The following is a 57,671-nucleotide window of genomic DNA, read 5'->3' on the forward strand; positions in this document are numbered from 1 at the left end:
TTGATTGTTCTTGATCGCGCCACCTCGAATGTACCGCGATAGGTATTTCACCACGCCATTGCCATGCGCGTAGGTTTTTGCACAATGCACCACCCAGTCTAACCGTCCCCACTTATTAAACAGGTTGGTGAGAGTTTGCGGCGTATCGCCTTGCGGCACTTTTAATTCGTTATTTTTGAGGGCGAGTCTGAGTTTGCTCAGGTACTTCCCTCGAAATAGCTGCATCATGACTTTGGCGGGCAAAAAACTTTTCCGCGTCGGTGTTTGCCAGTGACCATTACCATCCAACCCACCATGACTGATCAAGCAATGAATATGAGGATGGAAGGTGAGATTTCGAGCCCAAGTATGCAAGGCCAAGATAGCCGCGGGTTTGGCGGCTAAATAGCGTTTATCGTTACAAAGTGTCAATAAGGTTTCGCGAACAGCTTGGAACAGAAAGGTTTGGCAAAGCGCACGGTTGTAATGCCAAACGGGGTGCAGACGATGGGGCAAGGTGAACACCCAATGATGGTGAGGACAGTCCAGCACTCTATCTTGCGTTTGCTGTAGCCAGTTTTCCATTTGAATGCGATTGCACTGTGGGCAACTGCGATGCTTGCAGCTGTTGTACCATACGCCATTGAGGTGACCATTTTCGCAATAAACACTGTGCCCACCGAGGGATTCAGTGCGACAACGCATCAGCTTTCCTACCGCCTTAATTTGATAAAGTGGCAGTTTATGGCTTAACTGATAAGCAGGAAACGTGGCTTGTAGAAAGCTTTGTATGGTTACTTTTTTCATTTGGTAACCATAGTAAAGCACTGTCTATTTATCCAGCTAAAGCGCTCTCCGAGCTCCGCTCGGCAGATTTAACAGCTTATTAGCCCCCATAATGGGGTGATAAAACGGCCCAAAACGGCGCCTAAACATACCCTCAATATTTACACTATTTTTATCTAAGGTAAACAGCGGCTTACCGTTCTAGTTCAACATCTCTGTTATATTCCGACAAAACGGCGATTAATAATGTTATGCGACAGGGGCAGGTGTTAACTCACTTCGGTCCAAAGGTATATTACGCCCAGTATGGAACTGGTATTACTCTGCGGCAGCTATTGAACAATTCGACAAGCCGAATTAACATCAATAAAACATAATGTTAATGATGGTTAGCCATTCCAACTTGAACAGGAAGTAACCTTGAAGCTATTAGCCATTGCCATGATCCGTGGCTACCAACGCTTTATCTCACCTTACAAAGGTTTTCGCTGCGCGCATGCCCATTTACATCAAGGCCCATCTTGCTCCCATGCGATACTGGAGATAGTCAAAGCCGATGGCTTATACCATGGCTACCACGCCATTCGCTTAAGAATGGCAGACTGCAAGCAGGCCTATCAAACACTGCAACGTTCACATAAACTCAACGGCTCAAACAAAGGCAAAAAGCGTAAAGAAAAAGACAAGTGGTATGATTGCTGCGATCCAAGCATCGCTTGTGATGCATGGAGCTGTGGCAAGAGTAAGCATTGCGATCTGCCCGATTTGCCTTGTGACTGCTGGCCTTAAGGTCTAGCTATCTGATTAAGCCCACAGATCTAATAGGCTGAACTTGGCATTACTAAAGATAAGCTTAAGTTAACCATGATTATCAAAGCGCCGACATATCGTAGCAGGGGGATGAACATGTTAGACAAAAATAAAACGGGGCTCATTGTCATCGACGTACAAGGTAAGTTGGCTGATATTGTTACGGATAGTGAAGCGCTGTTAAAACAAATTCACATTATGATCAGCGGCGCTAAAGCGCTCAATCTGCCGATCATCTATCTAGAGCAAAACCCAGCTAAATTAGGCTCCACCAGCCCCTTGTTACAAAGCGCTTTAGACCCGGTTGAAGCAATAGCAAAATATACTTTTGATGCCTGTGCTGAGCCCGAATTTGTGGCCGCAATAAAAGCATCCACTGTCACCACTTGGATAATCTGCGGTATTGAAGCCCATATTTGTGTCTATCAAACTACTTCCAGCTTATTACAACTTGGCTATCAAATTGAGCTATTGGAAGATGGCGTCGCTTCTCGCTCATCACCCAATAAAAGCCTCGCGATTAAAAAGCTGATGGCGCAAGGAGCCAGCATCAGCTGCGTTGAAATGTGCTTATACGAACTGGTCGCCGATTGCCGAGCACCTGAGTTCAAAGCAATTTTGCAGCTCATCAAATAATCGTTTAGTCCAATTAGCGCTATCCATACAAACACCTATTGAACCCCATTTAACTTGGTGTTAACTTGTTAAATTAATTAAAAAAATACGTCGCTATCACGCAACTGATAAATGCGCGTAAAAGTCGGTTTGTCTAGCATCATCAATGGATTGACTCAGTTAACTCAGTCTATTTCAGGATAAACCAAACCATGATTTTTCTTCTGTAGGTAAAAAATGACCCAAAGCCCTAGCATTACCATTTCATCTCTCGATGCCGATCGACTAGAAAAACTACTTGATTCCTTGGGGGATAAAGAATTTCCAGGCAAGGATGGACTGCAAGCTGAGCTAGATCGCGCGAATATTGTTGAGCCCGAGCAAATGCCACCTAACACGGTAACCATGAACTCAACTGTTCGCTTTAAAGTAGCCAATTCAGACAAAGAGCTGGCTTATACCTTGTCTTATCCAAGTGCGATAAATAATACAGCAGGCGATAATAGCGAAAAAATTTCTATTCTTGCGCCGATTGGCACTGCTTTATTAGGCCTATCTGAAGGCGACCAAATAGAGTGGCCTAAACCTGGTGGTGGCTTAGTTAAGGTAGAGATTATCGAGGTGTTGTATCAACCAGAGCGCGAAGGTGAGCTACACAGGTAATATAACTAAAGGAGCGAGTAGCTCCTTTTATTGGCTTAAAAATCCCTTACCCTCCCCAGTGAACAAGTTAAACCACCTCAGCTTAGTTTAAACCTATATAACCTAAAGTCGGGAACAGTAAGATAGTCTATAGTGACCGCAAAAACGCTGTAAATATTTTTCGGGGGTTACCATCCCAGATAACAAAAAATATTGTGGTAAAAAGAAAATGGGCCGTCACACAGCTGACAACGTCTAAAGCCGTCTGTCCAACTGTGCCCAGCCAGTAGTAACAGACCCGCAAAAATAGCCAAGTTTTTAACAAAGTTTTGCTGCTCGTGCGCACCTTCGATGCCGGTGAAATTCCAAAAATCATGGAGGTTAATGTTGATCAGCAACACCATGCCCGCGAGCACTAATGCGCAGATAGCGGTGTAACGATTAGCAATAATGAGCAAGGCCGCAGCTATTTGCACGATCCCGGCAGCCGCAAGAAGCACTGGGATCTGCATCATTTGATGCTTGGCCATTAAAGCAACGTGCATGTCCCAAGCAACAAATTTCATAATGCCGGGCAATAAAAAGTACAGCGCCAATAATACCCTGCCAGTTGTAATTAATGCTTTATCCATTACAGCGATACACCATTCACGCTCAGTTTTACATCGATATTGCCTTTAACCGCGTTTGAGTAAGGGCAAACTTGATGAGCGACCGCGACCAGTTGCTGTGCGGCATTTTGCTCCAACTCTAGCGTGACACTTAGGCTTACCGTTAAAGCAAAGCCGCCCGCTTCATTGGCTACTAAGCCAACTTCAGCCGTAACCGGTGCTTGACTGAGCGCTAACTTTTGCTCGCGCGCCACATGCAAAATGGCATTAGAGAAACACGCCGCATAACCAGCAGCAAACAGCTGCTCTGGGTTAGTCGCCTCACCGGTGCCACCCAGCTCTTTAGGATAACTAAGACTTAAAGACAATTTACCGTCATCGGTAGAAACTTGACCGTTACGGCCTGATAATGCGGATGCAGTGGTTGAATATAATGCAGACATAATGATTCCTCTCATGAGTATGGTTACTGATTTAATATAATTGCTAGCAATTATATTGTGTACAATTTAATTTATGTCGCAGTATAGGTCGATTTGGATTTATAATGCAAGTATATTGTGCACAATTTAATTGCATAGCTATTTTTTCTTGGAGTATTTCATGACCGACAAGCAAGCCCACGTTACGCACCAAGCCGATGTGACCACAAATGAGTCAGGTGAACTACTGCTTGAAAATCAAGTATGCTTTTCGCTATACAGCGCAGCAAATGCGATTATTCGCGCTTATCGCCCCCTGCTCGATGCTATCGACTTAACCTATCCGCAATACCTCACCATGATGGTGTTGTGGGCTAATGATGGCATTAACGTAAAAGACATGGGCGCTAAGCTACATCTTGATTCAGGCACGTTGACACCGCTATTAAAGCGCCTTGAAACAAAAGGTTTATTGGATAGAAAGCGTGCTTTAACAGATGAACGGGTGCGCGAAATATGGTTAACCGAAGCGGGTAAAGCATTAAAAGATAAGGCGAAAACCATTCCCTACACGATGTTTTGCAAAAGTGAATTGCCATTTGAAGAGCTGGCAGCGTTAAAGTCCACTTGCGATAAACTATTGAACACCATAAATTAATCCATTCTACTACCGATACGAAACAAATCACGATGTTAGATTGTGGAGATAGTGACCAACTCAAGGCTATTCCATACAAAGCTAATAACAAAGCAAAGCGGAGTTAGAAGTTAAGATCTAGCCCCATATCCAATTTATCAGACTTTATTACAGATATTTTAATTGCCAAAATCCACTTGACTTACATACTAATTTACCTTGATCACATTCGTCGCTATGTATAAGTAATATTGATGGCTAAGGTAAGTTGTTCAGACTATATTTCTAAGTAATTTCTATGCACGTCAGGTTCAGTTTAATGCCACCTCAGAAGAAGAGTATTCGCACCATTTTTATCGCTCTACTGGGCTTGGTATTACCTTACATTGCTTTCGCAGCCCCCGCCGAAAAACCACTTAGAATCGTAACATTACAAGACTTCAAGCCTTTTATCTGGTGTAAAGAACACCATGCAAAAGGCATTGATATCGAGATTGTTTCAGAGTTATTTCGCCGCGTTGAATACCCGTTCACAATTGAGTGTATACCTTGGAAGCGAGCTCTTATTTATTTACGAAGAGGCAACGCTGATGCCTTGTTTTCTGCCTATAAAACCCTAGAGCGTGAAGCTTTTGCAACTTATTTAGCTTACCCCCTACATACCAGTGCGTTTAGTATTTTTACTCATCAAAGTAACACTAATAATTACAATCAAATCAGTGATCTTTATGGCAAACGCATTGGTATATCCAGTGGCTACAGTGTCAATCCCGAGTTTGATCAAGCCAAAGCCGAGCAACGGTTTGTTATTTCGGAAACTAAGTCGACCGAATCGGGCATACGTATGTTGTTAATGGACAGAATTGATTTTTATATTAATGGTAAAATCGTTGTTTTGAACAAAGCAAAGGAAATGGGGGTCGCTGACCAATTGGTTGGCATGAGTAAACCGATGCATGAGCCTAAGCCTGCCTATTTGATTATTTCAAAAGCAGCAAAAATTCCAAACAAAGAGCGGCTAATAAACAAACTTAATCAAGCTCTTGAACAGATGTGGCAAGATGGCACCATACAGACCATTATCGACAGCTACACCCAACCTAATCAGGCCCCGTAATATCGAAGGCTTCCATTACGTAAAAAACCTTTATGCCGAACAATCCATTTGTTATTTAGCTCTTTAACGCGCCCCCGTGGCTAACATCAATAACACCTTTACTACTGACACATATTGTCACTCGCTAGCGCTATGATGAAATTCACTTTCAAGGAGAGCGCCATGTTTATCTTAAAACAAACCACAGTAGAGTTTGATGGCATCAATGCCAGTCCATTTTGTGCCAAAGTTGAGTTATTTTTACGCTATCATCAGATCCCGTTCAAAATAGAAGCCGCACTGCCAATGCACGGGCCCTATAAGAAAATTCCTTTTGCCGTTTACCAAGGGGAAACCTTAGGTGATTCAGAGCTAATATTGCAGCGATTAATCAATGATTACGCCATTGATGAAGGCTTAACCTCATTACAACAAAGCCAAGGCTACGCGTGGCAAATGGCACTTGAACAACACTTATACTGGTTGATGGTATATTGTCGTTGGCACCCAGAAGCCAGTTGGAAAATATTAGAACAAGCATTTTTCAGCGGTTTAAAGTGGCCAGCCCGACCTTTTATTGCTAAGCAGTCTCGAAAGTTAGTGCTAAAAAATCTATATTCACAGGGGGTAGGACGCTTTAGTCTTAAACAAGTATTGCAAGCTGCTGAGCAATGCTTTGTGGCATTGGAAGCACACCTCAGTAAAAATACGTTTATTTGTGGCGATACATTTAGCCGTTTTGATTTGTTTGCTTATGCCATTGTTAAGAACATTGATAACCATGATATGCCAACGCCACTGGCATCTATCATTGAGGGATTTAGCCAACTTAAGCTGTATCAAGCCCGTGTTGAGCAAGCATTAAAAAATAAAGCAGGTTCAGTTCACAGCTTAACTTCACTTTCAGCATAAAAGGATTGCCATGCCAACTGAGATGCCAGCTGATGTAGCAGCTAGATTCAATGATTACCCCAGCGCGGTACAACCCAAATTACTGCAACTACGGACAATCATTTTCGAGCTTTGTCAGCAACACCAACTGGGTAAAGTAGAAGAATCATTGAAGTGGGGTGAGCCCAGTTACGCAGTGAAAAATGGCAGCCCGGTGCGGCTCGACTGGAAAGCCAATCACCCCGATCATTACTGCTTATTTTTTAACTGCAAAACCCGCTTGATAGATACCTTTCGAGAATTGTTTAGCACTTATCCAACCATCACCTTTGCAGGTAATCGCGCCATGCTATTGCCTTTAAGTCAACCTCTACCAGATGCTGTGCTTAAGCAGTGTTTGTTAATGGCACTTACCTATCACAAAATCAAACACCTCCCCTTGCTGGGGGCATAAAGCAGAATGTGCGCTACCACTTAATATTTTTATCATCTTGGTGCTATATTCTTAACAGCTTATTGAAAATACTATACTAATTTTGCGGCTAGAAAACGCTAAGACTAAGCTTTTCACCCCACAGCAGGCCGTCAGTTTTTATCTATCTCACTGAGTATGTTATGCACCCATTTGTGTCAGTCGTCATTCCAGCTAAAAATGAACAAGGCAACATCGGCCTACTGATTAAAGAAATCAGCGAAGTATTACACGCCTTAGGTAACATTCAGTTTGAGGTTGTATTGGTCAATGATGGCAGCAAAGATAACACAGTGATAGAAGCAAAAGAGTTTGCCGCTCAAAGTCAATGCCAGTTGCAAGTAATCAGTCATGAAGCCAGTTGTGGACAAAGCACAGCACTGCATACCGGTATCTTTCATGCCAAAGGCGAATGGATTGTAACGTCTGATGCTGATGGCCAAAATGATCCGGCTGACATTCCCGCATTATTGCAAGCTGCGCAGCAGGTGCAAACAGAGCATTTTTGTATTGCCGGATTTCGCAATAAACGATTGGATACGCCTTGGGTAAGGCTACAATCAAAAATAGCTAATGGTATTCGCCAACGCTTTTTAAATGATGGCGTGCCCGACTCTGGTTGTGGTTTAAAGGTCTTTCCCAAGCGTACTTTTCAAGCCCTTCCCTATTTTGATCATATGCATCGATTTTTGCCGGCACTGATTAAAAGAATCAACGGCAAAATTGTGGTCTGTCCAGTAAATCATCGCAACCGTGCAGTAGGGCAATCAAACTACACCGCATGGAGCCGAGCTTGGGTGGGTGTTGTCGATATGTTTGGCGTGATGTGGCTGCGAAAGCGAACCAAGTTACCGCGAATTATTAGCGAAGAAATTGAGTAACACAGGTATATGAAATGGGTCAAAATCACCTTATTCGTCACGCTACTGAGCGTATTGGCCATCAGCATAGATTCCCCCATTTGGCTCCACCTCGCCGATTCTCTATGGCTAGAAGATTATATTACTCAGCATGGTAACAGTGCTCATTTCACCATTTTCATCACCAGCATTTTATTTCTTTTTATCGGTGGGCCTCGCCAAGTCGTGGCTTTTTTATTTGCTTATTTATATGGCGTGATGATAGGAGTAAGCCTTGCGCTATTTACTTGCCTCGTTGCAGCTGCGGCGAATTATTTTATCGCCAACCTGTATTTAAAAAATACCTTACATAAAAAGCTACCTCTACGGATGGAAAAATTTAGTCGCTTTGCTAAGCACAAGCCATTTTTAAAAATTCTAACACTCCGCCTATTTCCTTTTGGCAGCAATTTACTCACCAACACCTTGTCAGGTGGCGGCAGTGTTCCTTTCTTCCCGTTTATTACTGCTAGCTTGGTTGGTTATTTGCCACAAACAATCATCTTTTCTCTCGTTGGCGATGGCATGAATGATGCGAACAGCACCATGCTTTATATCAGTATTATCATGGCATTAATTAGCTTCATTTTATCAACCCTGCTTTATCGTGATCACATCAAGCAGCGCCTAGAAAATTTAAAAATGGAAGTTTCAAACTAATGGATAAATCATTTTTTAATGACCGCTATTACAGCAATTTGCTGTTCATTCTATTTATTGCTTTTTGCATTATCTTTATGGGTATCGGACTGCGTGACCCTTGGCCGGCGGACGAGCCTCGTTTTGTTGAAGCCGCTAAAGAAATGGTTGATTCGGGTCGCTGGTTTTTCCCACTACGAGGAGGCGAGCTTTATCCCGACAAGCCACCGATTTTTATGTGGTCCATCGCGCTACTTTATAAACTCACTGGAAATCTCTCCGCGACATTTTTAATTCCTAACGCCATCGCAGGATTAATCACCTTGCTATGTGTGTTTGATCTTGCCGCTAAGCTTTGGAATGTTAACACTGCGCGAAATGCATCGATGCTGCTATTAATAGCACCGCAATTTGTCATTCAGGCAAAAGCCGCGCAGATAGATGCCATGGTGGCTTGTTGGATCACGGTTGCTATGTATGGTTTAGTTCGGCATTTTTTTGTCAAGCCGAACATGCGCTGGTATTTATTTAGTTGGGTGTGTATGGCGCTTGGCATTCTCACCAAAGGAGTCGGCTTTTTACCCTTACTTATTTTTGTGCCTTTGCTTTTTCTTCATTTTGTAAAAAAGGAACAATTTTCAGCACCTATCAATTTTAAACTATGGTTTGGCCCATTGACCATGCTCGGCACTTTAATGCTCTGGCTGCTGCCGGTGTTGTATTTTGCAGCCAGTAAAGATAACCCCGACTTTACCGCTTATCGAGATAACATTCTGCTGCAGCAAACGGCGCAACGTTACGCGAACCCAACCGGTCACTTAAAGCCTTGGTATTACTTTATAGTGAGTGTTGTGCCGATATTGTGGTTCCCGCTTTATTTATTTCTTTTTAGTAAAAAAAGCTGGGTTGAAATAAAGGCATCGCCACTATTACAAACGCTATTAGTTTGGGTCGTCTGTGTGGTTATTTTCTTTAGTATTAGCCCGGGTAAGCGCGGCGTTTATATTTTACCCGCGCTGCCAATGCTAGCGCTCGCGATGGCAGCTATCATCAGCCAAACTAGGGTAGCAAGCTGGGTGAATAAAGTGCTAACGGGTTTTGCTGCTATATTTGCCTTGGTATTCATCACTGCCACGATAATGAGCTTAATGGGTTCATCAAAATTGACGAAACAGCTCGGTGACGAGTTATTGCCATTTGCCGCTTTATTCGCTTTGGCCGCAGCAACTTGGATCGCAGCCCTATGGCGCTATAAACTGCAACTAACTTTGCCTCGTTTTGGCGCGGCGCTTGCCGTAACTTGGTTGCTTTATGGTTCATTAGGGTATGTATTAATGAACCCAACCAGAACGCCTGCTAAGCAAATAATGGCAACAGTTAAAGAGCGTATCGGCGTGGAGGGTGAGCTAGGCTTAACCTTATTAAAAGAACAGTTTTTACTATTTTCAACCATCCCGATGACTCACTTTAGCTACTTAAGCAGCCACTCTGAGCAGTATCGAAATGCTTGGATGTGGATGAATGAAAAAGAAAATCGCTACATTCTGACTCAAGCACGTGACAAAGGGGTGGTCTGCTTTGATCTCAATAAAGGAGTCTTGATTGGCAACGCGCATCGCAGAGATTGGATTTTATTAGATAAATCGACAATGACATCTGAGTGTCAAGCTCCCAAAGAGGTTAAGCGCTATTACACGCCGCAACTTCATTTTTACGATAACCTATAGTCAATAATCAATAGGTTTCGAAATAGTTGTTTTGTAAGGGGTAAAGTGATTTTTTGCCCCAGTATAAAGCTGCTGTAAAGCGGTAATACCTGCCACGAAAACTAAAACAATCCATCGCTATTTAACAAAAGCATGGTGTTTTGTGCTAGCATTAGCTACTGAACAAACACATGTAAGCAGGATAACTTAACCGATAACCGTTATCTCTGTGTATCTTTTGGCTGTTTTACACTCATTTATTAGTGAGTATTTGCTTACGTTGTGAAGCCCTTTTTGCTTCGCGCTCTGTTAAGCAGTCATCGTGATCTAAGGAAATGACCCTTAGGGCGCGCCTTCAACCAAAGACTTATTATGGAAATACAAACAAAAATAAATAAACCCGTTTTTATCTCTTCGTTACTCATTGCGGTTTCCATCGCATTCATTGCTGCCTTAAAGCCTGACCTAAGTGGCCAGTTTTTTGGCGAAGTACAATCTTGGCTAGTCAGTAAAGTCAGCTGGATTTATATTCTTGCGGTAGCCATTTTTCTTATTTTTACCGTTTGCATTATGGTCAGCCGCTTAGGCGACCTTAAGCTTGGTCCCGATCACAGTGAACCAGATTACACTAATGTGTCATGGTTCTCTATGCTGTTTTCCGCTGGGATGGGTATTGGCTTAATGTTTTTCGGTGTAGCCGAACCCGTGATGCACTATTTAAGCCCGCCAGTTGGTGATGCAGCCACCATTGCAGCAGCAAAAGAAGCTATGCGAATCACCTTCTTCCACTGGGGTCTACATGCTTGGGCTATTTATGCCGTGGTCGCACTATCTTTGGCTTATTTCTCTTACCGTCATAAATTACCCCTGCTACCTCGCTCTGCTTTATATCCACTGATAGGCGATCGCATTTACGGCCCAATTGGGCATGCCGTGGACACATTTGCAGTAGTGGGCACACTATTTGGTGTAGCCACGTCTTTAGGTTTTGGCGTACAGCAGCTTAACGCTGGTTTAATGCACTTATTCGACTTGCCACAAACGCCATTAATTCAGCTTGGCTTGATTGTTGTTATCACCATTTTGGCTACAGGCTCGGTGATTTTAGGCTTAGATGGCGGGATTAAGCGCCTGTCAAACCTTAATATGGTATTAGCGTTAACGCTATTGGTTGCAGTGTTACTACTAGGGCCAACTGAACTACTACTGCAATCATTTGTAGAAAACACCGGTACTTATATGAGCGAACTGGTGAACAGCACATTTAATATGTACGCTTACGATCCAAAAGAAGACTGGCTTGGCGGCTGGACCATGTTGTATTGGGGCTGGTGGATTTCTTGGTCTCCTTTCGTTGGGATATTTATTGCACGCGTTTCTCGTGGCCGTACCATTCGTGAGTTTATCGTTGGTGTACTCTTCATCCCTGCTGGTTTTACATTTTTATGGATGACGGTATTTGGCAACAGTGCCATTAATATGATTGCAGGGGATACCGCGCATTTATTGGCTCAAGCGGTAAATGATAATGTGGCTATCGCTATCTTTATCTTCTTTGAGCAATTCCCATTTTCTTCATTCTTGTCCTTTATCGCTGTATTGCTGGTAACGACCTTCTTCATTACCTCTGCAGACTCTGGTGCTTTGGTTATTGATACCTTAACGGCTGGTGGTGAGCAAGACACGCCATTATGGCAACGTATCTTTTGGACCAGCATGATTGGCATCATCGCGTCGGCATTGCTGTTTGCGGGTGGTTTACAAGCCCTGCAAACCTTAACCATTGCCAGCGCATTCCCATTCATGTTCATCATGATGCTGTTTTGCTATGGCTTATTTAAGGCACTACGCCATGACTTAATGCTGCAAAGAAGTGTACAAAGCCATAATACGTCAGTTCAATTTACCCAAAGCCAGATCCACTGGAAAGAACGCTTAAATACATTATTGGTTCACCCTGGTTTAAATCAGGCTGAGCGCTTTATCGAACATATCGTTCGCCCAGCGTTGACCGAACTCTGTGAGCAGTTTGAGCAAACAGGCCTAAAAGCTAAATTGATTGAAGACAGTGAAAAGATCCGCTTAACCATTTACAAAGAAGAAGCAGAAAATTTCTCTTATGGTATTAGATTGCGTCACTTTGCGGTGCCAGCCTATGCCGAAGAAAAGCACAATGATTACTACCGCGCTGAAGTATTCTTGCTGCAAGGTGGCCAGCAATATGATGTTTTCGGCTATACCCAAGAGCAAATTATTGCGGATGCAATCACCCAGTATGAGCGTCATTTACATTTCTTGTACTTGGCTAGCTCAGAAATTTTGGAAGAAGCGGGAGAGGTTGATACCGGTAACCATTAACCTTAACTGACCGCAAATCGGAATGAGCTATGGCGTGTATAGCCATAGCTCATTCTAGTAACATAAACTTCTGTTGTTTTCCGCGCAAGCCAGAGGATATTTAGGACGAAGCACTGATTACGCCGCCCGAAGGGTAAGTTAGAGACAAATTTTCATTTCTTGAAAACACTCATCTGCTGATACTTTTTCACCCAGCATTTCGTCGTAGGGTAAATCTAACTTTAGGGTTGCCGAGTCAAAGCCCAATTTTTTCATTCCTTCCTTGGCATTCACTAAGCTATTAAAGTGAATGGCTTCACCTTTATTATTGATGATAGGCTCAGGCTCATTATGTACAATAATTTCTGGTCGATAATAGGAAGAGTCGGCATAAGTCTTTAAAATACATTCAGTTTCTCCGCCACTGGCTAACCACTTCTTGATTTGCTTCTCTTGCATAAAACCTCCAATAGTTGGCATACTTGCTTAAAGCTTGGTAGTTAATATAAACATTGCTAGCCATAAATGTAAATTTTTTGTTAAATTTATTACTGTATTTGCCGATGCCAAAGAAAGCGATGTTACAGACGACAATTCCAAGTCATGGTACTCAACCCCCAACAGAAGTAAGTTTACATACGTAAGGGAGCATCAACATGGTGGTTATTAAGCAATCAAATAGGCTACCAGTTCAGCCACAATTGAACCGAAGTGAGCAGCAGCCGATAGAGAAAATAAAGGATAAAAGTCTCGAAGTGACCCACTCGACCGGTCAGGAGCAAGTGTCCTTCGATCTAGCTCATGGGATCTCAACTGAGTTATCTCAGCGCCTTAATGAAGAAGTGTCGCAACGTATGCTTCTTTATATGGAAGAAATGACCAAAACTCAGTCAGCATTAGAAACTAGCGTGTACGAGTTCGCAGCATTTAAAGAAAAACAAATGGCTGAAAACCCTGATCTAGATCTTAGTGAGCTGGATCTGTCGCTGCAAAAAGATGGCACTTTAAAGCTATCAGGGGCAAACCTATCACCTGCAACCTTATCTGAACTGGAGCAGGAGATTGCTAACAATGATAAGTTAAGAGAGGCGTTTACTCAGCTTCATACTGGTATCGTTTATGGCTTAAAACACCGAGACTCAGTTGGCTATAACGAATTACAGCAAGATGATCTGCGCGGCTCATTGCAGCTCAACGAGTTAACGGAACGTTATAATAATCAATTTCAACCTAATGGCTTTGGCCAAGATTATCTGACCATGGAAGCAAGGTTAAATGTGGATACCGGCTTATTTGCTCACTTTCTTATGAACGCCCTAAACCCTAGGATCAGTACATTGGTTTAACCTTATAACACAGGCATACGAGTGCTTCGTTTTGTGCTTACAGCATCTAGTAAAAGTCACTTAAGGCTGCTTATGCATTCAACAACTCATACTCTTCGCTCCTGTCATTTTGCTTAAAATTAAGATAACGTCATGAGTTTCTTACTGTAATAGAAGCCTGCTTTTATGCTTAGCCAAGTAATCGCTATTTTACTGCCCGTTTTTTCCTTGGTCTTAGTGGGCTTTTGGGTGGGCAAAACCATGAATATTAATTTTGCGCCAATCAATCGCCTTAATATCGATGTATTTGTGCCCGCCCTCGTTTTTTCATCCTTGGTGGCGATGCCCCTAAACATGAGCCAAGGTCCTTTAATTATCGCCGCCTTGTCTGTGTTGCTATTGCCGGGCGTCCTTTTTATCTGCCTTGCGCCAAAATCAATGAACTTTAAAAGCTGGGCGCCCACCTTAATGTTCCGCAACAGTGGCAATTTAGCCATTCCTTTGTTTGGCTATGCTTTCGGCGCCGTTGCGGCTGAGGCTGCGGTATTATTGTTTGTGGTGTCTACTTGTTTGCATGTGATTTTTGGCAGCTTGATATTAAGTAACCAGCGAGGCTGGCAAAACTTAGTCAGTGCATTTAAAACACCGTTATTTATTGCTGCTTTGGCGGCTATTACCCTTAACCTTGGCCAAGTACACATTTACCAACCCATTGCCGAGGCGACCCAATTACTTGGTCAAGCAGCGATTCCTGTAATGCTATTAGCGCTGGGCTCTCAGATGACTCAGCTGCAACTCGATGGTTTAAAAACAGGACTTATCAATATTGCACTGAGTTTACTCACTGGCGCGGTGTCGTTTACCTTAGTCTATTTGTTTATTCCCTTACCCAGCTTACACCTAAAAATGATCTTGTTATTTAGTATGCTACCGCCTGCGGTAATGAACTATCTCTACGCCGAGCGTTACCAAAATGAGCCCCATAAAGTGGCTGCAATGGTGTTATTTGGTAACGCTTCTGCCTTAATTAGCTTACCTATTCTGTTGTTTATTTCACTGTCACTTTAATTCTTTATATTACATATATTTAACTAAACCACTTAAGCAATAATCAAGACAAATTTATTTGTTAATTAGCCTCTATCTTAGCGCTATAAAAAGCCTTACTATCGCGATCATGACAACGCCAACTTTAGAGGCAAAATAGTGGTTTACTTATTGTTAGTGCTCGGCCTAATGTTATTGATTTACGGTGCAGATTGTTTAGTAAAAGGCGCGGCGCGATTAGCCTTAAGCGCAGGTATTCCAAGCCTGGTGGTTGGTTTAACAGTGGTGGCTTTTGGCACCAGTGCACCTGAGTTAGCGGTGAGTATTGGCGCAGCCTTTTCTGGTGAAACCGAGATGGCGATAGCCAATGTCGTCGGCAGTAATATTTTTAACGTGCTGTTTATTCTTGGCTTAGCCGCGATTATTTCTCCCTTGGTGATTTCTAAGCAGCTTATAAAGCAAGATGTACCTATCATGGTTGCGATTTCAGCCTTAGTGTTTTGGCTGGTTAGCGACGGCATACTAAGTCGTATTGATGCCGCTATCCTCGTGGTGCTGTTAATTAGCTACACCAGCTTTTTATTTATTCAGGGTAAAAAGAGCCCGCCCGAAACTGAAGATGATGACAATATGGCTGCAGCACCTTGGTGGCAAAACGTGCTTTGGGTTATCGCAGGTTTTGCCTTGTTGGTTATTGGCGCACAATTGTTAGTAGAGAATGCGGTGGCTATTGCGCAGTCATTTGGCGTGAGTGAGGCGGTTATTGGTTTAACCATCGTCGCCATTGGCACATCCCTACCTGAGGTGGTCACCTCGCTAGTTGCCACCGTAAAAGGACAGCGTGATATTGCTGTTGGTAACGTCATTGGCAGTAATGTATTTAACTTGTTAGCGGTACTGGGCGTATCAGGCTTGATTGCGCCAAGCGGGCTAACTGCTGATGCGGCATTAATTAACCTTGATCTCCCCGTCATGCTGGGCGTGGCTTTACTGTGTGTGCCGTTATTTTTTACAGGCGCAGCCTTAAGTCGCTTGGAAGGGATTAACTTCTTTGTGTTGTACTTAGTTTACACCGCTTATTTAATTAGCAGCGCCATACAATCGGGCTATCAAACACCGCTGGGTCAAGTAGCGGCATATGTGATAATTCCATTAACCGCCATCTTAGTTTTGAGCACCCTGATATGGGATCTGAAGCAACGCCGAGCACGTTCAGCTTAATTCTGCTTAATTCTGCTTAACTACGTTATTCAACGCTTTTTATTGCCAAACGCCCGCTTTTTAGCGCGGCGTTTTTGTGCGCCACGGCTATTTTTCTTATCAATGGGGGCACTCTTAGTTAAATCAGGCTCAAAGCCTGCGAGCCATTGCGCCGCTAAACGCTGATCAATTAACAGTTCTATTTCTTCTAAGCGCCATTCTTCATCGGGGCTTAATAAGGTAATGGCCAAGCCTGCTTGACCCGCACGCCCAGTACGGCCAATACGATGCACATAATCTTGGGCAACAAAAGGCAGCTCCATATTAATCACACAACCTAATTGTGCAATGTCTAAACCCCGCGCCGCTACATCCGTGGCCACCAGCACATTTAAATCACCAACTTTAAAGTCATTAAGCACTTGCTCGCGCACAGCTTGCGATAAATCACCATGAAAGGCATGAGCGGCCAACTCTTTTGCTTGCAGCTGCTTAGCAATTTGATCAACGCCTTGTTTGGTTCGACTAAAAATAAGACTTTGTTGGTCGGGCTTTTTTTTCAGCAAAAAAGAGATGAGATCGACTTTTCTATCATCATCAACAGCATAAACAATTTGTTCAACGGGTGCGGCGACACTATTACGATTGTCCACTTCAATTAATGCCGGATCTGTTAGCAACCGCTTACTTAGCTTAAAAATAGCATCGTCGAAGGTAGCGGAAAATAATAAGGTCTGACGCTTGCTCGGCAGTCGTTGCAAAATCCCATTAATCTCGTCAGCAAAGCCCATGTCTAACATGCGATCCGCTTCATCAAACACTAAGTAACTCAGTTCATTCAACCTTAGGTTGCCCTGTTTAAGGTGATCAAGTAAACGCCCCGGTGTCGCCACAATCACGTCAACGCCTTGCTTAAAACGTTTAACTTGCGCAGCTATACTTACGCCGCCATAAACCACTGCCGCTGTTAATGAACAATACTTAGCATATTGCTGAAAGCTTTTTTCCACTTGCACCGCTAGCTCGCGTGTTGGTGTTAGCACTAAGGCTCGCACTGGCTTTACGCCATCAGTCGTCACTGGTTGCTCATTTAATCGTTGTAAAATTGGCAACAAAAATGCGGCGGTTTTACCGGTGCCAGTTTGCGCGCCCGCCATCACGTCACGTCCCGCTAAAATCATCGGAATAGCTTGGCTTTGGATGGCTGTGGGCTGCTGATAGTTCAGCGCCACCAGCGCTTGGTTAAGTTGAGGGTCATTGATTAATTGAGAAAAAGACATGGCAACTAGCTGATCAAAAATAGGTTGGCCAGTGTAACAAAAATCAGGGTTTTGGTGGTGTTTTTATCCCCTCAACCATGGCCTTAATTTTTACCGCTTTCTCAAAATGATCAAGTTGATGAGTTTCAATCCACCACGTTGCCACCGCCATTAAAGTACTTGGCTCTGTGTTCTTGTTAGCAAAAAAAGCATAAAACGAGAGGCCTACGCCCTCGCCCTTTTTCGCAATTTTTTCATCACAAACACGGATCATTTTTTCCAGCATGGCGGCGGGTATGGTCATCATTACAACCTATAGAGTTAAGAAGTAAGCACTGAGTGTCGACGAATTCGATTTCGTCGTCAAATTCGTTAAAACTGTTAAAAGCGCATTTTCGGTCAGTTTTATATCGCGGTTCCTTCCTAAGCTTAAAACATCATAAAAGGAGGCAAGCATATGAACCGGATCCATGCATTAGATGCGCTCAGAGGACTGTTATTAGTTCTAATGACAATTAACCACTTAGTTTGGATAAGTGGTGGCCATACATTTTTACAATATTTTACTTTGCAGCCTTTAGGCCAATTAGGCGCTGCAGAAGGATTTATTTTTATTTCGGGGTTACTTGCTGGCCTGATTTACAGTGCCGACAAATACTCTAATAAGCAGGTTGTTAGCAAGGCTGTCCATCGCGCTTGGACTATTTATTGTTATCACATTATTTGCTTATTATTAGTGCTCGCTGTTGCTTGGATAGCAATATCCATTTATCCCAGCGCACGAGACGTTTACCAAACGTCAATGCCTAATTTTTTCCAAGCGCCAGAGCATGCGAGCTGGCTATCTTTATTGCTACTAAACCGACCTGCCTACTTTGACATCTTGCCGCTGTACATCATTTTTATGCTGGTGTTGCCTGCAGTGATCATTGCCTTTCGCCGCGGCTATGGCTGGTTAGCTTTAGCTATCAGTGTTGCCCTTTGGTTGAGCAGTAGCTGGTTTACACAAACTAGCTTAACCGGTCTATATCAAAGCGTTTCGCCCGAACTCGGTATTAGTGTTGGCTACTTTGACCCTTGGGCGTGGCAACTACTATTTATGATGGGAGCGGCTATTGGTTATGGCAAACGTCAACAAAGTATTAATTGGTACGCCTCTGTCATTCCAGTATGGATAGCACTTATATTGGCATTGGCTATATTCATCACCCATCATGGCGCTTTTTTATCCATGGGCATTCATCAAGGCGTATTGTATCAGCTTGCCGATAAGCCCGAGCTTGGCTGGTTACGCGTACTCAACCTTTTACTATGGGTTTACTTATTGGGCTTTGTCATCAGCCGTTGGCCTAACGCCCTCAACATTCCCGGCTTACGTTTATTAGGTCGTCACTCTTTGCAAGTATTCGCTTGGCAGACCTTACTAATTTTTATTGTCGCGCCTTATCTACAGCAATTACGCGCCAGTGATAGCTATACCCTATGGTTAATCGCATTAACCTGCACTTTATTTATTCCCGCGCTTATCCATCAACAATGGCAAGCCAAACAATGTAATAAGTATCAGCCAGCAGCGTCTAACTTGGTCTGAATCAATACCCAATAAACGAAGGAATCAACAATGAAAAAGTTACTTTTAATCACCGCAAGTTTACTCGCACTAAGCGCCTGTGGCAGTGAACAAGCCACCACAGTTAATGATGGGAAAACGCATCAACTCACTATTGAACTGGGTGACATCACTCGGCCGGAAGGCGACGTGAAGTTATTTTTGTATAAAAGCACTGACGACTTAAGAGGTGATCCTACGCAATTAACGAAAGCTTATAGTTTGGCTCAAGCTCGTCAACCAATTGTGATTAATGACATTCCAACGGGTGATTACGCCATTTTTGTGATGCAAGATTTAGACGGCGATGGCGACTTAAAAATGAGTGCCCAAGGCATGCCCCTTGAGCCTTACGGTTACTCACAAAATCCAACATTAATGGGGCCGCCAAGTATGAACCAAGTCAAATTTGCCGTTACTGCCGATACGGTAGCAAAAATAAGCTTTTATTAACTCCTAGCAAGCCTTGGCAGCTAGTTACGGTTAGCTGCCCTTTTTAGAGACGCAGTGATAAATTAAATCAGGAAAAACTCATGTCAGTTATTTTACAAGGAATAAAAAAGTCCTTACTAGCAGTACTAGGCTTTGTGCTGGGCTGCAGTGCATTTGGACTTATTTTACTATTATTAATCTCTCTGGTAAGGAGCCAATAAAGTTAGATCTTCTCTTTCATACTTGTTCATTGTTACTGTTCGCTCTAATCTAAAGCCCTGACTCACTCATCAACGAGAAGCAATATGGGAATTTTTGATGCCTTAATGGGCAACGCATCTGAAGTAAACTTAGCAGAGCTTAGCGCCGAATTGTCACCAATTATGGCAGATAACGAAGAACTGGCTCTAGCCTACAAGCTCATTAGAGATATGTTCGTGTTTACTAACAAACGCTTAATCATGATAGATAAACAAGGGATCACTGGTTCAAAAGTGGAATACCACTCCATACCTTATAAATCGATTACGCACTTTTGCGTTGAATCTGCAGGCACCTTTGACATGGACTCAGAACTAAAAATTTGGGTATCAGGTTCATCTGCCCCTATCGTTAAAGAGCTGAAAAAAGGCACCAATGTGGTGGGTATTCAAAAGACCATTGCTAATTTTATGTTTTAGTAACCACATAAAACCGCTTATCAAGGCCTCATTGAGAGGCCCATCTCAGCTCATTGTGACTAATAGCGTAACGGATCACTATCAGCCCTAGAAATACGGCATTCGGGATAAAAAAAAATCCTAGGTTTTTCGGCCGCTGCGCGACTTGACTGGTAACCACAGCTCAAACTGATAATGTTCACCGTTACACTGTATATTGCTGAGCCATTCATGGCCTTTTACTTGGTAGTAAGGGGAATCCGACAAATAAAAGTGGTAAACGTAGTTAAGTGCAAAATCGATTTGTGGCAAGGTTCCTTGCAGCTGGCAATGTAAATACGCTGCGCCAGTAAGACTTATTATTTCACTATTTGGCAGCGCTGGTTTGGCTGCTAAATCAAGGTCGATTATTGAGGCATGAAATTCATGCTCAGGACTAAACTGCGCCGAGCCATGCTCGCCAATTAAAATCGCTTTGCCTTGGTTTAACGCCGGCGCAATACCACCGCTAGCTATATTCGTCACCTCTGGCCAACGCTCAAATAGAGTCGCTAAACGTTCTGATACTTGGCGCAAACTAAAAGGTAACCGAGTGGATAAAGCCCGCATCTTAAGGTCAGGTATTTGAATCAACTGCTCAGCAATAGTTAAGCCTATAGGTAACTCCTCACAGCTAAGATCATCAATTAAAGGGAAATATCCCAATAATTTGCCCTCCTCAGTCCCCTGCCACAACACCGGAAACTCCACCAATGCTAATTGTTGATCAGGCAAATAGTGTTCGAATAAATAGCGTAAAAAATGTTTTACCCTAAAAGCATCAGTCAACTCAAAACAATAATATCGTTGTTGCTTTACCTGAAAACGGATCAAATCAGACTCATCAGGAATAACAACATCTAGCCCCTCAATCCGCATGGCCGCCAGCATCATAAATAGCCCTGTTTCATGATGGCAGCGATTCATAAACTCCATTGAGTAGCATTGGTCCATTGATACGTTCAGTCCAAGCTCTGAGATTTCCCGCTCAAATGATCGCCATAGCGTTGAAAAATCCTGAAAAAAATCGCTTGAGCCATGACGAATAGAGTTAAGCGTGGCAGGCAGCGCCAAATATTCTGCAGCCGGTAAAGTAACAATAGTAGGCGTAATGGCACGCAGCTCAGCGTAACATTCAAGATAAGCACGGGTCAGTGGCTGTGACTTAATTTGTTGTGCCCAAAGCGGTTGCCCCTTAATGTTTTTTGGTGAAATACCAAAATGGCGCTTAAAAGCGCGGGCAAATGCTTCTTGCGATTCAAAACCATAGTTTAATGCAATATCAATGATTCTAAGGGGGCTATCGGCCAGCTCTGCTGCGGCAAGGCTTAGTTTTCGCCCTGTACTGTATTGACCAATAGAAAGGCCTGTTAATTCTTTAAACTCGCGCTGCAAGTGCCATTTGCTAACACCAAGCCAATGAGACAAGTGCTCTAAACTAAAGCATTGGGGTAAATGCGCTTCAATGTAATCCGTTAATTTAACTACTCGGCTTAAGCTATCCATGTCGCCTATCTTGCTTTTAAAACTGAGCAAAATATATCATAAATCTGTGGCGTAAATGCTTGTAAGATCAAGACTTAGAAAGCAAAAAACGCGCAAACCTCTCGGTTAGCGCGTTTTTTGATTCAAAGAAATTTTTATTGAGAGTATTTAGGCTTAAAGCTCAATACAGTCAAAGTCAACTTCGGTCGCCACGTCGGCATCGTAATCAACGCCGTCAACGCCAAAGCCAAATAATTTCAGGAACTCATCTTTATAAAGCTGATAATCCGTTAGTTCAAACAGGTTTTCAGTGGTTATTTGTGGCCACATTGCTTTACAAACATCTTGTACGCTGTCGCGTAGTTCCCAATCGTCAAGACGTAAACGATTACTGTCGTCAGTTTCAGGCGCACTGCCATCTTCTTTATAAAGGCGAGAATCAAACAAACGCTGAATTTGCTCCATGCAACCTTCATGAATGCCTTGCTCACGCATGGTTTTAAACACGATTGCTAAGTATAGCGGCATCACTGGTATCGCTGCACTGGCTTGCGTTACCACACTTTTCAGTACCGAAACGTAAGCGGCGCCGTCTACAGCGGCTAGTTTTTTATTTAACTCAGCTGAAGCGCGATCTAAATCTTCTTTCGCTTTACCTAGGGCGCCATGCCAGTAGATAGGCCAAGTAATCTCAGTACCAATGTAGGAGTAAGCAACGGTTTGTACGCCTTTAGCCAACACACCAGCTTCTGCTAGGGCTTCAATCCATAGCTCCCAATCTTGGCCGCCCATTACCGTTACCGTATTGGCGACTTCTTCGTCCGTTGCCGGCTCAACACTGGCTTCAATAATAGTGTCTTTATTGGTATCAATCGCGGTAGATGTATAGGTTTGGCCAATTGGTTTTAGGCTAGAGCGCACTACTTCACCTGTTTCAGGCATTTTGCGCACTGGTGATGCTAGCGAATATACAACTAAATCAATCTCACCAAGATCTTGCTTGATCAGCTCAATAACTTTGGCTTTCGCTTCGTTTGAAAATGCATCACCATTAATAGTTTTGGCATATAAGCCCGCTTCTTTCGCGTATTTATCAAATGCCGCTGAGTTATACCAGCCTGCTGAACCCGGTTTTTTTTCTGTTCCCGGCTTTTCAAAACAAACGCCTAAGGTTGCTGCACCAGAGCCAAACGCAGCAGCGATTCGAGAAGACAGGCCGTAACCAGCTGACGAGCCTAATACTAATACTTTTTTAGGGCCATTTTTGATTGGGCCTTTGGCTTTAGTGTTAGCAATTTGCTGTGCCACATTAGCATCACAGCCAACAGGATGCGTAGTAGTACAAATAAAGCCACGGATTTTAGGTTTAATGATCATGGTAAACTCTGACTCTGTTAAAGATAAAAATATTCGGGCTAAAGATACCTTATTTCCGCCGTTGACGAAAATTTTGTTTATTTAACTGGTTCAAAAAGCCCGCAATTAATCAGCGTTTGCTGAAGTTTTAGCGCTCAAGTAACTGATTAGACCGTTATTAGAGACGCTGGCGCATGAGCTAACGTCATATCAATGCCGTAGTCTGCTAGCTGAACCAAATCAATTTGCGCATCGGGTAGATACATCTGCGCATATTCAAGGTAGACGCCTGAGCGTAAAAACAGCTCAAATAGGTCGCTATCAAGGTGATTATCCTTAACCATAAAACTCATGATCTTAATCGCCTCACTTAATGTTTTGGCCTCTTTATAAGGTCGGTCAGACGCGGTTAACGCCTCAAACACATCGGCAATCATCATCATTCGTGCTGTTAAAGGGAGCTCACCCGCTGGAATTTTTTTCGGATAGCCAGTGCCATCCATTCTTTCATGATGGCTGGCTGCAATCACGGGCACATTCTTCAAGTTTTGCGGCAACGCCAATTTCGACAGCATTACCGTGGTGTAAACAATGTGCGAGTTAATAATAAAGCGATCTTCAGCTGTGAGCGTGCCTCGTTGAATCGACAAATTATGCAATTCACCACGGTTATATTTATATTCCGGCACCGTCATATTAAACCCCCACGGGTTACCGGGTGCGGTTAAGATCCCATCATCCCTTGGCACTAAATGATCCACTTTATCGGCTAGCAGGTATTCAGTGGTGGGTAACGTAGATGCAGCGCTAGGTTTGCGTGACATTTCCTCTTTAGATAACCCTAAACGATCATCTAGGGTTCGAGTCCATGTCCGTTGCGCTATTAGCGCCAAGCGCTGAGAATGCTCTGGCGACATATATTCACTACCAATGTTACATTTGGCGACAAAAGCAAATTCTTCGTCTAATTGCTTTAATAAACTGTCTCTCACTTGGGCTAATTGAGTTGCTGACTGGCCTTTCGCCATACCTTGCCAGTAATCACAATGAGCTTGTGCTTTAAGTAACTCAAAGCGCATTCTAATCTCGTGAATTCGGTTATAAATCGTCTCTAATTTCGTCGCCTTATCCACCACAAATTCGGGTGTGGTGATTTTACCGCAATCATGTAACCAAGAAGCGATATGTAACTCTTTCCATTGCTCTTGGTTGAGCTCAAAATCTTGATATTGCCCACTGGTTTCGCTGCATGCAGCATGTGCGAGCATTTGGGTAATTTCCGGCACCCGAGAGCAATGCCCTCCGGTATAGGGTGATTTACTATCAATAGCACTGGCTATCAACTCGATAAAGCTGTCCATTAGTTCTTTTTGTTCGGTTAATAACAACTGACTTTCAATGGCTAAACCACAATAACCCGACAGTGCTTCAATAAAACTGGTTTCATGGCTAGTGGCTTGATCAGGGCTTTCTATGATGGCCAAAATACCTAACGGCTCTTGATTACGATTGCTTAATTTGACCCAAGTAATGGCAATATCTTCAATATTCAGCGCTTCTTTAAGTAGACTTTCTAGTAACGAGGAGTCTTGACTGAGCTTATGCTGACTGACTAATACTTGTTTTGGGTTAATCAAAAAACCACTTTGCTTAAGAAGCTTATCCGCACCACCAATACTGGCCTTTTCAATGATCTTGCCTTGTTTGTAATCACAGCAAGGTAGTAAGGTTTTACGATGCTGGTAAGCTTGTGCTTCTGCCTCATAGGTAAATATCATGCCGCCTTTGGCTTTGGTCATGGCGACACTTTCCATCAGCACGCTATTAAGTAACCCTTTAAGGGACTGATGAGCTGATAGCTTGGTTGATAGCTGCTGGAATTGACCAATGGTATTTTTCATCGATGCGGCAACACTAGCAAGCTCTGACACCTCACTAACAATGGAGTGTTCATTAATCGATGTAGTGAAATCGAAATTCTTAATATTCTGCAGCTCTAGTGTCAATCGCTTCAGTGGACGGGAGATAAGCTGTGAAAAAAACCAGGCAATAGGCAAGGTTAATATAATGATAAAAATAGCAATATAGACGGCATTATTACGGATTTGGTGGGCATTTTTTAATAGCTCACTGGTGGGGGTAAGCACCATTAAATAGTAATCCCCTTGATTGGAAAAAGTCAGTAATGAAATATTGCCAAGCCAGTTTTCCCCCGCTAAATCAAAGCTAAATTCTTGCTCTTTAATCTCATAGTGATTAATCACATAATTTAACGCTTCATTGTTAAGTTCGTTTACATGAATTAAGGCCGGTTCATTATTCCCTACTAGCTGGCTGGGATCTTGATACGCAATAACCTGAGCTTGTTTGTCCAATATAACCAATTCTGAGCCCAAGGGCAGATCTCTATTCGCGAGGGAGGCTGATAACGAGGCTAGGGTAAAGTCAACCGCGACCACCGCCTTATCACCGGGTACCTTTAACGCTAATGTAATGCCTAGTAGCTGAGAACTATTAAAAATATAGGGTTCAGTAATCGTGATCCCATCTTCCGCCATCGCCCCTTGATACCAAGGCCTTAACCGGGGATCAAAATCATAGCGACGGCCTTCGTCGCCATAAACAAACTGCCCTTGTTCATTGTAATATTGATGCCACACTTGCCGCTTGTTTTGCTGGTGTTCAACGGTCGTTAGCAAGTAGTTGGCTGTTTGCGCCGCTTGGGGTAGCAACTGCTTCTGATGTGGATGAACTTTGCTAAGATAGTAAAAATCACCGCTATCGTAACCCGCATAAACAGCGTTCATATCAGGATTGACTTGAATTATCTGCCATAACTGAGCAAAGGTGGTATGACGTTGCTCTAAATTACTGCCCTGCCCTAGCTGCCCTTGAGATAATAAACCTAATATTTTTTGTACTTTTTGATAGCTTGACTCAACATTGGTTTCAATTTCGCGATCTGCTCGCTGAAAAACCTCCTCTGACGCTTCAATAATCAATTTACTTATTTGAGAATAACTGTACCCCGCAAGGGTGAGCCCGCAAACTAGGATTAAACAAACAAATAAACCGGTGATATGAATGTGCAGTGCAATACCCTGCTTAAAGCTCGCCATAATTAAGCTCTTGACCTTTTATTGATGAGATAATATTAGTCAATATAATTAAAGTTAACCGATTATATTTTCAGACTTTAGTCGCACTAAGTGAATAGATAGGCAAGATTGGAAAGCATAAAAAAGGGCTGGGTAAATAAAAACGGAGGCAATTGCCTCCGTTTTAAATTCAAGTCAGTAGCATCAATAAATCTACTTCAACAATGATTCCATCTCGTTACTGTCAATATGGCGTACATCTTTACCCTTCACAAAGTAAATAATGTATTCACAGATATTTTTACAGCGGTCACCCACTCGCTCCATCGCTCGCGCGGCCCACAGTACTTTTAGCACATTAGGGATAGAACGAGGATCTTCCATCATAAAGGTCATTAACTCGCGAACCACACTTTCATACTCGCGGTTCACTTTGATATCAGAAGCGTGGATCTTAATGGCCGCCTCAACATCCATACGCGCAAATGCATCTAGTGAGTCATGCAGCATTTTCACTACATTGCGGCCCATATGCTCAATACTTACCAATGGTGGTTGAGTTTTATTGGCATTATCAATCACCATGTGTGCCACTTGTTTCGCTTCATCACCAATGCGCTCTAAGTCAGCAATGGTCTTAATAATAGCGATAACTAAGCGCAAATCACTGGCTGCTGGTTGGCGCTTAGCAATGATCCGAGTACATTCTTCATCAATAGAGACTTCTAAAGAATTAACCTTACGATCACGCTCAACGACACGCTTGGCAACTTCTTTGTCTTGAGCATGCACAGCATCAATGACGTCGTTCATTTGCTGCTCAACCAAACCACCCATGACCAACACTTGATTACGCACACTCTCTAATTCAGTATTAAACTGACCCGAGATGTGTTTGTTTAAATTCATATTATCCATTTATTGCTCCTCGGGCCTAGCCGTAACGTCCAGTAATGTAATCTTCTGTTTTCTTTAAGCTTGGCGTCGTAAATAACGTATTAGTATCCGCGTATTCAATCAACTCGCCCATGTACATGAATGCCGTTTGGTCTGAAACGCGCGCAGCTTGTTGCATGTTATGGGTAACGATCACTACGGTGTACTTACTCTTTAGTTCGTTAATCAACTCTTCAATAACCAAGGTTGAAATCGGATCGAGTGCTGACGTTGGCTCATCGAGTAACAACACTTCAGGTTCAATCGCAATGGCACGTGCGATAACCAAACGTTGCTGCTGACCGCCCGATAAACCAAATGCATTATCATGTAAACGGTCTTTCACTTCGTCCCACAATGCAGCCCCGCGTAAAGAACGTTCAACGGCTTCGTCTAACACTCGACGGTCTTTAATGCCTTGTAAACGTAGACCATAAACCACATTTTCGTAAATAGATTTAGGAAATGGATTGGGACGCTGAAACACCATGCCAACACGACGGCGTAACGCCGCAACATCAACACTTCGGCCATAAATATTGGTGCCATGAAGGTCGATTTGACCTTCGATACGACAAATATCAACCAGATCGTTCATGCGGTTAATACAGCGTAATAAGGTTGACTTACCACAGCCAGAAGGACCGATAAAAGCAGTCACTTGGCCTTTCGGGATCTTCATACTGACATCAAACAGCGCTTGCTTGCTGCCGTAGTACAAATTCAGATCTTTTATTTCTAACGCTGTTTGCGCTTCAGTTAAGTTAGCCAGGTCTAGCGCTTGGGCATTCGCCGTAGTAGGTGATACTGAAATCATGTTTGTTACCTTTTATCTGTTCTTTATGACCTGGATTACTGATCCAAGGATCTGAATTTTTCGCGTAAACGGTTACGGATACTAATCGCTGACATGTTTAAGCCAATGATCACAGTAACCAACAAGAATGCCGTTGCATACACCAGCGGACGCGCTGCCTCTACGTTCGGGCTCTGGAAACCAACATCATAAATGTGGAAGCCCAAGTGCATAAATTTACGCTCTAAATGGAAGTATGGGAAGTTACCATCTAACGGTAGTGTTGGTGCCATTTTTACCACACCCACCAGCATTAATGGTGCAACCTCACCGGCAGCACGCGCTACTGCCAAGATTAATCCCGTCATAATAGCCGGACTCGCCATTGGCACAATAATACGCCATAAGGTTTCTGCTTTTGTGGCGCCCAGTGCCAATGAGCCTTGGCGTACCGATGAAGGAATACGAGATAAACCTTCTTCGGTCGATACTATCACTACCGGCAGCGTTAAAATCGCAAGGGTAAGGGCAGACCAAATAACACCAGGCGAACCAAACGTAGGACTCGGCAGTGCTTCAGGGTAGAAGATTTGGTCTAAGCTACCACCGACCATGTAGACAAAGAAACCAAGGCCGAATACACCGTAAACTATCGAAGGCACACCCGCTAAGTTAATCACCGCAATACGGATCATCTTAGTGATAGGCCCTTTCTTAGCATACTCATGTAGATAAATAGCCGCGACCACGCCAAGAGGCGTCACGATAACAGCCATTAACATCACCATGAAAACGGTACCAAAGATGGCTGGGAAAACCCCGCCCTCGGTATTCGCTTCGCGTGGATCTGAGCTGACAAACTTAGCCATCTGATGTACCCAGTGGCCAAATTTAGCAAAGAACCCCATGTCATTTGGAAAATGAACATCCAGCACTTTTTGCATTGGCAAGGTAACTTGACGACCATCCATGTCACGCACAATCACCGCATCACGGGAAGCTTGATCACGAAACGCAAATAGCTCCTTTTCCAGCACCAGGTAGTCGTCATGTAATGCTTGACGCTGAGCTTCAAAATCAGCTTTAGCGGCCTCATCAAGCTCGCCTTTTAACTCTAACCCTCGCTCTTTTAAGCGTAAACGCTCAAGTTCGTAGTTAATGCTGCCAATAGGACCATGTTGCAAATCATCTGCTTGGTCATTAAGCGCAATCGCGCGCTCCATTCGCTTGATTAATTCAGCTCGCTTATCAGTCGCATTAACGGCTTCTCCAGCTTCAAGCAAACCTTCAACATAACCATAAAAATTACCATTAGTAGAACGCTCAAATACGGCAATGTTCTGTGGCGCGGTCTTGGTTTTAATTTGTGTTTCCATTATCCAACGGAAATCCAAATCAACGTATTCACGGTTACCGGTTTTAAGTAGGTAACGCGTGATCACTTCATCATGTTGTTCAGGTAATTTAACACCTGACGATAAAATACGTTCAGCACTGACTTTTTGCGAATCGTATAGTTCACCAATCACAGTGTGGCGGTGGCCATTTAATTCTTCTAAGTCAAATTCATACACGGTACTTGGCCAGAAAAAGCTAAGGCCACGCCAAGCAATCAGAACCAATAAACCCACTACAGCCACTAAGCTAATAGAGACGGCGCCTCCGGTCATCCAGATCCATGGCGCACCCGATTTAAACCAATTTCTCATCTTAATCTCTCAGTTAAAGGCTAGAGTACTTTTCACGTAAACGCTGGCGCACAAATTCAGCCACAGTGTTAAAGCAAAAAGTGAATACAAACAATACGAAAGCAGCTAAGAACAACACTCGATAATGAGAGCTCCCTACTTCCGACTCTGGCATTTCTACCGCGATATTAGCAGCTAGGGTTCGCATACCTTGGAAGATACTCCAATCCATCAATGGCGTGTTACCCGTCGCCATTAATACAATCATTGTTTCGCCAACAGCACGGCCAAGACCCATCATTACAGCAGAGAAGATACCCGGACTAGCGGTTAAAATAACCACGCGTACTAAGGTTTGCCAAGTGGTCGCTCCTAACGCAAGTGAACCATTAGTTAAGTGCTTAGGTACACTAAATACCGCGTCTTCAGCAATGGAGTAAATGGTTGGTATAACCGCAAAGCCCATCGCAATGCCCACCACTAATGAGTTACGCTGGTCAAAATCAACGCCTAACTCGTTAGTAAGAAACTTACGTGCATCGCCACCAAATAACCAATACTCAACCGGCGTACTAAGGGAAAATGCTGCATAACCCACCAAGATAACCACTGGGATCAGTATCAATGAGTGCGCACCTTCCGGTGTAGCTTGTTTAATAGATTTAGGTAGGTTATGCCAAATAAACGCAGCCAGCAGCACACCAATCGGTAAGCCAAGGATCAGCATGACCATGCCTGGTAAGTTTTCCTCAACTATCGGTGCTAGCCATAAACCGGCTAAGAAACCAAGAATAACCGTAGGCAGCGCTTCCATCAGTTCAACAGTGGGTTTCACAATTGAACGTACTGGTGCAGACATAAAGTAAGCGGTATAAATAGCGCCAGCCAACGCAATAGGCACTGCAAACAACATTGCGTAAAACGCCGCTTTGATGGTACCAAACGAAATCGGCACTAAGCTTAATTTAGGCTCAAACTCATCACTTGCTGAGGTAGATTGCCAAACATAATCAGGCTCAGGGTAACCTTCGTACCACACCTCTTGCCATAATGCCGACCAAGTCACTTCCGGATGCTCATTATCAAGATGATAAAGGCTTAGAACACCTGGCTCTTCAACTAAAATAGCATTTGCTCGTGGGGAAATAGCAACGGCTTCTAATGGCTTGTCTGACAGTTTTTCAGAAAGTAAGCGTGTATCACCTGTGGTATGGAAAATACCTAGGTAACCCTCTTCATCAAGTGTAAGAAAGCCTTTGCGGAAGAACTCAGGAGCAATATCAATAATGCCCGCTTCCGCCTTAAATTCACGAATTAGCGTTAACTTACGGCTGCCATCTTTAACCACTTCGAACCACTGCGATATTTCACCGCTGTCATTACCAACAATCAAAGAGCTCGCACCCGTTAACAAGCGAACCTTAGTTACATTCGCGCCTGTTGCGTTAATATCAATAATGCTTGTTAAACTGACATCATCAACATCTGAAATATCGTAGATAGCCAAACGATTTCCGCTACGTAAGTATAAGTTGCGTAAGTTCGGCAATAGCAGGATTTGGTCAACTTGAGCGGGGGCGTCAGGCAAAACCGTACTGACTTGCGTCCAAGTAACCTCTTCGGTCATCATGTTTTGTTCAGCCGTTAAAGCCATGAACACCGTACTGCCATCAGCCATAACCGCAGCGATGCCCGCCTGCTCGTCAGACATTTCAAACGCAAGATTCTTAATCTCACCACCAGACTCATCAATCGTTAGATGTGATTCACCTAATGGGTATGATACGGAAGGCTCGATGAAACGCTGATTATTGGGGTATGAAACCTCAAAGTCGGGATGAATAATTTGAATGGTGCCATCGTCAAAGCCATACACCATCATACCTTTAGATGGAATAGTTTGACTGAACGCAGTCACGTTACCCGCTAGTTGATTCTGCAATATGACCGAGCCAGCCGACTCGCCCTTTAGAGCAATAAATTCAACCAAGCCCGTATCGGTCATACGATAGGCAATTTCATTTTGCTCTTCCATGCCCAAGGCCAATGTTTTTCCTTGGCTTTGCACATTTAGTGTGGTCTGTTTTTCGATGTCAGCACTTTCAAATATTGGCTGCACAACGTAAAGAAGGTAAACAAAAATCAACAGTAAGGCAGTTAATACTAAGATTGCTCCCGTAGTGACGCCGTATTTTGCTAATTTATCTGTTACCAACCGCTTGCGACTCCCAGCAAGCGACAGGGAAAATTCCTCTGCCATTGGTATCCTCAAAATGGTAATTAAACTCTGGCTAGTATATTTCTTAATGATGACACTTTTGTTACATCGGAAAAAATGATTTGCTGAAACGATAAAAACGCAAAGAAAGCGGATAAAGGAGTAAAAACATCAATTACGGACAAAAGCATCAATTAGCTTGATAAGCTAGAATAAGTGGAGGATAGATGGTTTTAGTTACAATTTTGTGTCAACTAGGGCACCAAATTTATATTAAATATTTATGACAACATTAATAAAAATGTCACATTGCAGCGATATTATTGAATCATACTATTTGTCATGAAAAATTCATCCTTTATATAGGTTTTGTGCTACCAGTCGCAAGCAAATATAACCAGAGATTGAATATAATAACGATTGTTAATTAAATTTTTAGCTTTCAGGGGGTCGAGAGTGAGTTTGGATAAGCTGTTTGTAGAAAAGGAATTAAGTTGGCTATCGTTCAACGAGCGCGTATTACAAGAAGCCATGGACAAAACAGTTCCTATCGTTGAAAGAGTTCGTTTTTTGGGTATTTTTTCAAACAATTTAGATGAGTTTTTTAAGGTACGCGTCGCCGACGTGAAACGCCGCATCATCATCAATGAAGCAAGAGGAGGTGACGAAGGAGCGAAACACCTACTCACAAAAATTCAAAATAAAGTGCTTAAGCTGCAGCAGGACTTTGATAATACTTATAAAGATTTGATCTTAGCATTGGCCCGCCACAACATCTTTTTAGTAAACGAAAACCAGCTTTCGGAAAATCAGCAAAACTGGATCCGCAACTATTTTAAAGACAAATTACTGCGCCACTTAGCTCCCATTGAATTAACTAAAAGCATCGACTTAGTAGACTTCCTCAAAGATGAATACACTTATCTCGCGATTGAAATACGTAAGGGAGATGAAACTAAGTATTCCCTAGTAGAAGTGCCAACTAACGACTTACCGCGCTTTATTCAGTTACCCAGTGAGCAAACAAAGCGTAAAAAATCACTTATCTTACTCGATAACATTATCCGCTTTTGCATTGAAGACCTATTTAAAGGTTTTTACGAATTCGATAGCTTAAGCTCTTACTCAATCAAAATGACGCGCGATGCTGAATATAATATGCAGGGCATGGTAGAGCATGGCTTGTTAGAGCAAATGTCAGAAGGCTTAAAGCAGCGTTTAACAAATGAGCCATTGCGATTTGTTTATGATCGCGAAATGCCTCTACACATGGTTGATTTTATTAAAGATAAATTACACATATCATCTCACGACAGCATTATTCCGGGCGGACGATACCACAACTTCAAAGATTTTATTGGCTTTCCAAATGTGGGAAGAGCCTACCTTGAAAATCCAAGTTTACCGGCGCTATCGTGTCATCAAATCGAAAAATTCAATACGGTTTTCGATGCTATTTCCGAACGCGACATTTTACTCTACTACCCGTTTCATAAGTTCCGCTACGTTACTGAACTGATCCGCCAAGCCGCACTGGATCCCAAAGTAAGTACGATTAAAATCAACCTCTACCGCGTTGCAAAAAAATCACGCGTTGTTAGCTCGCTGATTGATGCCGTCAATAACGGTAAAAAAGTAACAGTAGTGATAGAGCTACAAGCGCGTTTTGATGAAGCGGCCAACATCAAATGGTCAAAACGCTTAACACAAGCGGGTGTAAAAGTGGTGTTTGGTGTCCCTACTTTAAAGATCCACTCAAAACTTTGTCTGATTACACGTCTAGAAGACGACCAATGGGTGAAGTATGCGCATTTAGGCACTGGTAACTTTAACGAAAAAACCGCGCAAATTTACACTGACTTCGCCTTACTGACCAAAAACCAAGAATTAGCCCAAGAGGTGGACGGCGTATTCGACTTTATTGAGCACCCTTATCGCCGCACTAAGTTTAATCATTTATTGGTATCACCTATCAACTGCAGACGCTACCTTTACCGCATGATAGATGCCGAAATAGCGAGTGCGAAACAAAACAAGCCGGCAGCGATTACCGTTAAAGTTAATAACCTTGTCGACAAAGGCATCGTTAACCGCCTCTATGCAGCCAGTAGTGCCGGGGTAAAAATTCGCATGATCATTCGTGGTATGTGTGCCTTGGTACCTGGCGTAACAGGCATTAGTGAAAACATAGAAGTAATTAGCATTGTTGACCGCTTTTTAGAGCACCCTCGAGCGTTTATTTTTCACAATAATGGCGATGAAAAAATATATATTTCTTCCGCCGATTGGATGACGCGTAACATTGATAACCGTATTGAAGTGGGCTGCCCTATTTATCATCCTGAGCTTAGAGCCATGATAAAACATAGTATTGAATTACAGTTTAAGGACACCACTAAAGCGCGCATTATTGATAAAGAACAAAGCAACGAGTATGTACAGCGAGGTAACCGTCGTAAAATACGCTCGCAAGTCAGTACTTATGAATACTTAAAAAGACGAGAACAACAATTAGTACAAAAACACCAAGAGGAATTGGAGCGACAAGCAGCAGCTTCTGAGCCAGAACAACCAATAATTGAAGCAGAGCCACAAAGCACTTCAATCAGCAGCAAATCTAAACAGCTTGAACAAGCATAAGTAGCGAGGGCTTGAGTCTAACTCAAGCCCTTTTTCCGTTCTAATTTTAATCATTTTATTCCCGCCCCACCGCACAACGCTCAAAATATCCCCAATCATTTCATAGTTTTGTCACACCAAAGACTTAAATTGGAAAAAAACGAAAGGCTCTAAGCACATGGAAATCAAGTTTAAAAATAGTGAAATTGAGCAAATTATCGAGCAACGAAAAATCACCATTTTATTGCAGCCAATAGTCGACACATTCAATGGACCAGCGCTTGGCTATGAAGCACTGAGCCGTGGGCCATCAAATTCAAGGTTACATGCGCCATTACAGTTATTTCAGGCCGCAGAAGATGCTCATTTATTACCCCAGCTTGAGCTTACCTGCATTGAAGCAGCCCTAGAAAAGTTCAAAAAGCTCGATTTAAAAAGCTATTTGTTTATTAATTTAAGCGCTAAGGCGTTTAGCCTAGTCGATATACAAGACATAGAGCGGTTACTTAATCGCTACCAAGTAGCACCACAACAATTGGTACTAGAGCTCACTGAGCAACATCAAATTGACTGCCATGCGAGCATGCAGCTAAAAATTCGTCAGATAAAAGAGCGTGGTATCGCCATCGCAATTGACGATTTAGGTGCGGGATATTCAGGCTTGCGGACATGGTCCGAATTACAACCCGATTTTATTAAAGTCGATCGCTACTTTGCCAGTGGCCTCGACAAAGATCCGATTAAACGTCAGTTTTTGCGTTCTATTTGCCAACTGGCCTACCAAGTGAATTGTAAAATGATTGTCGAGGGCATAGAGCGACCTCAGGAGCTTAAGATCACCCAGAGCATGGGGATTCAGTACTGCCAAGGTTATCTTTTCTCTCCACCACAAGATGATCCCGCTCGATCTCATCAGTGGGCACATTTATTACTGACAAAAAATACCGTAAAAAGCGCGTTTGCCCAACAAATTGGCAGCTTACTTTTATATTGTGAGCCTGCGCTACCAACAGCCCTAGCCAACGAAATTATGGAGCGTTTTTTAGCCAACCCAGCTTTAAATTGCATTCCCGTGGTTGAAAATCAACGTGCCATAGGCCTGGTTAAACGCCAAGACCTACTTAACTTGTTTTCAGGCCGTTACGGCCGCGAACTCTACGGCCGCAAGCGCATCTCAGAGCTAATGTATCGCCAACCCCTGATCGTTGAAAGCAATATGGACCTCACCCAAGTGAGTACCCAACTCACTGAAAATACTGAACTTGATTTAGAGTTAAACTTTATTATATGCAATAATGGCCACTATTTGGGCATAGGCGCGATCCGTGATTTGATGCGACAATTGACCCAATATCAGCTCAAACTAGCACGTCACGCCAATCCACTTACTTTATTGCCAGGTAATGTGCCCGTTAACCAAACCCTGCAACAGTACCTGCGCCAAGGCGCAAGCTTTCAAATTGCCTATTTCGATTTAAATAACTTTAAGCCCTTTAATGATTGTTATGGCTACAGTAAAGGCGATGAAGCCATTAATTTATTGGCCAACATTTTAAAAGACAAATTAAAAAAAGATCATAACTTTCTTGGCCATGTCGGCGGTGACGATTTTGTTGCATTATTAAGAGATGCCGACTGGAAAGCATGCTGCCAGCAAGTAATTGATGAGTTTGATAATAAAATCATCTCTTTATATAAATCTCAGCATATTTCACAAAATGGTATTACTGGGGTGGATCGTAAGGGGCAAAGAAGCTTTTTCCCGATTATGGGATTAGCGGTAGGGATAGTTTGCATTCCAAATAACTTTCATGGCTCTGCTGAGAAGCTAACTGAATATGCTTCCCTTGCGAAAAAATATGCCAAAGAAAGCAACCAAAGTCAGATGTATTTGCTACATGCTAAAACCAAGTCAAACGCAGCTTCTGTGATGGCGCTAAGTTAATCTGACTTTAACACTGAGTAAGATAAAAAATGACAATATGCTTAGTGCGGATTGAGATGAATAAACAAGGGGCATAAACCCCTTGTTTATTTGACGGTTAAAGTGCCGGGAAGGTGTAGCTTGACTGTAAACCCAACGGTAAACCTAGGCCCCAGTAAAGCAGTAAGAAGCTCGTCCAAATCACCAGCAAAGCAATTGAATAAGGCAGCATCATCGCCATCAGTGTGCCCAATCCCGTATTTTTCACATAGCGCTGACAGTACACCACTACGAGTGGAAAGTAAGGCATTAACGGGGTAATAATATTTGAGCTAGAGTCGCCCACTCGATACGCCGCTTGGGTTAAATCGGGCGATAACCCTATTTGCATTAACATGGGTACCATGATTGGGCCAATCAAGGCCCACTTGGCAGATGATGAGCCAACGAACAAGTTGACTGCCGCCGTTAAAAATACCATCGCGACGATAGTCACCCCCGACGGCAATGCCATCGACTTCAAGGCAGCTGCTCCTTTTAATGCGATTAAGGCACCTATATTTGAATCAGCAAACGCTTTAATGAATAAGGAGCAGAAGAACGCCATCACAACATAATAAGCCATCGAGCTCATTGACTTCGTCATCGCTGCAATGACATCTTTGGAGTTCTTAAATGTGCCAACCAAGATACCGTAAACAATGCCCGGGATAACAAATAGCAAGAAGATTAAAGGCACAATTGAACGCATTAATGGTGCCTTAAACACAGCTAACTCGCCATCAATAGTTCGCATTGGACTATTCACGGGCCAGCAAGCATAAACCAACACGGCAACCCCAATAAACATAACACCGATTGCCAGCCAAAAGGCAAGTCGCTCTTGGCGCGTAATAGCCTCAAATTTTGGAATATCGGCAGGATCGCCATCAACAGGAGTATTTCTTAGTCTAGGTTCAATTATTTTATCGGTAATAAACCAACCCACTGACATGATCAGTAGGCTTGATGCTGAGGCAAAAAACCAATTATTAAGTGGGTTAACTTGAATATCTGGCGCCACAATTTGCGCGGCACTTTGCGTGAAACTCTGCAATAAAGGATCAATAGCAGAAGGAATAAAGTTGGCACAAAAGCCGCCACTTACACCTGCAAATGCCGCGGCAATACCCGCCAGTGGATGGCGACCCGCAGCATGAAAAATAACGCCAGCCAACGGAATCACCAAGACATAGCCAGCATCGGTAGCTGTATGGCTAACAATCGCAACCATAATAATAGAAGGAGTCAGTAACTTTTCAGGCGTCACCTTCAGCATGAGCTTTAACCCTGAATTAATAAATCCAGACTGCTCTGCAACCCCTACCCCCAGCATCGCCACCAGCACTACACCGAGAGGCGCAAAACTAGTAAACGTGGTCACCATGTTCGACAAAAAGTCAGCAATATTTGCGCCTGTTAATAAATTACTAACAAAAATAGCTTGTTTTGTCCGAGGGTCAATCTCGGTAAAAACGAATCCAGAAAAAAGCCATGAAAATAAGGCCACAGAAACCAAAGCGAGCAAAAATAAAACCGCCGGATCAGGCAGTTTATTACCAATTCTTTCAATACCGTCAAGAATTTTAACTAACCTCTTGTTTTTATGGGGATGATTTTCACCCTCATGATTTGAAGCTGTTTGAGTCATAAATAAGCACCAAAATTTAAACTTAATAAAACAATTATTGTGAAATTATATACCGACAAAATAGCAATAAGCAGGATTTTCAACAACCAATAAAACTAATTTATAACTGTTTTAGATCAAATAGGCTGTTAATTCTTAGCAAATGCCTTCAAAATGACGCCCGTTCAAAAATGGAGCGAGATCACGGCGAAATATTTCTGTCATATTTAGCTGTTCTAATCTGCTCGTCAAAAAAACTGAAACATCACCGAGTAGATTGTGATAGGAAGCAAAAAATGAATATGAATCAGGGAAAGCAAGTCACACAAAATATGTTTAATTGGCTTGCAGTTGCTGCACTGGTCTATGCCATGTTGGTTGCTGTAAGCACTGTGGGTAGTGGCTTTAAAATTGTTTCAGGCGGTGCCAGTGGTGCAGAGCAAATATTCCAATTTGCCAGTAATCCATTTGTAGCATTAATACTTGGCACCTTAGCAACGGCTTTAGTGCAATCTTCCTCGACAGTCACCGCCGTTATCGTCGGTTTAGTGGCTGGCGGTCTTCCTATCTCAATCGCGATTCCGATGGTGATGGGTGCCAACATGGGAACCACCATTACCAACACGATCGTATCCATTGGCCATGTCCGTCAAAAAGAAGACTTTAAACGCGCTTTCAGCGCGGCGACGGTGCATGACTTTTTTAATTTACTCGCTGTTGCTATCTTCTTACCCCTTGAACTGATGTTTGGCGTATTAGAAAAGCTTGCTTCTGCTGCTGCCCATTTATTTGTGGGTAGCTCAGATGTCTCAATGAAAGGGCTTGATTTCATGAAGCCTTTAACCAAACCAGCGGTAGGTTTAGTAAAAGATGGTTGGGCCTTTTTACCGGGTAATTGGACCGGTATCGCTATGGTCATTACCGGCATTGTCATCATTCTTTTTGCTGTCACTTACTTAGGTAAGGTACTTAAACAAGTATTGGTTGGCCGAGCGAAAAACGTATTGCACAGTGCTATTGGTAAAGGACCTGTAACGGGGATCTGCTCCGGTGCACTGGTGACCGTGATGGTACAATCATCTTCTACTACCACCAGTTTGATGATCCCATTAGCGGGCTCCGGTATGTTTACGACTAAGCAAATTTACCCGTTTACTCTAGGGGCAAATATTGGTACCACCATTACCGCATTATTAGCAGCTACCGCTATTATAGGCAGTGCTGCAGAAGTTGCATTAACCATCGCTTTAGTACACTTTTTGTTTAACCTCTTAGCGGTTGCCCTTATTTATGGCTTGCCATTTTTACGAGATTTACCAATCAAAGCGGCAGAACGCCTGGCTGAAGTTGGCTCGCAAAACAAACTATTAGCCTTTGGTTATGTAGTAGGCACTTTCTTTGTGATACCCGGCTTAATGCTAGTAGCAGTGCGTTAAGCAACTAAATGTCACCCAGCCATAGTAAAAGCGCCGCATTAACCTGCGGCGTTTTTGTATCCCCAGTGCATCCCTAACGATTTAAACCCGGTTAAGATTGGTTATCACTCTTATAGCCACATCACCGCCGACAAGCCTTCTTATCTGCGCCCAAGTAATATTGATCTAAATCAATATGCAATCAGATTTCTCTCTCCAGCAATCAAAGCGACTTACTTCATAAATGAATTACCAGTACCATTTGCGCCCCCTAAACCATATGGTGGTTTAGCCCTGACTTGAGCTCAGACAAGAGAGATTAATGATGTTAAAACCTGAACTGCTTTCCCCCGCTGGCACCCTAAAAAATATGCGTTACGCCTTTGCTTATGGCGCTGACGCCGTTTACGCGGGTCAGCCACGTTACTCACTACGTGTACGTAACAACGAATTCAATCATGAAAACCTACAAATCGGCATTAATGAAGCCCACGCTTTAGGTAAAAAGTTTTATGTGGTGTGTAATATTCAGCCACACAATTCGAAATTAAAAACCTTTATCCGCGATATGAAACCTGTCGTTGATATGGGGCCTGATGCGTTAATCATGTCCGACCCCGGTCTTATCATGATGGTACGTGAACACTTTCCGCAGATGCCTATTCACCTATCGGTGCAAGCCAATGCTGTTAACTGGGCTACGGTAAAGTTCTGGCAGCAGCAAGGGGTTGAGCGCGTTATTCTTTCGCGAGAGTTATCGTTAGAAGAAATCCAAGATATCCGTGAACATGCGCCAGAAATGGAACTTGAAGTATTTGTCCACGGCGCATTATGCATGGCTTACTCTGGCCGCTGTTTACTGTCTGGCTACATCAATAAGCGCGATCCTAACCAAGGCACCTGCACTAACTCTTGCCGCTGGAAATACGACACCCATGAAGCGAAAGAAAATGAAGTGGGCGATATCGTCGCAGTGCAACCGGAAATCTACACGCCAGAAAAAGTAGCGCCAACCTTAGGTGAAGGTCAGCCAACGGATCAAGTCGTGCTGCTACAAGAGCAAGGCCGCCCGGGTGAATACATGCCAGCGTTTGAAGATGAACACGGCACTTACATTATGAACTCGAAAGATTTACGCGCCATTGAGCACGTTGAGCGCTTAACGCAAATGGGCGTACATTCATTAAAAATTGAAGGACGTACTAAGAGCTTTTATTACTGCGCACGCACCGCACAAATTTATAAGCAAGCGATTGATGATGCCGTAGCGGGTCGCCCGTTTGATCAAAACTTGAAAAGCACCTTAGAAAGCTTGGCTCACCGCGGTTACACTGAAGGCTTCTTGCGTCGTCATAATCACAGCGAATATCAAAACTACGACTATGGCTACTCGGTCAGTACCCATCAACAATTTGTTGGTGAAATCACAGGGCGCCATGGCGAAACAGGCTTAGTGGAAGTAACAGTAAAGAATAAGTTCTTACTCGGCGACAGCATGGAGTTAATGACACCTAAAGGCAATATCACCTTCACCTTAGAGCAAATGCAAAATCGTAAAGGTGAAGCCGTTGATGATGCCAAAGGCTCGGGCCATATTGTTTATATTCCATTGCCTGATGATATCGAGCTGGAATTTGCATTGCTAATGAGAAATTTGCCTGAAGATGCCGATACCCGTAACCCGCATCAAGCTAAGTCAGCTTAACGGATTAACCATTAGAGGATTAATCTTATGGCGTTACTCATTACCGACCAGTGTATTAATTGTGATATGTGCGATCCAGAATGCCCTAATACTGCAATTACCTTTGGCGCTGAAATATATGAGATAAATCCAGACCTGTGCACCGAGTGTGAAGGCTTTTATGATAAGCCGACCTGTGTTGCGGTCTGTCCTATTGATTGTATTATTCCCGATCCGGCTCATGTTGAAACTAAAACAGAGCTATTGGATAAGTTTTTACGCTTACATCCATAACCTTGGTGTCGCAACAAACTATGTCATCGCCATATTTAGGCGGTGACATTTTACTCCTCCCCTTTTAAACTGTCCTTTCCATTCGTAAACACTCATTATGGCGTAACATGCCACAAGCAAAATTCTTAAAAGGCTCCATTTTCAAGCATATTGTGGTGATGTCTTCGACTAATGCCATCGGCTTAACCGCACTTTTTTTAGTTGACTTGATTGATCTGTTTTTTATCAGCTTACTCGGCGAAGTAGAGCTAGCAGCCGCTGTTGGCTATGCCGGTACTCTGTCATTTTTTACCACCTCTATCGCGATTGGAATATCCATTTCAATGACCGCGTTGGTTTCCAGAGCCATCGGTCAAAAAGATCGCACTAAAGCAAGGCGCTTTGCCATTCACGTAGCAGCCCTTGGCTTTATTGTCACTAGTTTGGTGAGTGGATTACTTTGGTGGTTTGTACCTGAAATGCTGAGTATTATTGGCGCAAAAGGGCAAACCTTGGCTTACGCCACCGACTACTTGCGCATTTTAGTCCCTTCATTGCCATTTATTTGCCTTGCTATGAACATGGGTGCGGCACTGCGCGCAGTGGGTGACGCGAAACAAGCCATGTATTCAACCCTTACCGGTGGCGCAGTTAATGCTGTGCTTGATCCTATTTTTATTTTTGCCCTAGGCATGGGCATTCAAGGGGCAGCAATAGCATCCGTGCTAGCACGCTTTGCTGTGTTAGCCGTGGGGTTTTATGGCGCAAACTACAAGCACCAGTTAATTGGCCGCTTCCATTGGCCGCACTTTAAACAAGATATAAAACCCATTGTCGCGATAGCCGGTCCGGGCATATTAACCAATGTAGCCACGCCATTTGGTAATGCTTATGTGACGGCGGTGATAGCACAGTTTGGCGATGGCTACGTGGCGGGATGGGCGGTAGTGGGACGAATATTACCGGTCGCATTTGGCATGATCTTCGCTTTATCTGGCGCTATCGGCCCGATTATTGGGCAAAACTTTGGCGCTCACTATTATCCTCGCGTGCGCGCAACATTGAATGAATCACTCAAGTTTGTCACCTTATACATATTAGTGGCGGCCATGTTTCTGTCTTTCAGCCAAGAGTTAATCATTCAGACCTTTGGCGTTGGGCCTGAAGGCGCCAGTATCGTACGCTTATTTTGCCAAGTTATTGCGATTAGCTTTATTTTCTCCGGCGGTCAGTTTGTTGCAAACGCCTCATTCAATAACTTAGGTTTCGCCAGTTACTCCACCGTGCTCAACGTCGGTAAATCCACCTTAGGCACCTTTCCCTTCGTTTATTTTGGCGCAGCTTGGTTTGGCCCGAGCGGGGTATTATACGGGCAAGCATTAGGGACCATGATATTTGGCATTATCGCCGTTATCGTGGCTTATAGACTGGTGGATAGAATTGAACAAAATTGGTTACATCATCAGAAAATGCCAGAGCCTGAGCCACAAGCTGAGGGACAAATTCCTCTCACTCCATTCAGCTCAAGCCGAGTTTATTTATGTGGCGAGCTCGCAGAGGAGGATGTCTCTGCTAGCGATCACTCAGCCCGCATAAAGGGCAAAGAATAAACGCAATTAACCAGCTCCAAAATCGAAAAGCTAACACCATGACTGGTATTAGCTTTGAAAAATATAGCGATTTTATGAACTAATATTGTTAATGGGACATCGCTGCCACTTTCAGGTGCTGTGCATTATTTGGACGCATAAAGTGAGCAATAGGACTATTTCCTTTTGCTAAACAACCCATCAATTTAAAGCCATAATCGACACGCTCCGCACTTAAGCCATCGAGATGGTAATCCTGCTGCTTACACTTAACGACCTCATCAGTGGTAGCGACTACGATGTGGTCTAACACTATGCAAAGGCGGTTAAAAACAAAATTACTTAGCCTTAGTTCTTGCGCAGAAAAAGCACCGCGACAAGTACTGGCAATCCTGACAACAACGCCCGGCAAAGTACTTAGTTCAGAGCGCTCACATAGCGCAAAAAAATTCTTTAACGTCACTTCTTCCCACTCAGGACTAACGACAACTACCGCGTCAGCTGAAGCTAAAAGCTGATGGGTATCAAACCAATCGTCCATCCAATGATCTAACTCTTTACATAAATCTTCATCCCACAACGGGATACTCAATTTTGATAAACTCAAAACGTGACAATTAGCCACCTCGCCAGAGAGTTCAGCCCTCGCAGCAACCGCCTTAGCGACGCCATAGGCGGATGAATTTTTACGTTGACTACCACTAATAATTACAATATTCACCGAACACTCCTTCACTCATTGAATGTGCGGCCCGATATCTAAAAACAAAAACAACATGAACTAATTAGGATTATTATTGCGGGCTTAGCTCTGACCCTTGCCGTCATCGAGGACAACGCTACCAATTTAGTACAAGCGAAGCCTAAATGCACTCAATTAGCCGAAAATAAATCAATAAAAGATGAAATAACTAATGCAGATTTCTTATTCAAGAGGAATAGCTAAGGTAAAAAAAATGAGCGTAGAAAATATTCGAAAAATGTCACCCAAACGATGACATTTTGATTCAGACTAAATATGGCAACTGGGATTGGATCACTCGACCTAAACGTTTAATCCCCTCTTCAATAGTGGCAGGATCCACGCTAGAGAAGTTAAGCCGTAAGGTATTGGTTGCTGTTTTACTCACATAAAAAGGTGCACCGGGAACAAATGCCACTTTTTCTTCAATAGCAACATCAAACAAAGCTCTTGCATCCATGCCTTCTGGTAACGTTGCCCACAAAAACATGCCCCCTTCAGGCTCAGTGCATGTGACCTCTGCCGGAAAGTACTTTTTAATGGCCCGCTCCATCGCATTTTTTTGCTCACCGTATACCTTAATAATGTTGGCGACATGAGCATCAAGATCGTTCTGTGATAAAAACTCAAACAAAACGCGCTGCGAAAAGTAGTTAGTGTGTAAATCTGAGGCTTGTTTAGCAATCACCAGTTTTTCCATTAACGCTTTAGGTGCAACAATCCACCCTAAGCGAAATGCAGGCACCACCGTCTTAGAAAACGATCCAAGCAATACCGTTTGCTCAGGTATTAGCGCTTTAAATGAAGTGGCTTGCTTACCCGAGAAGCGCAAATCACCATAAGGGTTATCTTCAATGATCAAGGTTGCACTTTTTGCTAATGCCGCCGCAACATCATGGCGGTTTTGCTCTGGGTAAGAGACGCCTGATGGATTTTGGAAATTAGGCACCGCGTAGAAAAGCTTTGCATCCACTTTACTAAGGGTTTCTTCAAACGCTGACACATCCAACCCCTGAGAGCCCACAGGTACTGGATTAAACTTCGATTTATATACTGAAAAAGCTTGGATCGCACCAAGGTAGCCAGGCTCTTCAATGATCACGTCATCGCCCTCATTAAGCAGTGTCTTACCTAATAAATCTAACCCTTGTTGGGATCCGCTAGTGATCAAAATATCCGCAGGATCGATGTCTAAACCTTCATGTTTTTTATAACGTGCAGCAATATATTCACGCAGCGGTAAATAGCCCTCGGTATTACTGTATTGCAGAATATCTTTACCCGCACTATCAAACACGTCATTAGTCGCTTTTTTTAACGCAGCCACCGGAAAAAGGTCGCGATTAGGCAAGCCTCCCGCAAAAGAGATAATATTAGGGTCCACTGCCACTTTTAAAATCTCACGAATGAAGGATTGAGGAACGTCTGAGATACGGTCAGAGAAAAGCTTATTCATAATACATAAATCCAGATTACTACTTTAAACCACCACTGAAGCAATATAGGCTAGTTATTTATTCTAACAAAATACCAAAATTAGTCTGTGGCAATACAATTATTCTTATTTAGTAACTTGTTTTTATGCTATTTGCTAATAAATAACAAGGGATTTTTTGGCTGTAAAACGTTGCTCTAACTCCAGATTTTTCGCTCAGAAATAAAGTAATAACGAATATTAGTAAAGAACACACAGCAGATAATAAAGCCGCCAGTAATAGAGCTAAGGTGGGTATACATATTCGCAAGGTAACTAACAATTAAAGGCTCTTTGGTTAGCCAGTTAGCTAAGATCAATACACCATAGCCAATCAGAAATAACCAGCGTGCCCCCCCCCAAAAAAGCAATAGACCAATAATCGCAAACGCCACCAGTGCAAAGCTTAAAGTCAGTAAGCCATACAGCACCAAAGCACTCAATTCAGAAGAGAGTGGCAAGTATGTTGAGATAAGATTTTGACTGATCAACTCTAGCTTTTGCCAAGGCAACATATTCTCGGTGACAAAAGTCATGGTGACAAAAAAGACAAAAAACAATACCAATAAGCGAAAAATACTGCGAGAAATCATCATCTATCACCACTGCTTCACATAGTGCCAGACTACGATCTTCGCCACTGGAATACCAACCTAAAACGTTAAACTGTGTATTAGGGCAAATAACACACAGTTAGTGATAATTTAAGGGAACTTTCTCAAATATAGTGTTCTTATATCAGGGACTAACAGTAAACCTAGTAGCAGAGCCTTGCGCTATAAATTCAGCTAACTTAGCAATGCCATGTAAGGCCGGTTTAGGCAATAGTGCCATATCAAAGCCATCCAATAAGTTCTTAACTTCAAGACCTAATTCAGTGTCACCTTCAATTTGTAGACGGCGTTGAAAAAACAACGTATCAGCATCTTCTTTACGTCCAGCAATTAGAATAAGGTCGTTCAGCGCGCCCATAAAACTGACATCCGCAGCTTGCTGTGGCGCAGCAACCAGAATTTTTTGCCCCTTTAACGTCATACACCAACTCACGTCTAAATCGGTGACCGTTACTTTTAGCCATTTATCAGCCAAAAACGCGAGCTCTTCGTCCTCTATACTCGTCGCTAACGCTCGATTAAGGGCATTTTCCAAACACACTCGCTGTAACGGAAAAGGCATGGCTTGCGCCGGCACACGCAGTAACTGCGGCCCAAGTTTAATAAGCTGTTGTTGCAGTTGATCGAACATAAAACTCCCCACTGATAAAATCCGTCATTATTGATAAGTTTTACACTCTTGATCCTGGCATAAATCAAACAAAGGCAAAAAACATCCGCAACCCTGCCCTACATCAAAAAGCCCATACCCAGCGATACTTACAATGCGTTCATCATTACACCTTAGGCTTTAATTATGGAACTGCTTTGCCCTGCGGGAAACTTACCCGCGCTGAAAACGGCAGTCGATAACGGTGCAGACGCCGTTTACATCGGCTTTAAAGATGATACCAATGCCCGCCATTTTGCCGGCTTAAACTTTACCGATAAAAAGCTGCAGCAAGGGGTCGACTATATCAAGGCCCATCACAAATCCCTTCATGTGGCGATTAATACCTTTGCTCACCCAGGCCAGCAACAGCGCTGGTTTAAAGCGATAGATAAATGCGCCGAAATAGGCGCTGATGCGGTGATCGTCGCAGACATCGCGGCCCTTGAATATGCCAGTAAACGCTACCCTGAGTTAGACTTGCACCTCTCGGTACAAGCCTCCGCAACCAATGCGCCCGCGATTGCCTTCTACCAAGAAAATTTTAATGTCTCACGCGTGGTTTTACCGCGCGTATTGTCAATACACCAAGTAAAACAACTCGCTCGCGCGACCAATATTGAGCTAGAAGTCTTTGCTTTTGGTAGCTTGTGTATCATGGCTGAAGGACGTTGCTACCTATCGTCTTATGTCACTGGAGAGTCTCCCAATACCGTCGGCGCTTGTTCGCCAGCTAAGTTTGTGCGCTGGCAGCAAACGCCTTCTGGCCTCGAATCGCGCTTAAGTGATGTGTTAATCGATAAATACCAACAACACGAAAAAACCGGTTACCCCACTTTATGCAAAGGCCGATTCCATGTCGAAGATAATCTTTACCACGCCCTTGAGGAGCCCACGAGCTTAAATACGTTGTCATTATTACCCGAACTATTTAACGCCAACATCGCAGCCGTGAAGATTGAAGGCCGCCAGCGTAGCCCTGCCTACGTTGAACAAATAACACGTGTATGGCGACAAGCTATCGATCAATACCAGTTAAACCCTGCGCAGTACCAAGTTAAGCCAGCTTGGGATCAAGCCTTAGACAAAGTGTCTGAAGGCAGTACGACTACTCTCGGCGCTTACCATAAAGCTTGGCAGTAAGGACAAACATCATGAAAGTATCTCTCGGGCCAATATTATATTTCTGGCCAAAACAAACTGTCGCTGACTTTTATCAACAAGCACAAGATAGCGACGCCGATATTATTTATTTAGGCGAAACGGTGTGTAGTAAGCGCCGTGAGTTAAAAAGTAAAGACTGGCTAGCGCTGGCCAAACAACTGGCAGACAACACTGATAAACAAATTGTGCTATCGACCATGGCATTACTGGAAGCGCCATCAGAAGTGAGGGTGCTTAAAGAGCTCTGCGAAAATCAACAGTTCATGGTCGAAGCAAATGATTTAGGCGCAGTACAACTACTCTCAGAATACGCTGTGCCCTTTGTTTGTGGCCCAGCAATTAATTGCTATAACGCTAATGTTATCCAGTTTTTGCTTGGCAAAGGAATGACGCGTTGGGTGATGCCCGTAGAGCTCTCTGGTGACTGGCTACGCACTTTATTACAAGATTGCCAGCAGTTAGGCATTCGTGACCAGTTTGAAGTAGAAGTGTTTGCTTGGGGCCATATGCCATTGGCCTACTCAGCCCGCTGTTTTACTGCCCGCAGTGAAAATAAAGCCAAAGATGATTGCGAGCTATGCTGCATTAACTACCCGCAAGGGCGTACAATGCGCAGCCAAGAAAACCAAGATCTCTTTGTACTCAATGGCATTCAAACCCAGTCAGGGCTGAGATACAACCTGTTAAATGAAGTGCCGCAATTAGCCACACTAGCCGATATTGTCCGAGTCAGCCCTGAAAGTATGGCAAGTTTATCGGTACCGACTCAGTTTAAGCAACAGCTTAACGGTTACCAAGCTTATTCATTAGAAAGCAAAGAGTGTAACGGTTACTGGCACCAAATTGCCGGCTTAGCGCAGCACGTTTAGCAGTGGTACAAACCATAAAAAAGGGAGCGTTAATGCTCCCTGATATTCAATATTCAATATTCAGTTTCGCTATTAACGATTCGGATTATGCTTAAGCGCTAATAAATCAAGCTCTAACAGCGCATATTTATGCTCGATAAATTCATACACATTGTTAGATAACGACAGCTTGTAAAAGCTAGCCGCGAGCACATCGTTGCCTTGCGCCTGATACCATTTACCTAAATAAAAATACGCTTCACATAAACGCTCAGCCAATGACTGATTGTTTTCTATCCCTTGAGATAAAGAGCTGATATAAGTGGCTTCGTCTATTTTACCGGTATAAAAATCAGCAATACGCCAACCCCAGTCTGCCGTTTGATATTTAGCTTGGTTCGCCTTTAATCGCGCCATTGCAGCTTCGGGTGAAACATGTTGCTCGGCCAGATATAGCCAAATATTACGATATGGCTCTGCTGGCTCAAACGAAACAAAGGTTTTTAAATCAGCAACCGCCAGCTCATGAGCGCCGGCATAAGAAAGTGCAATACCTCGGTTCATGTAGGCATACTGATGATCGGGTTGCAGCTCCAGCACAGAATCAAAGGCTTCAAACGATTCATCAAATTCTTGCATCTGTGTTAAATACACGCCGAGATAATTATAAGCTTCAGCAAAATCCGGCTTCACTTTTATCGCTTGGTTAAAATCAAACCGCGCCAACGACGTCATGCCTAACTGATCATATGTTGCGCCGCGTTCATAAAACAGCACAGCTAACTTTTCTGAATCAACATCAGGCGAGTTGATCATTTGGCCAAGACGGATCAGTTTTAATTCGCTTTGATAGGTCACTTGCAGGGGAATAGCTAAAACCAGTGACTGGGAGCCTCGCTCAGATGCATTGTTATTAGCACAACCGGTTAACATCGCGCTAGCTGCTAATAGAGCCAGTAAAACTTTCTTCATGAATTTCCTCCAATCGCACTTGTATCTCAATAAGTATCGCTGCGGGTTAAATGAATGATACAAGCATTTACGTATGCAGAGACTGGCTTATCCGCGGGGTAAAGTAAAGAAATTAAAGTAAAAAAAAGGGGGTCCGAAGACCCCCTTTGGTATTCAGTTAGCGGCTGCTAATTACTCAGCAGCAGGCGCTTCTGCAGCAGGAGCTGCGGGCGCTACATCTGCTTGCGCTTCTTTAATACTTAGACGTACACGGCCTTGGCGGTCTACTTCTAGTACTTTAACTTTCACTTCATCGCCTTCTTTAAGGTGGTCAGATACGTTCTGAACACGCTCTTGGCAGATTTGTGAAATGTGCACTAAGCCATCTTTACCTGGAAGGATGTTTACAAATGCACCGAAGTCAGCTAGACGCACTACTTTACCTTCGTAGATACGACCCACTTCGATTTCAGCTGTTAGGGCTTCAATACGACGAATCGCGTCTTTTGCTTGCTCACCATCAGTCGCTGCAATTTTAACGGTACCGTTATCATCAATCTCGATAGTCGTACCTGTTTCTTCAGTAAGCTGACGGATTGTTGCGCCACCTTTACCAATAACGTCACGGATTTTCTCTGGATTGATCTTGATAGTGTGGATACGCGGCGCGAATTCAGAAATTTCAGTGCGCGCACCGGAAATAGCTTGGTCCATCACTTGCAAGATATGTAGACGTGCACCGCGCGCTTGCGTTAGTGCCACTTCCATAATTTCGCGAGTGATACCTTCGATCTTGATATCCATTTGCAGTGCAGTAATACCTTCACTACTACCCGCTACTTTAAAGTCCATGTCACCTAAGTGATCTTCATCACCTAGAATGTCAGAAAGAACCACGAATTTATCGCCTTCTTTCACTAGACCCATCGCGATACCAGCAACAGATGCTTTAAGTGGTACACCCGCATCCATTAGCGCAAGTGAACTACCACAAACAGACGCCATTGAAGACGAACCATTTGATTCAGTAATTTCAGATACGATACGCACTGTGTATGGGAATTCAGCCAGTGTTGGCATTACCGCTTGTACACCACGCTTAGCTAAACGGCCGTGACCAATTTCACGACGCTTAGGTGAGCCGATCATGCCTGTTTCACCTACACAGTATGGAGGGAAGTTGTAGTGCAGCATGAAGTAATCTTTCTTCTCACCCATCAGTGAGTCGATGTTTTGTGCATCGCGCTCTGTACCTAGTGTACAAACAACTAGCGCTTGTGTTTCACCACGAGTGAATAGCGAGCTACCGTGAGTACGTGGCAATACGCCTGTTTTCACGTCTAGGGCACGAACTGTATCTGGTTCACGACCATCGATACGCGGTGCACCATCAATGATACGGGTACGTACCACTGTTTTTTCAACGTCATGTACAATTTCAGCCGCTTCTTTGGCATCAACTGTTTCGTCTTCAGCAACTAGTTGTGCCACGGTATCAGCAGTGATAGCAGAAATAACGTCGTAACGTTTCGCTTTTTCACTGATTTGGTAAGCTTCGATTAGCTTAGCTTCAGCCAACGCTTTAATTTTGTCTTTTAGCGCCGTGTTTTCAACTGGTGCAACCCACTCCCATGCAGGCGTCGCAACTTCAGCAGCAAACTCATTGATGGCAGAGATTACTTTTTGTTGCTCATCGTGGCCATATACAACCGCGCCTAGCATTACGTCTTCAGGCAGAAGTTCAGCTTCAGATTCAACCATTAACACAGCGTCTTTAGTACCTGCAACTACGAGGTCTAATTGGCTCGTTTCAAGCTCAGTTTTAGTTGGGTTCAGTAAGTATTCACCGTCTTTGTAACCCACGCGCGCTACACCAATCGGGCCGCCAAATGGCATGCCTGAAATAGCAAGAGCTGCAGATGCACCAATCATAGCAACAAGATCAGGGTGAACTTCAGGGTTAACAGAAACCACTGTACATACGATTTGTACTTCGTTTTTGAAACCTTCAGGGAACAATGGACGGATTGGACGATCGATTAAACGTGCCGTTAGAGTTTCGCCTTCACTTGGACGGCCTTCACGTTTGAAGAAACCACCAGGGATTTTACCCGCTGCGTACGTTTTTTCTTGGTAGTTTACTGTTAGAGGGAAGAAGTCACGGCTTGGATCAGCCGTTTTTTTGCCAACAACAGATACAAAAACAGCAGTATCGTCCATGCTAACCATTACGGCAGCAGTAGCTTGACGAGCGATAGCGCCCGTTTCAAGAGTGACAGTATGTTCGCCATACTGGAAGGTTTTAACAATCGGATTCAGCATGAATCATCCTTTAATTTGGGGTCGTTAATTTCGCGACTAAGTATACTGTATAAGTTTTTGAAATCATATTATTCAAAGTAGGCTTACGACAATTGCAACGCTTTTTTTTGTTGCAGAGCAAAAAACGCGAAATTCGGGGAGAGATAACATAGATAAGATCAAAAAAAGGAGCCATGTGGCTCCTTTTTCCAGATATGAGTCGAAATTAACGACGCAGACCTAATTTAGCGATAAGTGCAGTGTAACGCTCTGCATTTTTACGCTTTAGGTAATCTAGAAGCTTACGACGTTGGCTAACCATACGTAGTAGACCACGACGGCTGTGGTGATCGTGGATATGCGTTTTGAAGTGACCTTGTAAGTGGTTGATCTGTGTGGTTAACAGTGCAACTTGTACTTCTGGTGAACCAGTGTCGCCTTCTTTAGTCGCGTATTCTGCAACGATTGTTGCTTTAGCTTCTGCACTTAGTGACATAACTACTCCAATAATATTGAGATTTAAAATTAATTGCAGCCAATCACTAATTCAGCTGCAAAATGAGTCGCGGATTTTACCTGCCACCCTCGCTAAACACAAGGATAAAGACAAAATAAATCCACAGTGGTTAACCCTTAATAATTAACCATACGTTTCGGGCCAACTAGGCCGTCATCGTTGATTTCACCGACGCCGATAAACAAACGTTCAGGGCCCACGGTCATACGCACTAAACCCGAGGTCGGTGCACCAGAAACTTGCACTGGCTGGCCATGTTTGACGTATTCAGCAACCACTTCCGGCATGTTCACTTCCGGTAAATCTTCAACCGCGGTATCTAATGGCAGTAATAATGGATCAAGTACATCACTTGGCAACGTGTCGCTGTCACGAGCTTGTTCCAAAATACATTCCAATTGCTCTAGAGTAAGCATACGCTCGTAAGGGTATTTACTCACTTGGGTGCGGCGTAACTGGATCACGTGTGCCCCACAACCAAGTAACTCGCCTAAGTCATCAACAATAGTACGGATGTAGGTACCTTTACTGCTATGCACTTCAAGCTCAAGTTCATCACCTTCAAAGCGTAATAATTTCAGCTCATACACGGTAATAGGGCGCGCTTCACGAGGCACTTCAATGCCTTCACGGGCATACTTATACAAAGGCTGACCTTGGTACTTCAACGCAGAGTACATGGAAGGAATTTGCATAATGTCGCCGCGGAAGGTATCAAGGGCATCAATCAATTGTGCATGGGTAAACGTAATCGGCTTTTCACTGACCACTTCACCATCTGAATCACTGGTAGTGGTTCGTACACCTAGCTTAGCTGTAACCACATAGCGCTTATCAGAATCAAGTAAGTATTGAGAAAACTTGGTGGCTTCACCTAAACAGATGGGTAGCATGCCTGTTGCAAGTGGATCAAGGGCACCGGTGTGCCCTGCTTTTGCGGCATAGTAAATACGTTTTACTTTTTGTAACGCATCATTGGATGAAATACCAGTCGGCTTATCTAACAATAAAACGCCATTTACATTACGGCCCTTTGCCTTGCCTCGTCTACCCATTACTCTTCCTCGTCGCGACCTGAATCTTTTTGTTTTTGCTTATCTTTATTAATCGCTTCACTGACTAAACCAGATAAACGCAGACCTTCCACAAGTGAATTGTCATAGACAAATTTAATTTCAGGTACGATACGTAAACGCAGCGCTTTACCGACTAACATACGTACGTAGCCAGAAGCTTCGCTGAGGCCTTTCATCGACTCTTCAACGCTGTCATTTTCTAAATTAAATAGAGTGACGTACACCGAGGCGTAAGCTAAGTCACGGCTTACTTCAACACTGGATACGGTTACCATTCCGATACGTGGGTCTTTTACATCGCGTTGTAAAATACCTGCAATTTCTTTTTGAATTTGCTGCGCCACTCGTTGTGAACGGCTGAATTCTTTTGCCATTTTATTTCTCTCTACTGGCCGATAAAATTAAACGACCTATGTTAAGAAGGGGGCTTATAGCCCCCTTCATATAACCTGTTATAGCAGGCTATTTATAAGGAGCGTTTAACTTCAACAGTTTCAAATACTTCGATTTGGTCGCCTACGCGAACATCGTTGTAGTTCTTCACGCCGATACCACATTCCATGCCGTTACGCACTTCTTGTACGTCATCTTTAAAGCGACGTAGTGATTCTAGCTCACCTTCGTAAATAACCACGTTTTCACGTAGTACACGAATTGGCGCGCTGCGCTTCACGATACCTTCAGTCACCATACAACCTGCGATTGCACCAATCTTAGGTGATTTAAATACATCACGCACCTGCGCAAGACCAATGATTTCTTGCTTGAACTCTGGCGCTAATAAACCAGACATCGCCGCTTTAACTTCATCAATCAGGTCGTAGATAACGCTGTAGTAATGTAAATCAACGCTTTCAGACTGGATTAAACGACGCGCTGTTGCATCCGCACGTACGTTAAAGCCTAAGATAATACCGTTTGATGCAGCAGCTAGTGATGCGTCTGTTTCAGTAATACCACCCACACCACGGCCGATAATATTTACTTTAACTTCTTCAGTAGACAGTTTGCTCAACGAATCTGAAATCGCTTCCAATGAACCTTGTACGTCGGCTTTTAGTACCACGTTAAGCTCAGAAATCTCACCAGCTTCCATGTTAGTAAACATGTTTTCAAGTTTCGCTTTCTGTTGACGAGCCAATTTCACGTCGCGGAATTTACCTTGACGGTAAAGCGCAACTTCACGTGCTTTCTTCTCATCTTTAACAACAGTCGCTTCATCACCGGCACTTGGCACACCAGAAAGACCTAAAATCTCAACTGGAATAGAAGGACCTGCTACTTCAATTTCAACGCCGTTTTCATCGCGCATCGCACGAACGCGGCCGTATTCAAGACCACATAGCACGATATCGCCGCGCTTCAGTTCACCTTGCTGTACTAATACAGAAGCCACTGGACCACGACCTTTATCTAGGCGCGATTCAATCACCACACCTGACGCAGGACCAACAGGAGAAGCTTGTAAATCAAGTACTTCAGCTTGAAGCAAAATAGTTTCGAGTAACTGATCAATACCAGTACCGGCTTTCGCTGATACGTGTACGAACATGTTATCGCCACCCCATTCTTCTGAGATAACTTCATGTTGTGATAGTTCAGTTTTAACGCGATCTGGGTCTGCCGCTTCTTTATCCATTTTGTTCACAGCAACAATCAAAGGTACGCCAGCGGCTTTCGCATGCTGAATCGCTTCGATAGTTTGTGGCATTACGCCATCGTCTGCTGCAACAACCAAGATAACGATATCCGTTGCTTTCGCACCACGTGAACGCATAGCGGTAAACGCGGCGTGACCAGGTGTGTCTAGGAAAGTGATCATGCCACCTTCGGTATCAACGTGGTATGCACCGATATGTTGAGTAATACCGCCGGCTTCGCCTTCAGCAACGGTAGCACGACGAATGTAATCAAGTAGTGATGTTTTACCGTGGTCAACGTGACCCATGATAGTTACAACAGGCGCACGAGGAGCTAGCTCTAGGTTGCCTTGTGCTTCTGCCATTACTTGTTCTTCAAGTTCGTTTTCTTTAGTAAGAATAACTTTATGACCCATTTCTTCAGCCACTAGTGCCGCTGTTTCCTGGTCAATCACTTGGTTGATAGTCGCCATGGCGCCCATCTTCATCATCGCTTTGATAACTTCAACGCCTTTGACAGCCATTTTGTTAGCAAGCTCTGCCACACTGATAGTTTCACCAATTTTCACATCACGCTCAACTGGCGCGGCTGGCTTTTGGAAACCGTGTTGCATTGAAGATGGTGCTAGCGGTTGGCGCTTACCACGCTTACCTTTGGCATTACGATGAGGAGTCGGCTCATCTTTACGCGGTTTTTTCTTACGACGACGGCCTTGACCTTCGGCTTGAGAATCCACTTTATCTTCTGCTGCTCGTGCTGCTAGAGAGGTTGTCACATGGTGATCGGCTTGTTCTTCATCACGCTTGCGTTTCGCTTCTTCTTCTTCCCAACGCTTCGCATTTACTTCAGCTAGTTTCTTCGCTTCTTGAGCCAAAGCTTCCGCTTCTTGCTCTGCTTTCAATAAAGCCGCTTGTTCTGCTTTTTTCAACAGCTCCGCTTCTTCTTTCGCTTTTGCTTGTTGCTCTGGGGTCATAGATTCCGCTTTTGATTTTACTTTTGGCGCTTCCGCTTTCTTCACTGGCGCTTTTTCAACCGGTTTCGGTTTCGCTTTTGCTTCTGCTTCAGCCTTTGCTTTAGCTGCTTCCGCTGCTTTAGCTTTCGCCTCTGCTTCTGCTTTAGCCGCGGCTTCCGCCTGTGCTTTAGCTTCTTCTGCTAAGCGTGCTTCTTCTGCTAAACGCGCCTCTTCATCTGCTGCACTGCGCTTAACGTAGGTACGCTTTTTACGTACTTCTACTTGTACCGCTTTTTGCTTACCACCCGTGCTAGGCACGTTTAAAGTGGTTTTCGTTTTACGCTGCAGCGTCATGCGGCTTGGTTCGGCTTTACCACCATGTTGCTTTGATAAGTGATTAAGTAACGTTTGTTTTTCATCTTCTGTTACTTTATCACTGGTTGTTTTTTTGATGCCCGCATCAGCAAACTGTTGAACTAAACGATCAACCGGCGTACTAATTTCGTTGGCAAGGGTTTCAATACTTACTTCTGCCATTGGTATTATTTCCTCCGCTGACCTAATTATGCTTCATCGCTAAACCAACAAATATTGCGGGCTGCCATAATTAGCTCACCTGCTTTTTGCTCATCTAACCCATCTATTTCACTGATATCATCGACGCCTTGCTCAGCTAAATCTTCAAGAGTCACAACACCCTTGCTCGCTAATACATAAGCTAAATGTTCATCTAAACCTTCAAGGGCAAGCAGATCAGCAGCTGGCTCGGCACCTTCTAGGTTTTCTTCATCAGCAAGTGCTTTAGTCGTTAATACACCTTTTGCGCGCTCACGAAGTTGTTCAACGATTTCTTCAGTTAAACCGTCAATCTCCATCAGCTCATTAACGGGTACGTAAGCAATTTCTTCTAACGTACTAAAGCCTTCTTCGGCAAGCAAGGTTGCAAAGTCATCATCAATGTCTAAGCTGTTTACAAATAAAGTAATCACTTTATCCGCTTCAGCTTGATGTTTCTCTTGCAGATCCGCTACCGTCATTACGTTTAGCTCCCAACCAGTTAGTTGTGAGGCTAATCGTACATTTTGACCATTACGGCCAATGGCTTGTGCTAAGTTGTCGGCTTCTACAGCAATGTCCATGCTGTGAGAGTCTTCATCGACAACAATAGAAGCCACTTCAGCAGGCGCCATCGCGTTAATAACAAACTGTGCTGGGTTATCATCCCATAGCACGATATCGATACGCTCACCACCTAGCTCACTGGTCACCGCTTGTACACGTGCGCCACGCATACCAACACAAGCACCGATAGGGTCGATACGCTTGTCATTGGTTTTCACCGCAATCTTAGCGCGTGAACCTGGATCGCGAGCGGCGCCTTTAATTTCGATCATCTCTTCGCCAATTTCTGGCACTTCCAAACGGAATAATTCGATCAACATTTCAGGGCGGCTACGGCTGACAAATAATTGTGCTCCGCGTGCTTCAGGACGAACTGAAAACAATAAACCACGAACGCGGTCGCCTGGGCGGAAGTTTTCACGCGGTAACATTTCATCACGTAAAATAACGGCTTCAGCATTGTTACCCAAGTCCATTACTAAGGTTTCGCGGCTGATTTTTTTCACCACACCCGTGATTAACTCACCTTCTTGTTCTTGGTATTGCTCTACTACCATCGAACGCTCAGCTTCACGTACTTTTTGTACAATCACTTGTTTCGCGGTTTGAGTGGTAATACGGTCAAACTTTACCGATTCAATTTGGTCTTCAACATAATCGCCCACTTGTACTTCTGGGTTTTCATATTCAGCCGCTTCAAAGGTTATTTCGCTGTATGGATGCTCAACGCCTACGTCAGGCGCAACCACTAACCAACG

At 43.6% G+C, this 57,671-nt stretch carries 50 protein-coding genes (2 of these 50 only partly in view); 25 read left to right on the top strand and 25 right to left on the bottom strand.

Translation table 11 applies throughout. From position 1 onward, the window contains the following. Positions 1 to 786, bottom strand: partial view of an IS91 family transposase gene (locus K6Y31_RS02540; protein WP_233051281.1) — the 5' portion only. The gene continues 363 nt to the left of window position 1, outside the view; only the first 786 of its 1,149 coding nucleotides appear in the window; the start codon lies at positions 784 to 786; the stop codon falls past the left edge of the window. Between the two features lie 399 nt (positions 787 to 1,185). On the opposite strand from K6Y31_RS02540, the gene yidD reads away from it, so the two are divergent. From yidD to rnk, 3 genes are all read left to right on the top strand, one after another. Further along, positions 1,186 to 1,554 carry a membrane protein insertion efficiency factor YidD gene (gene yidD, locus K6Y31_RS02545; protein WP_233051282.1) on the top strand — a complete coding sequence of 123 codons (369 nt, stop codon included), beginning with the start codon at positions 1,186 to 1,188 and terminating at the stop codon, positions 1,552 to 1,554. 117 nt (positions 1,555 to 1,671) lie between these two features. Beyond that, on the top strand, positions 1,672 to 2,211 hold the full coding sequence (locus K6Y31_RS02550) for an isochorismatase family protein (protein ID WP_233051283.1): 540 nt from the start codon (positions 1,672 to 1,674) through the stop codon (positions 2,209 to 2,211). A gap of 216 nt (positions 2,212 to 2,427) precedes the next feature. After that, positions 2,428 to 2,853, top strand: a complete 426-nt coding sequence (gene rnk / locus K6Y31_RS02555) for a nucleoside diphosphate kinase regulator (RefSeq protein ID WP_232800083.1) — start codon at positions 2,428 to 2,430, stop codon at positions 2,851 to 2,853. Between the two features lie 167 nt (positions 2,854 to 3,020). On the opposite strand, the gene K6Y31_RS02560 is transcribed toward rnk, so the two are convergent. Both K6Y31_RS02560 and ohr read right to left on the bottom strand, forming a co-directional pair. After that, on the bottom strand, positions 3,021 to 3,464 hold the full coding sequence (locus K6Y31_RS02560; RefSeq protein WP_233051284.1) for a DoxX family protein: 444 nt from the start codon (positions 3,462 to 3,464) through the stop codon (positions 3,021 to 3,023). Continuing rightward, positions 3,464 to 3,886, bottom strand: a complete 423-nt coding sequence (ohr, locus tag K6Y31_RS02565; RefSeq protein WP_282560140.1) for an organic hydroperoxide reductase Ohr — start codon at positions 3,884 to 3,886, stop codon at positions 3,464 to 3,466. The genes K6Y31_RS02560 and ohr overlap by 1 nt, the downstream gene beginning before the upstream one ends. A gap of 160 nt (positions 3,887 to 4,046) precedes the next feature. On the opposite strand from ohr, the gene ohrR reads away from it, so the two are divergent. The 8 genes from ohrR to K6Y31_RS02605 all read left to right on the top strand — a co-directional run bounded on the left by ohrR (position 4,047) and on the right by K6Y31_RS02605 (position 12,563). Then, positions 4,047 to 4,523, top strand: coding sequence for a transcriptional regulator OhrR (gene ohrR, locus K6Y31_RS02570; protein ID WP_233051286.1), 477 nt, complete (start codon positions 4,047 to 4,049; stop codon positions 4,521 to 4,523). A 298-nt stretch (positions 4,524 to 4,821) separates the two neighbouring features. Beyond that, a complete protein-coding gene (locus tag K6Y31_RS02575; protein ID WP_233051287.1) occupies positions 4,822 to 5,619 on the top strand; it encodes a substrate-binding periplasmic protein in 798 nt (265 codons plus the stop codon). A gap of 162 nt (positions 5,620 to 5,781) precedes the next feature. Further along, positions 5,782 to 6,510, top strand: a complete 729-nt coding sequence (locus K6Y31_RS02580; protein WP_233051288.1) for a glutathione S-transferase family protein — start codon at positions 5,782 to 5,784, stop codon at positions 6,508 to 6,510. 22 nt (positions 6,511 to 6,532) lie between these two features. After that, positions 6,533 to 6,943 carry a DUF1801 domain-containing protein gene (locus tag K6Y31_RS02585; protein ID WP_233051439.1) on the top strand — a complete coding sequence of 137 codons (411 nt, stop codon included), beginning with the start codon at positions 6,533 to 6,535 and terminating at the stop codon, positions 6,941 to 6,943. Between the two features lie 161 nt (positions 6,944 to 7,104). After that, entirely contained in the window at positions 7,105 to 7,842 is a 738-nt protein-coding gene (locus tag K6Y31_RS02590) for a glycosyltransferase family 2 protein (protein WP_233051289.1), read from the top strand. A gap of 9 nt (positions 7,843 to 7,851) precedes the next feature. Then, on the top strand, positions 7,852 to 8,520 hold the full coding sequence (locus K6Y31_RS02595; protein WP_233051290.1) for a TVP38/TMEM64 family protein: 669 nt from the start codon (positions 7,852 to 7,854) through the stop codon (positions 8,518 to 8,520). Continuing rightward, entirely contained in the window at positions 8,520 to 10,226 is a 1,707-nt protein-coding gene (locus K6Y31_RS02600) for an ArnT family glycosyltransferase (RefSeq protein ID WP_233051291.1), read from the top strand. Before K6Y31_RS02595 ends, K6Y31_RS02600 begins: the two co-directional genes overlap by 1 nt. A 351-nt stretch (positions 10,227 to 10,577) precedes the next feature. Further along, complete coding sequence (locus tag K6Y31_RS02605) at positions 10,578 to 12,563, top strand: BCCT family transporter (RefSeq protein WP_233051292.1); 1,986 nt, start codon at positions 10,578 to 10,580, stop codon at positions 12,561 to 12,563. Positions 12,564 to 12,701: 138 nt separating this feature from the next. Here the strand turns inward: K6Y31_RS02605 and K6Y31_RS02610 are convergent, their stop codons facing one another. Then, a complete protein-coding gene (locus K6Y31_RS02610; RefSeq protein ID WP_233051293.1) occupies positions 12,702 to 13,001 on the bottom strand; it encodes a DUF6482 family protein in 300 nt (99 codons plus the stop codon). A 197-nt stretch (positions 13,002 to 13,198) separates the two neighbouring features. Here K6Y31_RS02610 and K6Y31_RS02615 point away from each other — a divergent pair, with 197 nt between their 5' ends. The 3 genes from K6Y31_RS02615 to K6Y31_RS02625 all read left to right on the top strand — a co-directional run bounded on the left by K6Y31_RS02615 (position 13,199) and on the right by K6Y31_RS02625 (position 16,135). Then, entirely contained in the window at positions 13,199 to 13,888 is a 690-nt protein-coding gene (locus tag K6Y31_RS02615; protein ID WP_233051294.1) for a hypothetical protein, read from the top strand. Positions 13,889 to 14,053: 165 nt separating this feature from the next. Continuing rightward, complete coding sequence (locus K6Y31_RS02620) at positions 14,054 to 14,935, top strand: AEC family transporter (RefSeq protein WP_233051295.1); 882 nt, start codon at positions 14,054 to 14,056, stop codon at positions 14,933 to 14,935. A gap of 138 nt (positions 14,936 to 15,073) precedes the next feature. Continuing rightward, complete coding sequence (locus K6Y31_RS02625) at positions 15,074 to 16,135, top strand: calcium/sodium antiporter (protein ID WP_233051296.1); 1,062 nt, start codon at positions 15,074 to 15,076, stop codon at positions 16,133 to 16,135. Positions 16,136 to 16,164: 29 nt separating this feature from the next. On the opposite strand, the gene K6Y31_RS02630 is transcribed toward K6Y31_RS02625, so the two are convergent. Then, on the bottom strand, positions 16,165 to 17,394 hold the full coding sequence (locus K6Y31_RS02630) for a DEAD/DEAH box helicase (protein WP_233051297.1): 1,230 nt from the start codon (positions 17,392 to 17,394) through the stop codon (positions 16,165 to 16,167). A gap of 43 nt (positions 17,395 to 17,437) precedes the next feature. Further along, a complete protein-coding gene (locus tag K6Y31_RS02635) occupies positions 17,438 to 17,680 on the bottom strand; it encodes a DUF6500 family protein (protein ID WP_251080742.1) in 243 nt (80 codons plus the stop codon). Positions 17,681 to 17,830: 150 nt separating this feature from the next. On the opposite strand from K6Y31_RS02635, the gene K6Y31_RS02640 reads away from it, so the two are divergent. The 3 genes from K6Y31_RS02640 (at position 17,831) to K6Y31_RS02650 (ending at position 20,094) form a co-directional block, all read left to right on the top strand. After that, entirely contained in the window at positions 17,831 to 18,964 is a 1,134-nt protein-coding gene (locus tag K6Y31_RS02640; RefSeq protein ID WP_233051298.1) for an OpgC family protein, read from the top strand. A 30-nt stretch (positions 18,965 to 18,994) separates the two neighbouring features. Continuing rightward, positions 18,995 to 19,435, top strand: a complete 441-nt coding sequence (locus K6Y31_RS02645; protein ID WP_233051299.1) for a DUF2141 domain-containing protein — start codon at positions 18,995 to 18,997, stop codon at positions 19,433 to 19,435. A gap of 284 nt (positions 19,436 to 19,719) precedes the next feature. Then, on the top strand, positions 19,720 to 20,094 hold the full coding sequence (locus K6Y31_RS02650) for a PH domain-containing protein (RefSeq protein WP_232800064.1): 375 nt from the start codon (positions 19,720 to 19,722) through the stop codon (positions 20,092 to 20,094). A gap of 120 nt (positions 20,095 to 20,214) precedes the next feature. On the opposite strand, the gene K6Y31_RS02655 is transcribed toward K6Y31_RS02650, so the two are convergent. The 7 genes from K6Y31_RS02655 to K6Y31_RS02685 form a co-directional block, all read right to left on the bottom strand. Then, the gene (locus tag K6Y31_RS02655) at positions 20,215 to 21,618 is read right to left on the bottom strand and encodes an AraC family transcriptional regulator (protein WP_233051300.1); all 1,404 of its coding nucleotides are present in this window, start codon (positions 21,616 to 21,618) and stop codon (positions 20,215 to 20,217) included. A gap of 153 nt (positions 21,619 to 21,771) precedes the next feature. Continuing rightward, positions 21,772 to 22,974: an enoyl-ACP reductase FabV gene (gene fabV, locus K6Y31_RS02660; RefSeq protein WP_233051301.1), complete on the bottom strand. Its 1,203-nt coding sequence runs from the start codon at positions 22,972 to 22,974 to the stop codon at positions 21,772 to 21,774. Positions 22,975 to 23,120: 146 nt separating this feature from the next. Further along, positions 23,121 to 26,072 (bottom strand): HD domain-containing phosphohydrolase, encoded by a 2,952-nt coding sequence (locus K6Y31_RS02665; protein WP_233051302.1) that lies wholly within the window; start codon positions 26,070 to 26,072, stop codon positions 23,121 to 23,123. 192 nt (positions 26,073 to 26,264) lie between these two features. Further along, positions 26,265 to 26,969: a phosphate signaling complex protein PhoU gene (gene phoU, locus K6Y31_RS02670; RefSeq protein WP_233051303.1), complete on the bottom strand. Its 705-nt coding sequence runs from the start codon at positions 26,967 to 26,969 to the stop codon at positions 26,265 to 26,267. Positions 26,970 to 26,985: 16 nt separating this feature from the next. Further along, positions 26,986 to 27,804 carry a phosphate ABC transporter ATP-binding protein PstB gene (gene pstB, locus K6Y31_RS02675; RefSeq protein WP_233051304.1) on the bottom strand — a complete coding sequence of 273 codons (819 nt, stop codon included), beginning with the start codon at positions 27,802 to 27,804 and terminating at the stop codon, positions 26,986 to 26,988. Between the two features lie 35 nt (positions 27,805 to 27,839). Next, complete coding sequence (gene pstA, locus K6Y31_RS02680; protein WP_233051305.1) at positions 27,840 to 29,492, bottom strand: phosphate ABC transporter permease PstA; 1,653 nt, start codon at positions 29,490 to 29,492, stop codon at positions 27,840 to 27,842. 13 nt (positions 29,493 to 29,505) lie between these two features. Next, entirely contained in the window at positions 29,506 to 31,731 is a 2,226-nt protein-coding gene (locus tag K6Y31_RS02685; protein ID WP_233051306.1) for an ABC transporter permease subunit, read from the bottom strand. Between the two features lie 414 nt (positions 31,732 to 32,145). On the opposite strand from K6Y31_RS02685, the gene ppk1 reads away from it, so the two are divergent. Both ppk1 and K6Y31_RS02695 read left to right on the top strand, forming a co-directional pair. Further along, positions 32,146 to 34,329, top strand: coding sequence for a polyphosphate kinase 1 (gene ppk1, locus K6Y31_RS02690; protein ID WP_233051307.1), 2,184 nt, complete (start codon positions 32,146 to 32,148; stop codon positions 34,327 to 34,329). A 157-nt stretch (positions 34,330 to 34,486) separates the two neighbouring features. After that, positions 34,487 to 36,253, top strand: coding sequence for a GGDEF domain-containing protein (locus K6Y31_RS02695; protein ID WP_233051308.1), 1,767 nt, complete (start codon positions 34,487 to 34,489; stop codon positions 36,251 to 36,253). Positions 36,254 to 36,350: 97 nt separating this feature from the next. Here K6Y31_RS02695 and K6Y31_RS02700 read toward each other — a convergent pair whose 3' ends face one another. After that, positions 36,351 to 37,922, bottom strand: coding sequence for an AbgT family transporter (locus K6Y31_RS02700; protein ID WP_233051309.1), 1,572 nt, complete (start codon positions 37,920 to 37,922; stop codon positions 36,351 to 36,353). Positions 37,923 to 38,197: 275 nt separating this feature from the next. Between K6Y31_RS02700 and K6Y31_RS02705 the strand changes: the two genes are divergently transcribed. From K6Y31_RS02705 to K6Y31_RS02720, 4 genes are all read left to right on the top strand, one after another. Continuing rightward, positions 38,198 to 39,337, top strand: a complete 1,140-nt coding sequence (locus K6Y31_RS02705) for a Na/Pi symporter (RefSeq protein ID WP_427901888.1) — start codon at positions 38,198 to 38,200, stop codon at positions 39,335 to 39,337. A gap of 304 nt (positions 39,338 to 39,641) precedes the next feature. Further along, a complete protein-coding gene (gene trhP / locus K6Y31_RS02710; protein ID WP_233051442.1) occupies positions 39,642 to 41,021 on the top strand; it encodes a prephenate-dependent tRNA uridine(34) hydroxylase TrhP in 1,380 nt (459 codons plus the stop codon). Positions 41,022 to 41,048: 27 nt separating this feature from the next. Continuing rightward, a complete protein-coding gene (locus tag K6Y31_RS02715) occupies positions 41,049 to 41,294 on the top strand; it encodes a YfhL family 4Fe-4S dicluster ferredoxin (RefSeq protein ID WP_233051310.1) in 246 nt (81 codons plus the stop codon). Between the two features lie 107 nt (positions 41,295 to 41,401). Then, positions 41,402 to 42,883: an MATE family efflux transporter gene (locus K6Y31_RS02720; RefSeq protein WP_233051311.1), complete on the top strand. Its 1,482-nt coding sequence runs from the start codon at positions 41,402 to 41,404 to the stop codon at positions 42,881 to 42,883. 88 nt (positions 42,884 to 42,971) lie between these two features. Here the strand turns inward: K6Y31_RS02720 and K6Y31_RS02725 are convergent, their stop codons facing one another. The 4 genes from K6Y31_RS02725 to ubiT form a co-directional block, all read right to left on the bottom strand. After that, positions 42,972 to 43,583, bottom strand: coding sequence for an NADPH-dependent FMN reductase (locus tag K6Y31_RS02725; RefSeq protein ID WP_233051312.1), 612 nt, complete (start codon positions 43,581 to 43,583; stop codon positions 42,972 to 42,974). Positions 43,584 to 43,869: 286 nt separating this feature from the next. Continuing rightward, a complete protein-coding gene (locus K6Y31_RS02730) occupies positions 43,870 to 45,060 on the bottom strand; it encodes an aminotransferase-like domain-containing protein (RefSeq protein WP_233051313.1) in 1,191 nt (396 codons plus the stop codon). A 176-nt stretch (positions 45,061 to 45,236) separates the two neighbouring features. After that, positions 45,237 to 45,674: a hypothetical protein gene (locus K6Y31_RS02735; RefSeq protein ID WP_233051314.1), complete on the bottom strand. Its 438-nt coding sequence runs from the start codon at positions 45,672 to 45,674 to the stop codon at positions 45,237 to 45,239. 142 nt (positions 45,675 to 45,816) lie between these two features. Then, entirely contained in the window at positions 45,817 to 46,323 is a 507-nt protein-coding gene (ubiT, locus tag K6Y31_RS02740; RefSeq protein ID WP_233051315.1) for a ubiquinone anaerobic biosynthesis accessory factor UbiT, read from the bottom strand. Positions 46,324 to 46,488: 165 nt separating this feature from the next. Between ubiT and ubiU the strand changes: the two genes are divergently transcribed. Together ubiU and K6Y31_RS02750 are read left to right on the top strand one after the other, a co-directional pair. Next, positions 46,489 to 47,484, top strand: coding sequence for a ubiquinone anaerobic biosynthesis protein UbiU (gene ubiU / locus K6Y31_RS02745; protein ID WP_233051316.1), 996 nt, complete (start codon positions 46,489 to 46,491; stop codon positions 47,482 to 47,484). Between the two features lie 11 nt (positions 47,485 to 47,495). Beyond that, positions 47,496 to 48,374, top strand: a complete 879-nt coding sequence (locus K6Y31_RS02750) for a U32 family peptidase (protein WP_233051317.1) — start codon at positions 47,496 to 47,498, stop codon at positions 48,372 to 48,374. Positions 48,375 to 48,446: 72 nt separating this feature from the next. Here K6Y31_RS02750 and nlpI read toward each other — a convergent pair whose 3' ends face one another. The 7 genes from nlpI to nusA all read right to left on the bottom strand — a co-directional run. Continuing rightward, a complete protein-coding gene (nlpI, locus tag K6Y31_RS02755) occupies positions 48,447 to 49,325 on the bottom strand; it encodes a lipoprotein NlpI (protein ID WP_233051318.1) in 879 nt (292 codons plus the stop codon). A 171-nt stretch (positions 49,326 to 49,496) separates the two neighbouring features. Further along, positions 49,497 to 51,623 (bottom strand): polyribonucleotide nucleotidyltransferase, encoded by a 2,127-nt coding sequence (gene pnp, locus K6Y31_RS02760; protein WP_233051443.1) that lies wholly within the window; start codon positions 51,621 to 51,623, stop codon positions 49,497 to 49,499. Between the two features lie 208 nt (positions 51,624 to 51,831). Next, positions 51,832 to 52,101: a 30S ribosomal protein S15 gene (gene rpsO, locus K6Y31_RS02765; RefSeq protein ID WP_233051319.1), complete on the bottom strand. Its 270-nt coding sequence runs from the start codon at positions 52,099 to 52,101 to the stop codon at positions 51,832 to 51,834. Positions 52,102 to 52,238: 137 nt separating this feature from the next. Beyond that, positions 52,239 to 53,177: a tRNA pseudouridine(55) synthase TruB gene (gene truB, locus K6Y31_RS02770; protein WP_233051320.1), complete on the bottom strand. Its 939-nt coding sequence runs from the start codon at positions 53,175 to 53,177 to the stop codon at positions 52,239 to 52,241. Further along, complete coding sequence (gene rbfA / locus K6Y31_RS02775; RefSeq protein ID WP_233051321.1) at positions 53,177 to 53,572, bottom strand: 30S ribosome-binding factor RbfA; 396 nt, start codon at positions 53,570 to 53,572, stop codon at positions 53,177 to 53,179. Before rbfA ends, truB begins: the two co-directional genes overlap by 1 nt. A 92-nt stretch (positions 53,573 to 53,664) precedes the next feature. Continuing rightward, the gene (infB, locus tag K6Y31_RS02780; RefSeq protein WP_233051322.1) at positions 53,665 to 56,328 is read right to left on the bottom strand and encodes a translation initiation factor IF-2; all 2,664 of its coding nucleotides are present in this window, start codon (positions 56,326 to 56,328) and stop codon (positions 53,665 to 53,667) included. 26 nt (positions 56,329 to 56,354) lie between these two features. After that, on the bottom strand, positions 56,355 to 57,671 hold the 3' portion of the coding sequence (gene nusA, locus K6Y31_RS02785; RefSeq protein WP_233051323.1) for a transcription termination factor NusA. Its footprint extends 180 nt past the window's final position; 1,317 of the gene's 1,497 nt are visible here — the last part of the coding sequence; its start codon lies beyond the right edge, outside the window; it ends in the stop codon at positions 56,355 to 56,357.

This window comes from Motilimonas cestriensis, from assembly GCF_021295315.1.
Taxonomy (GTDB): Bacteria; Pseudomonadota; Gammaproteobacteria; order Enterobacterales; family CBDFNC01; genus Motilimonas; species Motilimonas cestriensis.

What these genes read in the sequence shown, in the direction of transcription:
- ubiT (WP_233051315.1), bottom strand. Translation starts at nt 46,323, where the DNA reads ATGTTCGATCAACTGCAACAACAGCTTATTAAACTTGGGCCGCAGTTA.
- K6Y31_RS02635 (WP_251080742.1), bottom strand. Translation starts at nt 17,680, where the DNA reads ATGATGACCATACCCGCCGCCATGCTGGAAAAAATGATCCGTGTTTGT.
- rbfA (WP_233051321.1), bottom strand. Translation starts at nt 53,572, where the DNA reads ATGGCAAAAGAATTCAGCCGTTCACAACGAGTGGCGCAGCAAATTCAA.
- K6Y31_RS02705 (WP_427901888.1), top strand. Translation starts at nt 38,198, where the DNA reads ATGAATATGAATCAGGGAAAGCAAGTCACACAAAATATGTTTAATTGG.
- nlpI (WP_233051318.1), bottom strand. Translation starts at nt 49,325, where the DNA reads ATGAAGAAAGTTTTACTGGCTCTATTAGCAGCTAGCGCGATGTTAACC.
- K6Y31_RS02685 (WP_233051306.1), bottom strand. Translation starts at nt 31,731, where the DNA reads ATGGCAGAGGAATTTTCCCTGTCGCTTGCTGGGAGTCGCAAGCGGTTG.
- K6Y31_RS02735 (WP_233051314.1), bottom strand. Translation starts at nt 45,674, where the DNA reads ATGATGATTTCTCGCAGTATTTTTCGCTTATTGGTATTGTTTTTTGTC.
- K6Y31_RS02630 (WP_233051297.1), bottom strand. Translation starts at nt 17,394, where the DNA reads ATGTCTTTTTCTCAATTAATCAATGACCCTCAACTTAACCAAGCGCTG.
- K6Y31_RS02610 (WP_233051293.1), bottom strand. Translation starts at nt 13,001, where the DNA reads ATGCAAGAGAAGCAAATCAAGAAGTGGTTAGCCAGTGGCGGAGAAACT.
- rpsO (WP_233051319.1), bottom strand. Translation starts at nt 52,101, where the DNA reads ATGTCACTAAGTGCAGAAGCTAAAGCAACAATCGTTGCAGAATACGCG.
- K6Y31_RS02595 (WP_233051290.1), top strand. Translation starts at nt 7,852, where the DNA reads ATGAAATGGGTCAAAATCACCTTATTCGTCACGCTACTGAGCGTATTG.
- K6Y31_RS02730 (WP_233051313.1), bottom strand. Translation starts at nt 45,060, where the DNA reads ATGAATAAGCTTTTCTCTGACCGTATCTCAGACGTTCCTCAATCCTTC.
- K6Y31_RS02600 (WP_233051291.1), top strand. Translation starts at nt 8,520, where the DNA reads ATGGATAAATCATTTTTTAATGACCGCTATTACAGCAATTTGCTGTTC.
- K6Y31_RS02640 (WP_233051298.1), top strand. Translation starts at nt 17,831, where the DNA reads ATGAACCGGATCCATGCATTAGATGCGCTCAGAGGACTGTTATTAGTT.
- phoU (WP_233051303.1), bottom strand. Translation starts at nt 26,969, where the DNA reads ATGGATAATATGAATTTAAACAAACACATCTCGGGTCAGTTTAATACT.
- K6Y31_RS02750 (WP_233051317.1), top strand. Translation starts at nt 47,496, where the DNA reads ATGAAAGTATCTCTCGGGCCAATATTATATTTCTGGCCAAAACAAACT.
- K6Y31_RS02655 (WP_233051300.1), bottom strand. Translation starts at nt 21,618, where the DNA reads ATGGATAGCTTAAGCCGAGTAGTTAAATTAACGGATTACATTGAAGCG.
- K6Y31_RS02615 (WP_233051294.1), top strand. Translation starts at nt 13,199, where the DNA reads ATGGTGGTTATTAAGCAATCAAATAGGCTACCAGTTCAGCCACAATTG.
- infB (WP_233051322.1), bottom strand. Translation starts at nt 56,328, where the DNA reads ATGGCAGAAGTAAGTATTGAAACCCTTGCCAACGAAATTAGTACGCCG.
- rnk (WP_232800083.1), top strand. Translation starts at nt 2,428, where the DNA reads ATGACCCAAAGCCCTAGCATTACCATTTCATCTCTCGATGCCGATCGA.
- K6Y31_RS02650 (WP_232800064.1), top strand. Translation starts at nt 19,720, where the DNA reads ATGGGAATTTTTGATGCCTTAATGGGCAACGCATCTGAAGTAAACTTA.
- K6Y31_RS02665 (WP_233051302.1), bottom strand. Translation starts at nt 26,072, where the DNA reads ATGGCGAGCTTTAAGCAGGGTATTGCACTGCACATTCATATCACCGGT.
- K6Y31_RS02620 (WP_233051295.1), top strand. Translation starts at nt 14,054, where the DNA reads ATGCTTAGCCAAGTAATCGCTATTTTACTGCCCGTTTTTTCCTTGGTC.
- truB (WP_233051320.1), bottom strand. Translation starts at nt 53,177, where the DNA reads ATGGGTAGACGAGGCAAGGCAAAGGGCCGTAATGTAAATGGCGTTTTA.
- K6Y31_RS02715 (WP_233051310.1), top strand. Translation starts at nt 41,049, where the DNA reads ATGGCGTTACTCATTACCGACCAGTGTATTAATTGTGATATGTGCGAT.
- K6Y31_RS02585 (WP_233051439.1), top strand. Translation starts at nt 6,533, where the DNA reads ATGCCAGCTGATGTAGCAGCTAGATTCAATGATTACCCCAGCGCGGTA.
- pstA (WP_233051305.1), bottom strand. Translation starts at nt 29,492, where the DNA reads ATGAGAAATTGGTTTAAATCGGGTGCGCCATGGATCTGGATGACCGGA.
- ohr (WP_282560140.1), bottom strand. Translation starts at nt 3,886, where the DNA reads ATGTCTGCATTATATTCAACCACTGCATCCGCATTATCAGGCCGTAAC.
- K6Y31_RS02590 (WP_233051289.1), top strand. Translation starts at nt 7,105, where the DNA reads ATGCACCCATTTGTGTCAGTCGTCATTCCAGCTAAAAATGAACAAGGC.
- K6Y31_RS02575 (WP_233051287.1), top strand. Translation starts at nt 4,822, where the DNA reads ATGCCACCTCAGAAGAAGAGTATTCGCACCATTTTTATCGCTCTACTG.
- ubiU (WP_233051316.1), top strand. Translation starts at nt 46,489, where the DNA reads ATGGAACTGCTTTGCCCTGCGGGAAACTTACCCGCGCTGAAAACGGCA.
- ohrR (WP_233051286.1), top strand. Translation starts at nt 4,047, where the DNA reads ATGACCGACAAGCAAGCCCACGTTACGCACCAAGCCGATGTGACCACA.
- pstB (WP_233051304.1), bottom strand. Translation starts at nt 27,804, where the DNA reads ATGATTTCAGTATCACCTACTACGGCGAATGCCCAAGCGCTAGACCTG.
- K6Y31_RS02720 (WP_233051311.1), top strand. Translation starts at nt 41,402, where the DNA reads ATGCCACAAGCAAAATTCTTAAAAGGCTCCATTTTCAAGCATATTGTG.
- fabV (WP_233051301.1), bottom strand. Translation starts at nt 22,974, where the DNA reads ATGATCATTAAACCTAAAATCCGTGGCTTTATTTGTACTACTACGCAT.
- K6Y31_RS02550 (WP_233051283.1), top strand. Translation starts at nt 1,672, where the DNA reads ATGTTAGACAAAAATAAAACGGGGCTCATTGTCATCGACGTACAAGGT.
- K6Y31_RS02560 (WP_233051284.1), bottom strand. Translation starts at nt 3,464, where the DNA reads ATGGATAAAGCATTAATTACAACTGGCAGGGTATTATTGGCGCTGTAC.
- K6Y31_RS02580 (WP_233051288.1), top strand. Translation starts at nt 5,782, where the DNA reads ATGTTTATCTTAAAACAAACCACAGTAGAGTTTGATGGCATCAATGCC.
- K6Y31_RS02605 (WP_233051292.1), top strand. Translation starts at nt 10,578, where the DNA reads ATGGAAATACAAACAAAAATAAATAAACCCGTTTTTATCTCTTCGTTA.
- K6Y31_RS02700 (WP_233051309.1), bottom strand. Translation starts at nt 37,922, where the DNA reads ATGACTCAAACAGCTTCAAATCATGAGGGTGAAAATCATCCCCATAAA.
- trhP (WP_233051442.1), top strand. Translation starts at nt 39,642, where the DNA reads ATGTTAAAACCTGAACTGCTTTCCCCCGCTGGCACCCTAAAAAATATG.
- K6Y31_RS02645 (WP_233051299.1), top strand. Translation starts at nt 18,995, where the DNA reads ATGAAAAAGTTACTTTTAATCACCGCAAGTTTACTCGCACTAAGCGCC.
- K6Y31_RS02695 (WP_233051308.1), top strand. Translation starts at nt 34,487, where the DNA reads ATGGAAATCAAGTTTAAAAATAGTGAAATTGAGCAAATTATCGAGCAA.